The organism is Streptomyces sp. NPDC001002 (assembly GCF_053599215.1).
In genome coordinates this window covers 1-45,532 of the sequence record NZ_JBSFLV010000078.1, presented here as the reverse complement: position 1 = coordinate 45,532, position 45,532 = coordinate 1, and the positions used below count along the sequence as shown (strand labels likewise).

43 protein-coding genes and 1 rRNA gene are annotated in these 45,532 nt (G+C 71.4%); 12 read left to right on the top strand and 32 right to left on the bottom strand.

Going from position 1 to position 45,532, the window contains the following annotated elements:
* Window positions 1-111 precede the first annotated feature (111 nt).
* Window positions 112-789, bottom strand: a complete 678-nt coding sequence (locus tag ACWDR3_RS30230; RefSeq protein WP_450355741.1) for a LysM peptidoglycan-binding domain-containing protein — start codon at window positions 787-789, stop codon at window positions 112-114.
* Between the two features lie 509 nt (window positions 790-1,298).
* On the opposite strand from ACWDR3_RS30230, the gene ACWDR3_RS30225 reads away from it, so the two are divergent.
* On the top strand, window positions 1,299-2,081 hold the full coding sequence (locus ACWDR3_RS30225; protein ID WP_450355740.1) for a hypothetical protein: 783 nt from the start codon (window positions 1,299-1,301) through the stop codon (window positions 2,079-2,081).
* A 66-nt stretch (window positions 2,082-2,147) separates the two neighbouring features.
* Window positions 2,148-2,534 carry a hypothetical protein gene (locus ACWDR3_RS30220; protein WP_450355739.1) on the top strand — a complete coding sequence of 129 codons (387 nt, stop codon included), beginning with the start codon at window positions 2,148-2,150 and terminating at the stop codon, window positions 2,532-2,534.
* 75 nt (window positions 2,535-2,609) lie between these two features.
* Here ACWDR3_RS30220 and der read toward each other — a convergent pair whose 3' ends face one another.
* From der to ACWDR3_RS30190, 6 genes are all read right to left on the bottom strand, one after another.
* Window positions 2,610-4,085, bottom strand: a complete 1,476-nt coding sequence (gene der / locus ACWDR3_RS30215; protein ID WP_450355738.1) for a ribosome biogenesis GTPase Der — start codon at window positions 4,083-4,085, stop codon at window positions 2,610-2,612.
* Between the two features lie 76 nt (window positions 4,086-4,161).
* Window positions 4,162-4,749, bottom strand: coding sequence for a lysophospholipid acyltransferase family protein (locus ACWDR3_RS30210; RefSeq protein WP_450355746.1), 588 nt, complete (start codon window positions 4,747-4,749; stop codon window positions 4,162-4,164).
* A 62-nt stretch (window positions 4,750-4,811) separates the two neighbouring features.
* Window positions 4,812-5,507 (bottom strand): (d)CMP kinase, encoded by a 696-nt coding sequence (gene cmk, locus ACWDR3_RS30205; protein ID WP_450355737.1) that lies wholly within the window; start codon window positions 5,505-5,507, stop codon window positions 4,812-4,814.
* Between the two features lie 203 nt (window positions 5,508-5,710).
* Window positions 5,711-6,796, bottom strand: coding sequence for a prephenate dehydrogenase (locus ACWDR3_RS30200; protein WP_450355736.1), 1,086 nt, complete (start codon window positions 6,794-6,796; stop codon window positions 5,711-5,713).
* A complete protein-coding gene (gene aroH / locus ACWDR3_RS30195) occupies window positions 6,793-7,155 on the bottom strand; it encodes a chorismate mutase (RefSeq protein ID WP_124002491.1) in 363 nt (120 codons plus the stop codon). Before aroH ends, ACWDR3_RS30200 begins: the two co-directional genes overlap by 4 nt.
* A gap of 144 nt (window positions 7,156-7,299) precedes the next feature.
* Window positions 7,300-7,803, bottom strand: a complete 504-nt coding sequence (locus ACWDR3_RS30190; protein WP_450355735.1) for a YidB family protein — start codon at window positions 7,801-7,803, stop codon at window positions 7,300-7,302.
* 97 nt (window positions 7,804-7,900) lie between these two features.
* On the opposite strand from ACWDR3_RS30190, the gene ACWDR3_RS30185 reads away from it, so the two are divergent.
* Genes ACWDR3_RS30185 through ACWDR3_RS30170 form a run of 4 tightly spaced genes read left to right on the top strand, consistent with a single transcriptional unit; the run spans window position 7,901 to window position 10,419 of the window.
* A complete protein-coding gene (locus ACWDR3_RS30185; RefSeq protein WP_450355734.1) occupies window positions 7,901-8,572 on the top strand; it encodes a hypothetical protein in 672 nt (223 codons plus the stop codon).
* A gap of 41 nt (window positions 8,573-8,613) precedes the next feature.
* Entirely contained in the window at window positions 8,614-9,195 is a 582-nt protein-coding gene (locus ACWDR3_RS30180; protein WP_450355733.1) for a DUF6529 family protein, read from the top strand.
* Window positions 9,192-9,602: a Rieske (2Fe-2S) protein gene (locus ACWDR3_RS30175; RefSeq protein ID WP_450355732.1), complete on the top strand. Its 411-nt coding sequence runs from the start codon at window positions 9,192-9,194 to the stop codon at window positions 9,600-9,602. Before ACWDR3_RS30180 ends, ACWDR3_RS30175 begins: the two co-directional genes overlap by 4 nt.
* 22 nt (window positions 9,603-9,624) lie before the next feature.
* Complete coding sequence (locus ACWDR3_RS30170; RefSeq protein WP_450355731.1) at window positions 9,625-10,419, top strand: nucleotidyltransferase domain-containing protein; 795 nt, start codon at window positions 9,625-9,627, stop codon at window positions 10,417-10,419.
* Here the strand turns inward: ACWDR3_RS30170 and ACWDR3_RS30165 are convergent.
* The 13 genes from ACWDR3_RS30165 to ACWDR3_RS30105 all read right to left on the bottom strand — a co-directional run bounded on the left by ACWDR3_RS30165 (window position 10,351) and on the right by ACWDR3_RS30105 (window position 24,827).
* A complete protein-coding gene (locus tag ACWDR3_RS30165; protein ID WP_450355730.1) occupies window positions 10,351-11,100 on the bottom strand; it encodes a nucleotidyltransferase domain-containing protein in 750 nt (249 codons plus the stop codon). The two genes, ACWDR3_RS30170 and ACWDR3_RS30165, sit on opposite strands and share 69 nt — an antisense overlap.
* Window positions 11,101-11,124: 24 nt before the next feature.
* A complete protein-coding gene (locus tag ACWDR3_RS30160; RefSeq protein ID WP_450355729.1) occupies window positions 11,125-12,147 on the bottom strand; it encodes an ADP-ribosylglycohydrolase family protein in 1,023 nt (340 codons plus the stop codon).
* Entirely contained in the window at window positions 12,144-12,878 is a 735-nt protein-coding gene (locus tag ACWDR3_RS30155; RefSeq protein ID WP_450355728.1) for an NUDIX domain-containing protein, read from the bottom strand. Before ACWDR3_RS30155 ends, ACWDR3_RS30160 begins: the two co-directional genes overlap by 4 nt.
* 173 nt (window positions 12,879-13,051) lie before the next feature.
* The gene (locus ACWDR3_RS30150; RefSeq protein ID WP_450355727.1) at window positions 13,052-13,609 is read right to left on the bottom strand and encodes a TIGR03086 family metal-binding protein; all 558 of its coding nucleotides are present in this window, start codon (window positions 13,607-13,609) and stop codon (window positions 13,052-13,054) included.
* Window positions 13,610-13,859: 250 nt separating this feature from the next.
* A complete protein-coding gene (locus ACWDR3_RS30145; protein ID WP_450355726.1) occupies window positions 13,860-15,020 on the bottom strand; it encodes a pseudouridine synthase in 1,161 nt (386 codons plus the stop codon).
* On the bottom strand, window positions 15,020-15,676 hold the full coding sequence (scpB, locus tag ACWDR3_RS30140) for an SMC-Scp complex subunit ScpB (protein WP_402361443.1): 657 nt from the start codon (window positions 15,674-15,676) through the stop codon (window positions 15,020-15,022). Before scpB ends, ACWDR3_RS30145 begins: the two co-directional genes overlap by 1 nt.
* Window positions 15,673-16,725, bottom strand: a complete 1,053-nt coding sequence (locus ACWDR3_RS30135) for a segregation and condensation protein A (RefSeq protein ID WP_450355725.1) — start codon at window positions 16,723-16,725, stop codon at window positions 15,673-15,675. Before ACWDR3_RS30135 ends, scpB begins: the two co-directional genes overlap by 4 nt.
* An 18-nt stretch (window positions 16,726-16,743) precedes the next feature.
* Window positions 16,744-17,304, bottom strand: coding sequence for a hypothetical protein (locus tag ACWDR3_RS30130; protein ID WP_450355724.1), 561 nt, complete (start codon window positions 17,302-17,304; stop codon window positions 16,744-16,746).
* Window positions 17,289-18,434 carry a ParA family protein gene (locus ACWDR3_RS30125; RefSeq protein ID WP_124002477.1) on the bottom strand — a complete coding sequence of 382 codons (1,146 nt, stop codon included), beginning with the start codon at window positions 18,432-18,434 and terminating at the stop codon, window positions 17,289-17,291. The genes ACWDR3_RS30130 and ACWDR3_RS30125 overlap by 16 nt, the downstream gene beginning before the upstream one ends.
* Before the next feature lie 445 nt (window positions 18,435-18,879).
* Window positions 18,880-19,995, bottom strand: a complete 1,116-nt coding sequence (ald, locus tag ACWDR3_RS30120) for an alanine dehydrogenase (protein ID WP_450355745.1) — start codon at window positions 19,993-19,995, stop codon at window positions 18,880-18,882.
* Between the two features lie 145 nt (window positions 19,996-20,140).
* Window positions 20,141-22,261, bottom strand: a complete 2,121-nt coding sequence (locus ACWDR3_RS30115) for a tetratricopeptide repeat protein (RefSeq protein WP_450355723.1) — start codon at window positions 22,259-22,261, stop codon at window positions 20,141-20,143.
* 170 nt (window positions 22,262-22,431) lie between these two features.
* On the bottom strand, window positions 22,432-23,058 hold the full coding sequence (locus tag ACWDR3_RS30110; RefSeq protein WP_450355722.1) for an NUDIX domain-containing protein: 627 nt from the start codon (window positions 23,056-23,058) through the stop codon (window positions 22,432-22,434).
* 119 nt (window positions 23,059-23,177) lie between these two features.
* A complete protein-coding gene (locus ACWDR3_RS30105; RefSeq protein WP_450355721.1) occupies window positions 23,178-24,827 on the bottom strand; it encodes a CTP synthase in 1,650 nt (549 codons plus the stop codon).
* Window positions 24,828-25,332: 505 nt separating this feature from the next.
* On the opposite strand from ACWDR3_RS30105, the gene ACWDR3_RS30100 reads away from it, so the two are divergent.
* Together ACWDR3_RS30100 and ACWDR3_RS30095 are read left to right on the top strand one after the other, a co-directional pair.
* Window positions 25,333-27,135, top strand: a complete 1,803-nt coding sequence (locus tag ACWDR3_RS30100; protein ID WP_450355744.1) for a glycoside hydrolase family 15 protein — start codon at window positions 25,333-25,335, stop codon at window positions 27,133-27,135.
* Between the two features lie 98 nt (window positions 27,136-27,233).
* Complete coding sequence (locus tag ACWDR3_RS30095; protein WP_450355720.1) at window positions 27,234-28,616, top strand: FAD-binding oxidoreductase; 1,383 nt, start codon at window positions 27,234-27,236, stop codon at window positions 28,614-28,616.
* A 19-nt stretch (window positions 28,617-28,635) separates the two neighbouring features.
* On the opposite strand, the gene ACWDR3_RS30090 is transcribed toward ACWDR3_RS30095, so the two are convergent.
* On the bottom strand, window positions 28,636-29,592 hold the full coding sequence (locus ACWDR3_RS30090) for an LLM class F420-dependent oxidoreductase (RefSeq protein ID WP_450355719.1): 957 nt from the start codon (window positions 29,590-29,592) through the stop codon (window positions 28,636-28,638).
* A 91-nt stretch (window positions 29,593-29,683) separates the two neighbouring features.
* Here ACWDR3_RS30090 and ACWDR3_RS30085 point away from each other — a divergent pair, with 91 nt between their 5' ends.
* On the top strand, window positions 29,684-31,345 hold the full coding sequence (locus ACWDR3_RS30085; RefSeq protein ID WP_450355718.1) for a PucR family transcriptional regulator: 1,662 nt from the start codon (window positions 29,684-29,686) through the stop codon (window positions 31,343-31,345).
* Between the two features lie 21 nt (window positions 31,346-31,366).
* Here ACWDR3_RS30085 and ACWDR3_RS30080 read toward each other — a convergent pair whose 3' ends face one another.
* The 5 genes from ACWDR3_RS30080 to ACWDR3_RS30060 all read right to left on the bottom strand — a co-directional run bounded on the left by ACWDR3_RS30080 (window position 31,367) and on the right by ACWDR3_RS30060 (window position 37,105).
* On the bottom strand, window positions 31,367-32,503 hold the full coding sequence (locus tag ACWDR3_RS30080; RefSeq protein WP_450355717.1) for a glycosyltransferase family 4 protein: 1,137 nt from the start codon (window positions 32,501-32,503) through the stop codon (window positions 31,367-31,369).
* A gap of 660 nt (window positions 32,504-33,163) precedes the next feature.
* Window positions 33,164-34,882: a DNA repair protein RecN gene (gene recN, locus ACWDR3_RS30075; RefSeq protein WP_450355743.1), complete on the bottom strand. Its 1,719-nt coding sequence runs from the start codon at window positions 34,880-34,882 to the stop codon at window positions 33,164-33,166.
* A 159-nt stretch (window positions 34,883-35,041) separates the two neighbouring features.
* Complete coding sequence (locus ACWDR3_RS30070) at window positions 35,042-35,950, bottom strand: NAD kinase (protein ID WP_450355716.1); 909 nt, start codon at window positions 35,948-35,950, stop codon at window positions 35,042-35,044.
* The gene (locus ACWDR3_RS30065) at window positions 35,947-36,762 is read right to left on the bottom strand and encodes a TlyA family RNA methyltransferase (RefSeq protein ID WP_450355715.1); all 816 of its coding nucleotides are present in this window, start codon (window positions 36,760-36,762) and stop codon (window positions 35,947-35,949) included. Before ACWDR3_RS30065 ends, ACWDR3_RS30070 begins: the two co-directional genes overlap by 4 nt.
* A 7-nt stretch (window positions 36,763-36,769) precedes the next feature.
* A complete protein-coding gene (locus ACWDR3_RS30060; RefSeq protein ID WP_450355714.1) occupies window positions 36,770-37,105 on the bottom strand; it encodes a hypothetical protein in 336 nt (111 codons plus the stop codon).
* A 42-nt stretch (window positions 37,106-37,147) separates the two neighbouring features.
* Here ACWDR3_RS30060 and ACWDR3_RS30055 point away from each other — a divergent pair, with 42 nt between their 5' ends.
* On the top strand, window positions 37,148-37,495 hold the full coding sequence (locus tag ACWDR3_RS30055; protein ID WP_450355713.1) for an SCP2 sterol-binding domain-containing protein: 348 nt from the start codon (window positions 37,148-37,150) through the stop codon (window positions 37,493-37,495).
* Here ACWDR3_RS30055 and ACWDR3_RS30050 read toward each other — a convergent pair.
* The 4 genes from ACWDR3_RS30050 to ACWDR3_RS30035 form a co-directional block, all read right to left on the bottom strand.
* The gene (locus tag ACWDR3_RS30050) at window positions 37,479-38,390 is read right to left on the bottom strand and encodes an ABC transporter ATP-binding protein (protein WP_450355712.1); all 912 of its coding nucleotides are present in this window, start codon (window positions 38,388-38,390) and stop codon (window positions 37,479-37,481) included. The two genes, ACWDR3_RS30055 and ACWDR3_RS30050, sit on opposite strands and share 17 nt — an antisense overlap.
* On the bottom strand, window positions 38,387-39,424 hold the full coding sequence (locus ACWDR3_RS30045) for a FecCD family ABC transporter permease (protein WP_450355711.1): 1,038 nt from the start codon (window positions 39,422-39,424) through the stop codon (window positions 38,387-38,389). The genes ACWDR3_RS30050 and ACWDR3_RS30045 overlap by 4 nt, the downstream gene beginning before the upstream one ends.
* Window positions 39,421-40,464: a FecCD family ABC transporter permease gene (locus tag ACWDR3_RS30040; protein ID WP_450355710.1), complete on the bottom strand. Its 1,044-nt coding sequence runs from the start codon at window positions 40,462-40,464 to the stop codon at window positions 39,421-39,423. Before ACWDR3_RS30040 ends, ACWDR3_RS30045 begins: the two co-directional genes overlap by 4 nt.
* Before the next feature lie 89 nt (window positions 40,465-40,553).
* Window positions 40,554-41,582 (bottom strand): HAD hydrolase-like protein, encoded by a 1,029-nt coding sequence (locus tag ACWDR3_RS30035; protein WP_450355709.1) that lies wholly within the window; start codon window positions 41,580-41,582, stop codon window positions 40,554-40,556.
* A gap of 71 nt (window positions 41,583-41,653) precedes the next feature.
* Here ACWDR3_RS30035 and ACWDR3_RS30030 point away from each other — a divergent pair, with 71 nt between their 5' ends.
* The gene (locus ACWDR3_RS30030) at window positions 41,654-42,943 is read left to right on the top strand and encodes a DUF1015 domain-containing protein (RefSeq protein WP_450355708.1); all 1,290 of its coding nucleotides are present in this window, start codon (window positions 41,654-41,656) and stop codon (window positions 42,941-42,943) included.
* Window positions 42,944-43,018: 75 nt separating this feature from the next.
* On the opposite strand, the gene ACWDR3_RS30025 is transcribed toward ACWDR3_RS30030, so the two are convergent.
* Window positions 43,019-43,909 (bottom strand): hypothetical protein, encoded by an 891-nt coding sequence (locus ACWDR3_RS30025; protein ID WP_450355742.1) that lies wholly within the window; start codon window positions 43,907-43,909, stop codon window positions 43,019-43,021.
* 129 nt (window positions 43,910-44,038) lie between these two features.
* On the opposite strand from ACWDR3_RS30025, the gene ACWDR3_RS30020 reads away from it, so the two are divergent.
* Window positions 44,039-45,295: a hypothetical protein gene (locus ACWDR3_RS30020; RefSeq protein WP_450355747.1), complete on the top strand. Its 1,257-nt coding sequence runs from the start codon at window positions 44,039-44,041 to the stop codon at window positions 45,293-45,295.
* A gap of 132 nt (window positions 45,296-45,427) precedes the next feature.
* Here ACWDR3_RS30020 and rrf read toward each other — a convergent pair.
* A 5S ribosomal RNA gene (gene rrf / locus ACWDR3_RS30015) occupies window positions 45,428-45,532 on the bottom strand; the annotation flags it as partial.

Genomic DNA, 45,532 nt, shown 5'->3' with positions numbered 1-45,532 from the left:
ACGGTCGCCGTGCAGGTGTCGGGGACCTTCGGGTCGCCCCGCCCGGTCGGCAGACCGGACGGGACCCCTGATGCCTGATGCTTGATGCCTGACGCGTGATCCGTGATCGGATCAGAACGTGAGTCGCTGGCCGGGCACGATCAGATCTGGATCGGCCCCGATGACGGCCTTGTTGGCCGCGTACAGCCGCTGCCAGGTGGTCCCGTGCCGAGCGGCGATCTTGCTGAGCGTGTCGCCCTGGCGGACGGTGTAGTCACCGCGCGAGGCGCCGCGGGCCGGGTGGCTCGACGGACGCGCCGGCTTCTTCGCCGGCTTCGCCGCGGTGGACTCGGTGCTGGAGCCGGAGTTCGACCCGCCGGCCGACTCGGACGTCGACTTCGGCGTCGACTTGGTGGCCGGTGAACCCGCGGCGGGTGCGCCGCCGTACGCTCCGGCCCGGGTCGAGCAGGTCGGCCAGGCGCCCCAGCCCTGGGCCTTCTGGACCTTGGTGGCGACAGCGATCTGCTGTTCCCTGGAGGCCTTGTCGGCGGTCGGCGCGTAGGCCGTGCCGCCGTACGCGCGCCAGGTACTGGCGGAGAACTGGAGCCCGCCGTAGTAGCTGTTGCCGGTGTTGATGTGCCAGTTGCCGCCGCTCTCGCACTGGGCGATGCGGTCCCACACTCCCCCGTCCGCCGCCGCGGCGTTGCCGGTCGCGGCGAGCAGTCCGAGCGGGGCGAGCAGAGCCGCTCCGGCGAGGACCGCCGTCGTGCGCTTGCGGGTCGGACGGTTGGTATCAACACATTCGGACATGTGAATCCCTCTCCACAAACCCGGGGTCCCCCAAGGCGGTACGCGTTCCGTGCACTGGGGCGCGGTTGGCGCGTTCCACCCCGTCCGCCTCGGGGATGGTGCTGGATTCTGCTGGCTTGGTGCGGTCGGCGGACGTACCCGAGCGGTGCTCTGTGCACACGGCCGAGGAATCTAAGGAGCCGGGCCGGTTGGTATCAACCAACTCCTTGTCATTCCAGGCCAGTTCGCCGTTACCGCGGGTATCGGCTATTTTCGGACACCCACTTCATTCGCCGATTTCATGATTTGTCGACCAGTACCCCGGACGCCCTGTGACTCAGTTCACCCAACCAACTTCCTTTGATTTCCAAGGAATTGACGGTGAGTGCCCGATTCCGCACGAGCGGTGACCCTCCGCGCTGGATGGGTCGATTCCGTTCGCCCTGGGGCGTGACTCCCGCCACAGATCCTCCGTTGTCTTCTTCATGAGCCCGGGACCCACCGGGCACCACATCCTGAGGGAGCCACCCGTGCCGCGCATGCTCGACGTCAGCGACGAGGTACGCGCCGAGATCGGCGACGAAGAAGCCGACCGGCTGCTCGCCGGAGAGAACGCCCCCGGCAGCTACGACTGCACGTCCTGCCGCACCCCGGGCGACTCCGAACAGGAGCGCACCAGCACCGTCCTGTTCATCGGCGACGAGACCGCCGTCCTCGCCTTCGCCCACTCCACCTGTCTGCCCTCGCAGGTCGTCCAGGTCACCGAGGAGCAGCTCCGCGGCGCCGTGAAGTCCATCTCCGGGGACACGGTGGACCTGGAGCCGGAGAAGATCGTGCCCGAGCAGGCCGTGCTCGGCATCACCAGCGGACTCGTCCTGATCGCCGGGGAGTTGCACCCGGCCCTGGTCGTCGAGCCGACCGCGCCCATCGCGCGCCCCGGCACGACCGGTTCCGGCGACGACTTCCTGCCGCTCCTCATCGAGCAGGGCTTCATGCCGCTCACGGAGCTGACCGAGGTGCCGCCGGTGCTGCACGGCTGGTCGGTGCTGCTCGCGGTGGGCCAGCTGCACGCGGTGCTGCAGCCCAGCACCAACGGCGGGCAGCCGGTGGCCTGGTGGCAGGCGCACCAGCCGCTGCAGGTGACGGAGAGCTGGCGGGCCGCCGCGAACAAGCACCAGCAGGTGCTGATGTTCGCCGCACCGGTGGGCTCGATCGGCCGCCAGCCCCGGGAGGACCTGCTCCGGGACGCGATCGACAAGGCGGCGGCGAACGGCAAGCTGGTCGCGGTGGCCATGCCGCTCGCGGGCACGTGAGGTCCCGCCCCTAAAAGGCCGACCGCACAACCGCATCCCTGACCAGTCGGTGTCGTTTGGACATACGTGTACGCATACGACGTTCCACGCCGCCAGTCCTATCAGCCGATCCCGTCCGCGCGGTCGGCCCAGGACTACCTGAGCGGCCCATCGGCCACGCCGATCTACGACGCGCTCTATGCCGAGTACGTCAAGTCCTTCCGCACACTGCCGGGCGACCGCAGCGGCGAGGAGGAACTGGGCTTCACCGCCTTCGGCAACATCCCGCACAGTACGGGTGCGTACGGCGGACACCGGCCGGGGTCGTTCAGCAGCTCGTACAGCGCCTACAGCGCGGGGGCCTACAGCGCCCGGCAGCAGTCGCAGTGGCAGCGCGTGGGGCAGATCGGTCAGGTCGGCCAGCAGGGCACGCGGATGCACCACGTGCCGGCGGCACTGCCACCGGGTCACTGAGTTCGGCGGCAAGGGAAAGGGCGACCCCGATCGGGGTCGCCCTTTCCCTTGCCGTACGCCTGTCCGGCCGTGGAGCTACTTCTTCTTGCCGCGCTTCTCGCGCACCCGCACCGAGATGTGGATCGGCGTGCCGTCGAAGCCGAACTCCTCGCGCAGGCGGCGTTCGATGAAGCGCCGGTAGCCCGCCTCGATGAAGCCGGAGGCGAAGAACACGAACCGCGGGGGCTTGGTGCCGGCCTGGGTGCCGAAGAGGATGCGGGGCTGCTTGCCGCCGCGGATCGGGTGCGGGTGGGCGGCGACCAGCTCACCGAGGAAGGCGTTCAGCCGGCCCGTCGGGACGCGGGTCTCCCAGCCGGCCAGGGCGGTCTCGATGCCCGGGACCAGCTTCTCCATGTGCCGCCCTGTGCGCGCCGAGACGTTCACCCGGGGCGCCCACGCGACCTGGCCGAGCTCGGTCTCGATCTCGCGCTCCAGGTAGTAGCGCCGCTCCTCGTCGAGGGTGTCCCACTTGTTGAAGGCGAGCACGATCGCGCGCCCCGCCTCCACGGCCATGGTGACGATGCGCTGGTCCTGGATCGAGATGGACTCGGAGGCGTCGATCAGGATGACCGCGACCTCGGCCTTCTCGACGGCGGCCGCGGTGCGCAGCGAGGCGTAGTAGTCGGCGCCCTGCTGGAGGTGGACGCGCTTGCGGATGCCCGCGGTGTCGACGAACTTCCAGGTGATACCGCCGAGTTCGATCAGCTCGTCGACCGGGTCACGGGTGGTGCCCGCGATCTCGTTGACGACGACGCGCTCCTCGCCCGCGACCTTGTTCAGCAGCGAGGACTTGCCGACGTTCGGGCGGCCGATCAGCGCGATCCGGCGGGGACCGCCGACCGCGGTGCCGAAGGTCTGCTCGGGCGCCTCCGGCAGGGCCTCCAGGACGGCGTCCAGCATGTCGCCGGTGCCGCGGCCGTGCAGCGCGGAGACGGGGTGCGGCTCGCCGAGGCCCAGGGACCACAGGTAGGCCGCGTCGGACTCGCCGCTGAGGCCGTCGACCTTGTTGGCGGCCAGCACGACGGGCTTGCCGGCCTTGCGCAGCAGTCGTACGACCGCTTCGTCGGTGTCGGTCGCGCCGACCTTGGCGTCGACGACGAACACGACGGCGTCGGCGGCCTCGATCGCGTACTCGGCCTGCGCGGCCACGGACGCGTCGATGCCGAGGACGTCCTGCTCCCAGCCGCCGGTGTCGACGACCTTGAAGCGGCGCCCGGCCCACTCGGCCTCGTACGTGACACGGTCGCGGGTGACACCGGGCTTGTCCTCTACGACGGCTTCCCGTCGCCCGATGATGCGGTTGACGAGCGTCGACTTGCCGACGTTCGGGCGGCCGACGACGGCGAGGACCGGCAGCGGGCCGTGTCCGGCCGCCTCGATCGCGCCCTCGACGTCCTCCGGGTCGAAGCCCTCGACCGCGGCGAGCTCCATGAACTCCGCGTACTCGGCGTCGCCGAGGGCTCCGTGCTCGTGCTCCTCGCCCGGGCCGTCGGAGGGGATGTGGTCGTTCATGAAGTCCGTACCTCGTTCATCGTGGTGATCGGTGGACCGACCGGTTTCGCCGGTTTGATCCACTACTCAGTGTCGCCTAGCGGCCGGTCAGCCGCCTGGCGTTTTCCAGGTGCGCGGTGAGCTGCTTCTGGATGCGCTCGGTCGCCTCGTCCAGCGCCCGGCGTGTACGTCGTCCGCTGCCGTCGCCCGCCTCGAAGGGGTCGCCGAAGACGACGTCGATACGGCTGCGCAGCGGAGGCAGCCCCTTTATCAACCGTCCGCGCCGCTCCGAACTTCCCAGCACCGCGATGGGCACGATCGGGGCGTCGCCGCGCACCGCGAAGTAGGCGAGCCCGGCGCGCAGGGAGGCGAAGTCGCCCTCGCCCCGGCTGCCCTCGGGGAAGATGCCGAGCACTCCGCCGGCCGCCAGGACGTCCAGCGCCCGGGTGATCGCGGTGCGGTCGGCGGTGGAGCGGTCCACCTTGAGCTGCCCGATGCCCGTCAGGAACGGGTCGAGCGGGCCGATGAACGCCTCCTGCTTGATCAGGAAGTGCGTCGGCCGGGGTGCCACGCCCATGACCATCGGGCCGTCGATGTTGTGCGAGTGGTTGACGGCGAAGATCACCGGGCCGGTCGCGGGCACCTTCCAGGCGCCGAGCACACGCGGCTTCCACAGCCCGTGCATCAGGCCGACGCCGATGCGCCGGCCGACCTCGGCTCCCCGCTCGGAGGCGGCTTTGGGCCTGGTCACTTCCCGGCCCGCTTCTCCTCGACGAGGGTGACGACACACTCGATGACCTGCGCCAGGGTGAGCTCGGTGGTGTCCACCTCGACCGCGTCGTCCGCCTTGGCGAGCGGCGAGGTCTTCCGGGTGGAGTCGGCCGCGTCCCGCTTGATCAGGGCCTCACGGGTGGCGTTGACGTCGGCGCCCTTGAGCTCGCCGCTGCGCCGGGCGGCGCGGGCCTCCGGGGAGGCGGTGAGGAAGACCTTCAGATCGGCGTCGGGCAGTACGGTCGTACCGATGTCCCGGCCCTCGACGACGATGCCCCGCTCCGCGCTCGCCGCCACGGCCCGCTGCAGCTCGGTGATCCTGGCCCGCACCTCGGGCACCGCGCTGACCGCGCTGACCTTGGAGGAGACCTCCTGGGTGCGGATCGGGCCGGCCACGTCGACGCCGTCGACCGTGATCGTCGGCTCCGCCGGGTCGGTGCCGGAGACGATCTCGGGCTTGCCGGTCACCGCGGCGATCGCCGTCGGGTCGTCGATGTCGATCCCGTTGGTCACCATCCACCAGGTGATCGCCCGGTACTGGGCGCCCGTGTCCAGGTAGCTCAGGCCGAGCTGTGCGGCGACGGCCTTCGACGTGCTCGACTTGCCCGTGCCGGCGGGGCCGTCGATGGCGACAATCACGGCCTGGGCGGTCGGGGCGGCGCCGTTTTCCACAGGGGGACACCTTCCTGGTGCGGTGCGGTGAGTGGTGTGCGGGGCACGAAAGTGCCCCGCACAAGGTTACTGGCTTCCCGGGTCCCCTCTTACAGGCGGCCGATCGACCCCTCAGGAGCGAACGATCGGCGCGATCACCGCCGGATCCCGGGGAGGGGATCACTGCCGGATCCCGGGGGGCTTGCTACCGGATCCCGGGGGGCTTACTGCCGGATCGCCCAGCCCCGCTCCCGCAGCGACGCCGTGAGGACCGGCGCCGCCTGCGGCTCCACCATCAGCTGCACCAGACCCGCCTGCTGTCCGGTGGCGTGCTCGATGCGTACGTCCTCGATGTTGACCCCGGCCCGGCCGGCGTCCGCGAAGATGCGGGCCAGCTGGCCCGGCTGGTCGTCGATGAGGACGGCCACGACCTCGTAGGACCGCGGCGCCGTCCCGTGCTTGCCGGGGACCCGGACCTGACCGGCGTTGCCCCGCCGCAGGACGTCCTGGATGCCGGAGGTGCCCTCGACGCGCTTGGCCTCGTCGGCGGACTGCAGGGCGCGCAGGGCCTGCACCGTCTCCTCCAGGTCGCCGGCCACGTCGGTGAGCAGGTCGGCGACGGGTCCCGGGTTCGCGGAGAGGATGTCGATCCACATCGCGGGGTCGGAGGCGGCGATCCGGGTCACGTCCCGGATGCCCTGCCCACACAGCCGTACGGCCGCCTCCTCGGCGTTCTCCAGCCGCGCGGCGACCATGCTGGACACCAGGTGGGGCATGTGGGAGACGAGTGCGACGGCGCGGTCGTGGGCGTCGGCGTCCATGACGACCGGCACGGCACGGCAGTGCGAGACCAGCTCCAGCGCGAGGTTCAGCACCTCGGTGTCGGTGTCCCGGGTCGGGGTCAGCACCCAGGGGCGGCCCTCGAAGAGATCGCCGGTCGCGGCCAGCGGGCCGGACTTCTCGCGGCCGGACATGGGGTGCGTGCCGATGTACGCCGAGAGGTCCAGGCCCAGCGCCTCCAGCTCGCGGCGCGGGCCGCCCTTGACGCTGGCGACGTCGATGTAGCCGCGGGCCACGCCCCGGCGCATGGCGTCGGCCAGCACGGTGGCGACATGGGCCGGCGGCGCGGCGACGATCGCGAGGTCGACCGGGCCCTCGGGCGCCTGGTCGGTGCCGGCGCCCAGGGCGGCGGCCGTGCGGGCCTGCTCGGGGTCGTGGTCGGCGAGGTGGACGACGACGCCCCGCTGGGACAGGGCGAGCGCGGCGGAGGTACCGATGAGGCCGGTGCCGATGACGAGTGCGGTTCTCACTGGGCGATGTCCTTGCGCAGGGCGGCCGCGGCGCCGAGGTACACGTGCGCGATGTCGGCACGGGCCCGGTCGGACTCGATGTGCGCCAGGATGCGGACCACGCGGGGCATGGCGCCCTGGATGTCGAGTTCCTGGGCGCAGATCAGCGGTACGTCGGTGATGCCGAGCTTGCGGGCGGCGGCCGCCGGGAAGTCGCTGTGCAGGTCGGGCGTGGCCGTGAACCAGATGCTTATCAGGTCCTCGGCGCTCAGGCCGTTGCGCTCCAGGACGGCGGTGAGCAGGGCGCCGACCTGCTCGTCCATGTGCCCGGCCTCGTCCCGTTCCAGTTGGACGGCTCCCCGGACCGCTCGTACCGCCACGGCTCAGCTCCTTGCTAACGGCTCGACTCTTCCCTCGTCCAGCGTAGTCAGCCCCACCGACACCGGGGCGCGGCGCCCGCCCGCTGAGACGGGCCCGGAGCCCTGCGGACGTCTTCCGAGGCACCGCGCCCCGCATTCACCGCCTCACAGCCGCTGCTGCTTCACCAGGTCCTCCAGCGAGGCCGGCACCTGCCCGTTCGGGGTCAGTTTGTCGACGGCCGTCGGCAGCACCTGGGCAAGCTGGTCGGCGGCCTCGTCCGGGGTGACGCCGTTCTGCCGGGCGACCTGGTCGAGGGTCTCGTCGGGCAGCGCCTGCTGGATCTGGGCGCCGGTCACGGACTCGTTGCTGCCGGTGCCGACCCAGGAGTCCTTCTGCTGGGCGAGGCCGGACTTCGTCAGCATGTCCAGCAGCCCGCCCAGCGGATTGGAGCCGCTGCCGCCGCCCTGGGCGCCGCCGAGGGCCGAGAGCAGGGCGCCGAGGATGCCCGCGCCGGAGCCGGCGGAGCCGCCGCTGCCCTGGCCGCCGCCGAGGAGCCCGCCCAACAGACCGCCCAGATCGTTACCCGCCATGATCACGCCTTTCGCGAAGGGCCGGGCACTGTTCGGGCCCGGCCTCGAACTCTGCTCAATGTCACCGAATTGACCCAATTTCGCTACTTGGCGAGAGACGCCCCTGTGCGCCTCTTTACGCCGGGGGCGCCGGTCCGCTCTGATGGCAGGAAACTCGCCTCGGGGGAGGGCTTCGATGAAACGTCCAGGACCGCTGCTGACCATGCTCGCGGGACTCCTGCTCGCTGTGTTCATGCTGTCGCTCAACGCGACGACGGGGACGAAGAACGTCTCGTCCACGAAGAAGGAGCAGCCGCCCGCCGCTTCGGTGTCGCCGTCGCCCTCGCCCAGCAAGCCCGCGCAGTCGCCGAGCCCCTCGCCGACCCGGACCCGGGTGCCCGTCCCGAACGCCGACTACGCCGGCCGGACCGACGACGACTCGTCCGCGGTCGCCGTCGCCGTGAACGACGGCAAGGCGGTCGCGTACTTCTGCGACGGCCGCAGCAAGGAGTCGTGGCTGAAGGGCGACGTCAAGGACGACGGGAGCATGCGGCTGACCGGGAAGAACGGCGACTCCCTGACCGGCACGCTCAAGGAGGGCAAGCGGATCCGCGGCACGGTCGACGTCGGCGGCGGGCACTACGCCTTCACCGCGGACAAGGCCAAGAAGCCGGGCGGCCTGTACCGGGCGACCGCCACGGTGCGCGGCGCCAAGGTCGACGGCGGCTGGATCGTCCTGCCGGGCGGCCGGCAGGTCGGCATCGTCACCCGCGACGAGGACCCCTCGGCCGCACCTCCCATCGACCCGGAGACCGGTGCGGTGACGGTCGACGGACAGCAGCTCACGGCACGCCCCGTCATCCCCTGACACCCCGTCCGCGACACCATCGTCCGCCCAGGGAGCCGACCATGACCGTCGACCCGAACGCCGCCACGCAGTTTTTCCAGCCGGAGCCGCCCCGCCGTGCCTCCGGCGCCGCCCGCTATCTGATCCCCGCCCTGGTCGCCGCTGCCGTGGCCATCGGCCTCGGGGCGTACGGCAAGGTCCACGATCCGGCCGGGACCGCCTTCAACCTCGCCGGGTTCAGCAGCACGTCCGCGGTGAAGTCGTGGCTCGCGACGACCGCGTTCTTCTTCGCACTCGTCCAGCTGGTCTCCGCGTTCATGGTGTACGGCAAGCTGCCGGGCCCGAGCTGGTCGGCGACCCTGCACCGCTGGTCGGGCCGGATCGCGTTCCTCGTGGCGGTCCCGGTCGCCGTGCACTGTCTGTACGCGCTGGGCTATCAGACGTACGAACCGCGCGTTTTGTGGCACTCCATCCTGGGTTGCTTCTTCTTCGGTGCGTTCAGTGCCAAGATGCTGCTGCTTCGCTCGGAGCGGCTGCCCGGCTGGCTGCTGCCGCTCGTCGGCGGGCTGGTGTTCACCGCGCTGACCGTCATCTGGCTGACGTCCGCCCTCTGGTTCTTCCGCACTTTCGGAGTGACGACATGACCCATCGCTCGACGCGCCGCACGGTCCTCCTCGCGACGGGCGCCTCGGCGCTCGCCGTGGGGTGCAGCAAGTACGGCGACGAAGGTGACTCCGGATCCTCGGACGTGAAGGCCTCCAGCGGACAGGAGTTGGCGAAGACGACCGACATCCCGGTCGGCGGCGGCAAGATCTTCAAGGACGAGAAGGTCGTGGTCACCCAGCCCGCGAAGGGCGACTTCAAGGCCTTCTCGGCGATCTGCACCCACCAGGGCTGCACGGTGACCAAGGTCGCCGACGGCACCATCGACTGCCCGTGCCACGGCAGCAAGTTCAAGATCGCGGACGGTTCGGTGGCAGGGGGCCCGGCGCCGTCGCCGCTGCCCGCGGAGCAGATCAAGGTGGAGGGAAATTCGATCACCCTGGCGTGACGGTCCCCGTACTGTCCCGTCCATGACCAGCCAGTCACCCGGCCTGCCAACCGGCCTGTCACCTGCCCTGTCACCGACCCCGTCCCCCGAGGCCCTGGTCCGCGACCACACCGTCTACGCGTGCGTGATGGGGTCGCGGGCCTTCGGTCTGGCTACGGAGGGCAGCGACACCGACCGCCGGGGCATCTTCCTCGCCCCCACTCCCCTGTTCTGGCGCTTCGAGAAGCCGCCGACCCATGTCGAGGGCCCGGCGCCCGAACAGTTCAGCTGGGAGCTGGAGCGCTTCTGCGAGCTGGCACTGCGCGCGAACCCGAACATCCTGGAGTGCCTGCACTCCCCGCTCGTCGAGTACGTCGACGCCACGGGCCGTGAACTCCTCGCCCTGCGCGGGGCGTTCCTCTCCCGCCAGGTCCATGAGACGTTCACGCGCTACGCGCTCGGTCAGCGCAAGAAGCTGGAGGGCGACATCCGTACGCACGGCGCCCCGCGCTGGAAGCACGCGATGCACCTCCTGCGCCTGCTGGCGAGCGCCCGCGACCTGCTGCGCACGGGCGCCCTCACGCTCGACGTGGGCGACGGACGCGAACCGTTGCTCGCGGTCAAGCGCGGCGAGGTCTCCTGGTCCGAAGTCGAGGCGCGGATGAACCACCTGGCGGCCGAGGCCGACGAGGCCCTGCACCGCAGCCCGCTCCCCGAGGAGCCGGACCGGGCCCGCGTCGAGGCCTTCCTGGTCCGCGTCCGGCGCGCCTCAGCCCGCCAGCCGGACCCGTACGACGAAGTCGTGCAGGACGTCGTGGGCGACGGGCGCGTCGGGTAGCGCCGAGGCCTCCTGCGCCGCGTCGAGCACGCCGTGCAGCCGCTCCACGTCGGCCCGCACGCGTGCGTGGTCGACGTCGGCGTCCCCGTGCTCCCGTTCCGCCTTCGCGGCGATCAGCTCCGGCAGGTAGGCGGGCGCGTCCACCTCGCCGAGCAGCGTGGGCAGATGGGCCTGCACCTCGCCGCTGCGCATGAGGTGCACGCCGGTCAGCAGGGCGCGGAAGGTGTAGAGCAGCGGTTTGAGTTCGCCGGTCTTCTCGAACAGCCGCCACTGCGTCACCGCGAACCCCCGGTAGTGGTGGGCGTGATGACCGGTGAGGACGTCGGGGGCGAGCGCGACCAGTTCGCGGTGCGCGTCGGTGGTGTGCACGACGAGGGGCGAGAGCAGCTGCTCCAGCACATAGCCGTTGCGCCGCAGCATCAGCCGTACGAACTTGCGCAGGTCGTGGGTGACGAGGTCCATCTCGACGCCGTCCCGGTCCCACATCCGGGAGCGGGTCTCATCGGGCTCGCGCAGGCCCACCAGCGCGGCCGTGGGCAGCAGGTGGACGCCTCGCAGGTCCACGTCGGAGTCGCGGGACGGGAAGCCGTAGAGGTGGGCGCCGGAGACGGTCGCGAACAGCACCGGGTCGGGCTGTTCCGCGACCACCGGTCTGAGGTCGATGTCCAGGGTGTCGATCATGGCTCAAGAATCCCAGAGGGCAGGTCAGGAGTCCCAGAGGGCCCCGAGGGTCATCAGGTCGCTCTGGTACTCGATGCGGTCGGCCCACTCGTTCGGCCAGGCGTCGCTGCCGCGGTGGGCGCCCGCGAAGGCTCCGGCCAGGCAGGCGATCGAGTCCGAGTCGCCGGAGCTGTAGGCGGCCCGCCGGATCGCCGTGACCGGCTCGTCGGGGAAGCCGAGAAAGCACAACAAGCCGGTCGCCAGGGCCTCTTCGGCGATCCAGCCCGCCCCGGTGGCCAGACACGGGTCGGCCTCCGGATCGAAGGTGCGCACGGCGTCTTCGAGCCGGTCGAGGATCGCCAGGCACTCGCGCCAGCCGCGGGCGATGTACTCCTCGGGCCCGGCGTCCTGGCTGCGGGTCCACAGGTCGCCGAGCCAGGAGTGGTGGTAGTGGCCGCGGTTGTCCTCGGCGTACGCGCGCAGGTGCTCGACGAGTCCGGCCGGCTCGGTGCCCTGCGCGAGCAGGTGGACGGCACGGCCGGTGAGGTCGGAGGCGGCGAGCGCCGTGGGGTGGCCGTGGGTGAGGGCGGCCTGCAACTGGGCGGCGCCCGCGCGCTGTTCGTCGCTCAGCCCGGGGGCGAGTCCGACGGGCGCCACGCGCATGTTGGCGCCGCAGCCCTTGGAGCCCATCTGACTGGCGTCCTGCCAGGGCAGGTCGGGATTCTCCAGCAACTCGCAGGCGCGCAGGCAGGTGTTGCCCGGTGCGCGGTTGTTGTCTGGGGACCGGTTCCAGGCGATGAACTCCTGCCGCACGGTCACGGCCATGTCCTCGGGCCCGAGCGCCCCGCGGTCCATGGCGGTACGCATTCCCCGGGCCACCGCCAGGGTCATCTGCGTGTCGTCGGAGACGATCGCCGGCTTGATCAGCGGCAGCTGCCGCCAGGGCCCGAACTTCGCGAGGATCGAGGGGATGTCGTTGAACTCGGTCGGGAATCCGAGGGCGTCCCCGAGGGCGAGGCCGATCAGGGCCCCTGTGGCTGCGCGTTTGTCGACGATCGTGCTGGTCATGCGGAACGTCCTTCCGGGTTCGGCCGGAGCAGAGGCGGCTGGAGAGTGGTCGCGGTGCCGGCGCGGTACAGCGCGGCCGGCTTGCCACGTCCGCCGGTCAGGCGCGCGGCGCCCGGCACCGGTTCGACGAAGCCGGGCGTGGCGAGCACCTTGCGGCGGAAGTTGGGCCGGTCCAGGGCGGTGCCCCACACCGTCTCGTAGACGTGCTGGAGCTCGCCGAGCGTGAACTCGGCCGGACAGAAGGCGGTGGCCAGACAGGTCAACTCCAGCTGCGTACCGACGTGTTCATGGGCGTCGGCCAGAATCCGGTCGTGATCGAAGGCGAGCGGCCAGGGCTTGTCGTACGCCAGCCAGTCGGCCCGCGTCGCGTCGCTGCCCGCCTTGGGCTCGGGCGCGTCGGGCAGCAGCGCGGTGAAGGCGACGGACACGACCCGCATACGGGGATCGCGGTCGGGCTCGCTGTAGGTCCGCAGCTGCTCCAGGTGCAGCCCGGTGACGTCGGACAGCCCGGTCTCCTCGGCGAGTTCGCGCCGCGCGGCCGTCTCGGCCGACTCGCTCGGCTCCACGAAGCCGCCGGGCAGCGCCCAGTGACCGGCATAGGGCTCCTGACCGCGCTCGACGAGCAGGACATGCAGGGCGCCCGAGCGGATGGTGAGGACGGCGAGGTCGACGGTGACGGCGAAGGGCTCGTACGCGTACTTGTCGTAGCCGTGCGGCTGCTTGTGGCCCATCCACCCCGCCCCTTAATGGTCAGTACGACTATAAAGAGCGCGGGCGTCCTTCCACAAGCCCTCGGTCACCGCCCCTGTGTCACAACTCCCGGGCGCCGAAGGCCTCCTGGGCCACGACTACGCGAACGCCGTCACCGCCCGTCTACCCCTGCGCCCCCGGCCGACACCCGCCCTCACCCCGCAAGGACCTCGCGCCGCCCGAGGAACGCCAGCAGCCGGACGTCGAGCCCCGCCCGGGCCGGCACGGCGACCTGCGCGCCGAACCGCTCTCCCCGGTCCTCCCGCGCGACCACGGACCGCGCCACGGGCAGCAGTTCGGCCGCCAGCGAGACCGGAATGGGCCGGGGCCGCCCGCAGGCCTGTGCCACGTCCCAGCCGTGCACGGCGATCTCCACGGCGCCCACGGCCCCCATCACCCGTACGTCCAGCGGCCGTTCGCCCACCAGAACCGACTCCTGCGGCGGACCCGCCGCCCACGCGCCCAGCACCGCGCACGCACGCGTGCGGAACGCGCACGCCGGGTCCGCTCCCGGCGCTCCGGGAAACAGCCCGATCCGCCCACCGGTGAGTCCCTCGTGCAGCGCCTCCAGCGCGTCGTCGAGATGCCCGAGCAGCGCGCCGAGGTCCCACTCCCCGCACGGCGTGCCCCGCCCCAGGCTCCCGGGTCCGACCCCGGCCACGCTCCCCAGCGCGTAGGCGAGCGAACGCTCCAGCAGCTCCCCGGAGTTCACGACAGCCCCTCGGGGCACCCGGGGCGCCCGAACGGCCCCGCATCGGCCACAGCGGCCCCTGGAAGCCCGTCAGGCCCCGTCTTCGTGTCCATACCCGCTCCTCACCCGCTCCTCGTCTCGGCCGTCAGCCATACAGACCGCCGACAGGGCGAAAACGCATCGGCCGGCCCCGGAGAAAATCCGGGACCGGCCGAAGGGAGCCTCCGTGAGGGGGCTCCGCAAGCGAATGCGCTTCTTGAACTGGGGCGTTCTAGAGATCGACTTCCTGCATCAGCATCCCGACCTCCGTGTTGGACAGCCGCCGCAGCCAGCCCGACTTCTGGTCGCCCAGGGTGATCGGCCCGAAGGACGTGCGCACCAGCCGCTCGACCGGGAAACCGGCCTCCGCGAGCATGCGGCGCACGATGTGCTTGCGGCCCTCGTGCAGGGTGACCTCGACCAGGTAGTTCTTACCGGTCTGCTCGACCACCCGGAAGTGGTCCGCACGCGCGTACCCGTCCTCCAGCTGGATGCCGTCCTTGAGCTGCTTGCCCAGGTCGCGCGGGATCGGGCCCACGATGGCGGCGAGGTAGGTCTTCTTCACGCCGTACTTGGGGTGGGTCAGGCGGTGCGCCAGCTCGCCGTGGTTGGTGAGCAGGATCACGCCCTCGGTCTCGGTGTCGAGCCGCCCCACGTGGAAGAGCCGGGTCTCGCGGTTGGTGACGTAGTCGCCGAGGTTCTGCCGCCCCTCGGGGTCCTCCATGGTGGAGACGACACCGGCCGGCTTGTTCAGCGAGAAGAACTGGTACGACTGCGTGGCGACGGTCAGCCCGTCGACCTTGACCTCGTCGTGCTCCGGGTCGACCCGCTTGCCCTGCTCAACGACGATCTCGCCGTTGACCTCGACCCGGGACTGCTCGATCAGCTCCTCGCAGGCGCGTCGGGAACCGTAGCCCGCGCGGGCGAGGACCTTCTGCAGCCGCTCGCCCTCCTGCTCGGCGCCCGGGAAGGTCTTGGGCAGCTTGACGTCCTTCTTGCCCGCGTACCGCTCCCGGTTGCGCTCCTCGGCCCGCGCGTCGTACTCCCGCGAGGTCGCCGGCACCGAGCGCCCGCGTCCGGTGCCCTGGCCCTGCTTGGGGCCGCCCTTGGCACCACCGCGCGCGGAGGCACCGCGCCCGGACTTCGGCCCCTCGTGGGAAGCCCCGGGGCCTACGTCGTAGCGGCGCTCCTCGGGACGCGGCTTGCCGGGACGCTTCGGCTTGTCGTCGCGCCCTCCCGCGCCCCTGGGCTGGGAGCCGCCCCCACCGGAACCCCGGGAGCCGCCACCGCCGCCGGAACCGCGGGGATTGCCGCCCCCACCGGTCCCGCGGGGGTTGCCGCGCCCGCCGCTCCTGCCACTACCGCCGCCACTGCCACTGCCACTGCTTCGCATCAAAGTTCCGTCGTCGTCGTGTCGTCTGCATCTGCATCCGGTGCATCCGGATCGAACGACGGGACCCCTTCCAGCGTCTCCGCCTCGATCGCCTCGGCCTCAGGGAGGAAGGGCGCGAGCTCCGGGAGCTCGTCCAGGCCGCGCAGGCCCATCCGCTCCAGAAAGTAGTTCGTCGTCGTGTACAGGATCGCACCTGTTTCGGGTTCCGTGCCCGCCTCCTCGACCAGACCCCGCTGCAGAAGGGTGCGCATCACACCGTCGCAGTTGACTCCGCGGACCGCCGAGACCCTGCTGCGGCTGACCGGCTGGCGGTACGCGACGACCGCGAGGGTCTCCAGGGCCGCCTGGGTGAGCCGGGCCTGCTGCCCGTCCAGGACGAAGCCCTCGACGGCCTGAGCGAACTCGGGCCGGGAGTAGAACCGCCACCCGCCGGCGATCAGCCGCAGCTCGAATCCGCGCCCCTGCACGGTGTACTCGTCGGCCAGTTCCCGCAGGGCATCACGGATCCGCCGCTTGGGCCGCTGCAGTATCTTCGCGAGGTGCTCCTCGGTCGCGGGTTCGTCCACGACCATGAGGACGGCCTCCAGGGCGGGCTTGAGATCGAGGTCGGCGACAGTGCGCGGGCCCGCCGCCGGATCGATGGTCTCCTCACTCACGCCTTCTCCTCCTTGGCGGGCTCGTCCTTGGGCACCTCGGGCGGCCGGTCGAACTCATCGGTGACCACGGGCTCGCTCTCGCCCTCCCCACCGGTCCACCGCACGATCAGGTCCCCGAGCGCGATCTCCTGATCGAGCGCGACGGCCTTCTCCCGGTACAGCTCAAGCAGGGCCAGGAACCTCGCTACGACGGTCAGGGTGTCGTCGGTGTCCTCGACGAGCGTGCGGAAGCTGGCCTCGCCGAGTTCCCGCAACCGCGCGACCACGATCCCGGCCTGCTCCTGCACGCTCACCAACGGCGCGTGGATGTGATCGACGTACACCTGCGGCTTGGGCCTGGGCTGCATCGCCTTCACGGCGAGCTTCGCGAACCCCTCGGGCCCGATGCTGATGACCACCTCGGGCAACAGCTCGGCGTGATGCGGCTCAAGCCCGACGGTACGGGGATACCGGCGCGCTTCCTCTTCGAGCCGCCGGTTGAAGATGTCGGCGATCTGCTTGTACGCCCGGTACTGCAGCAGCCGTGCGAAGAGCAGGTCCCGAGCCTCCAACAGCGCCAGATCGGCCTCGTCCTCGACCTCGGCGGAGGGCAACAACCGGGCGGCCTTGAGGTCCAGCAACGTGGCGGCGACGACGAGAAACTCGGTCGTCTGATCCAGATCCCAGTCCGGCCCCATGGCTCGGATATGCGCCATGAACTCGTCGGTGACCTTGGACAGCGCCACTTCGGTGACGTCCATCTTGTGCTTCGAGATCAGCTGGAGCAGCAGGTCGAACGGCCCCTCGAAGTTGGCCAGCCGAACCTTGAAGACACCGTCATCGGCTTCGGCGACTTCCTCGGAGGGCTCGGGGACAGCTGGTTCGTCCGCCGACGGCTCGTCCTCAACCCCGCTGCCGTTGTGCCCACCGGGCTCAGCGGGCAAGTCGACCTCTGCCACCGACTCGACCGGCGCCTCAGTCACCGGAGCCCCGGGCCCCCGCCCCAGCACACGCCGACGACCACCAGCGGCGGCGGCCGGAGGCGTCGAGGGAACGTCGTTCGAGGTCATCGCCCCGCAGGCTACCGCCTACCGCCCACGCAGTCGCCGTACCAGAATGCTCGCGTCCCCCCGGGACTCCAGATCCGCCAGCACCACGGCGACAGCCTCCCGGACGATCCGCCCGCGGTCGACCGCGAGCCCGTGCTCACCCCGCAGCACCAGACGCGCGTGCTCCAGATCCATGAGCTCCTCGGCGGACACGTACACCGTGATCTTCTCGTCGTGCCGTTCCCGCCCACTGGGCCGGCGCGAGGGACTCCGCCCCCGCTTCCGCGGAGACGCCTCGGCGGCAGAACCTTCCTGCGCCCCCTGACGTCGCCCGGAGCCGCCCGCGCCGCGACTGCGGGACTCGCCGTCGTCGGCGTCCGACTCGGCGGCCACATGCTCGGCGCCCTCGCCGTCGCCGCCCTGTACGGGCACCGACTGCGGCGCGTCCTCACCGGCCGCGACCCCGTCGCTCTCCCCCGCGGGAGCGGGCACACGGGCTTCGCCGTTGACCCCCCGCCGCGGAGTGGACGGCTGGAGCGCCATTCCCCCTGTCGTACGGAAGAGTTCGTCGGCCCCCGGCAGACTCACTCGGCGTGACACCGGGCGAGCACCTCCCTGGCGAGCTGGCGATAGGCGGCGGCACCGACGGAGTTGGAGGCGTACGTGGTGATCGGCTCACCGGCGACCGTGGTCTCCGGGAAGCGGACCGTGCGCCCGATGACCGTGTGGTAGACGTGGTCGTCGAACGCCTCGACGACACGCGCGAGCACCTCACGGCTGTGCACCGTGCGCGAGTCGTACATGGTGGCGAGGATCCCGTCGAGCTCCAGCTCCGGGTTGAGTCGCTCCTGGACCTTCTCGATCGTCTCCGTCAGCAGTGCGACACCGCGAAGGGCGAAGAACTCGCACTCCAGAGGCACTATCACCTTGTGCGCGGCCGTCAGAGCGTTGACCGTGAGCAGACCGAGCGAGGGCTGACAGTCGATCACGATGTAGTCGTAGTCGGCCATCAGGGGCTTGAGGGCCCGTTGCAGAGTCGACTCGCGCGCGACCTCGGAGACCAGTTGGACCTCCGCCGCCGACAAGTCGATATTGCTCGGCAGCAGGTCCATGTTCGGGACCGCGGTCTTCAGGAGCACCTCGTCGGCCGCCATGCCCCGCTCCATGAGCAGGTTGTAGACGGTGAGGTCGAGCTCCATCGGGTTGACCCCGAGACCCACCGACAGCGCGCCCTGCGGGTCGAAGTCCACGAGCAGCACGCGCCGTCCGTACTCCGCGAGCGCGGCACCCAGGTTGATGGTCGACGTGGTCTTGCCGACGCCGCCCTTCTGGTTGCACATCGCGATGATCTTCGCGGGGCCGTGATCGGTCAGCGGGCCCGGGATCGGGAAGTACGGCAGCGGGCGTCCGGTCGGGCCCACGCGCTCGCGGCGCTGGCGGGCGGCGTCGGGCGCGAGCGTGGCCGCGTACTCGGGGTCGGGCTCGTACTCCGCGTCGGGGTCGTAGAAGTGCCCCTCGGGCAGTTCGTCGTAGTCGGCGAAGTGGTTGTGGGGCGCGCCACTTCCGTCGCCGGCCATGGCGTTCACGTGATGGCCATCCATGCTCTGGTGTGCTGGCTGAGTCATCCCGGACATCTGAGACACCTGATGACTCCTCTGGGCTGCGAAGGTGCGCACAGCAACGGAGCCGACAGCCTCGAACCCCGCGGGACCCTGGCCCCGTACAGGCATTCCTGGTTGACCACCCCCGGGAGAAAATGTCGACTCATTCACAAGTCGTCTTACCTCCTTGGTGACCAGGAAACTTCTAGACAGGTCAGCGTGGCACCATGCCGACGGTTGGCGACTCTATGGCGTGTCGGGCGTTCGCAGCAACACAATCCGCCGGACCCGGCAGGATGTGTCGGCAATGAAACATCCCTCTGTCAAGGGCGTACGGGCGTCGCACGGCAGGTTTCACCGGTGCACGAATCGGTTCAAGGGTTACGTTCGACGCGAGTTGACCGAGAGTCGCAAAGTGACCATACACACATCCGGCCGGACCTTGTGGTGCAAGGTCCGGCCGTGTGTACGTCGTTGACGCGCCTTGTTGACGTATCGCCTTTACGAAAAGGTGACTTAGCCTCTGAGCTGGTCGGAAGCCGCCATCAGGTCGCCGTTCATGTCGACTTGGGGCTCAGCCGAGCAGCGAGTCGAGCTCCACGTGCTCCAGGCCGTGCGCCTCGGCGACCTCCTTGTAAACGACCTTGCCGTCATGGGTGTTGAGGCCCTTGGCCAGCGCGGGATCGCGGCGCAGCGCCTCCACCCAACCGTGGTTGGCGAGTTCGACGATGTAGGGCAGCGTCGCGTTGGTCAGCGCGTAGGTCGAGGTGTTGGGCACCGCGCCCGGCATGTTGGCGACGCAGTAGAAGACCGAGTCGTGAACCATGAAGGTCGGCTCGGCGTGCGTGGTCGGACGGGAGTCCTCGAAGCAGCCGCCCTGGTCGATCGCGATGTCGACAAGGACACTTCCGGGCTTCATGCGCGACACGAGTTCGTTGGTGACCAGCTTCGGCGCCTTGGCGCCCGGGATGAGAACCGCGCCGATCACGAGATCGGCGTCCAGGACGGCCTTCTCCAGCTCGAAGGAGTTGGACATGATCGCCCGGACCTTGGTGCCGAAGACCTTGTCCGCCTCGCGGAGCTTGTTGATGTCGCGGTCGAGCAGCGTGACGTGGAAGCCCATGCCGACGGCGATCTGCGTCGCGTTCCAGCCGGACACCCCGCCGCCGATGACGACGGCCCGCGCGGGCTGCGTGCCGGGGACACCGCCGGGGAGCACACCGCGGCCGCCGACCGAGCGCATCAGGTGGTAGGCGCCGACCTGCGGGGCGAGGCGGCCCGCGACCTCGGACATGGGGGCGAGCAGCGGGAGCGCGCGGCTGGGCAGCTCGACGGTCTCGTAGGCGATCGCGGTGGTGCCGGACTCGACGAGCGCGTCGGTGCACTCCTTGGAGGCCGCCAGGTGCAGGTAGGTGAAGAGCGTCTGGTCCTTGCGGAGGCGGTGGTACTCCTCGGCGATGGGCTCCTTGACCTTGAGCAGCAGGTCGGCGGAGGCCCAGACCTCGTCGGCGGTCTCCAGGATGCCGGCGCCGGCGGAGACGTACTCGCTGTCCGTGATCGAGGAGCCGAGACCGGCGCCGCGCTCGATGACGACCTGGTGGCCGGCGCGCACCAGCTCGTGCACACCGGCGGGGGTGATGGCCACCCGGAACTCGTTGTTCTTGACCTCGCGGGGGATGCCGACCTTCACGTGGATCACGGTCCTTGGCTCAGGGGAATGAAGTGCATTACATGACATACCCAGGCACGAAGGCGCACACCGGGGTACACCGCAGGAGAAGGTGCGGCAGACCCAGTTTAATGAAGGCGTTCCCGCTGTCTAGCCTTTCATTGCATCAATCTTCTGCGGATGTACTACGGATTTCGCAGGCGTCAGCGTCTTGTTTCGGGAGATCGCCCTGCTCCGACGCCTCTTCGGCCCGCTCCGAGCGGTCGTCAGCCGGCTCGGATTCCTCCTCCGCCCGCTCCGCCCCCTCCTCGCCCAGCAGCCGCTCGGCGGTCCCCCGGTGCAGCTGTGCGGCGGCGGGATCGCCCAGGCGCTCCAGCGTGTCGGCGAGCCGCAGTTGAAGCGCCGCCTGGAGCCGTACGTCGTCGGCGCGGCGCGCCCACTCCACCGCCTCGTGGCAGGTCGCCAGCGACTCCTCGGGGCGTCCCGCGTACTCCTGGACCCGCGCGAGTTCGCTCAACGCCCGGGCGTGCGCGCCCACATCGCCGTTCCTGCGGTGCCCGGCGATCGCGGCCCGCCAGGACCGCTGCGCCTCGCCGTAACGGCCCGCGTAGGTCTGCGCGGCGCCGATGCGGCCGTACAGCCGGGCGGCCTCCGCGCGGTCGTCCCGGGCCAGCCGCTGGGCCAGCGCACGGCCGAACCAGTCGGCGGCCCGGTCGAAGTCCCCGAGCTCCAGATGCGCCCCGCCTACGGATTCCGTCGCGCGGCCGGTCGCGTACGGGTCGTTCGCCTCGCGTCCGGCGTCCAGCGCGGCCCGGTAGCGCGCCAGCGCGTCCTCGGTCCGCCCCGTCTGGGCGTCCAGGTCGCCGAGGTTCAGCAGCGCCGCGGCCCGTTCGCGGGGCAGCCCGCGCCGCTCGGCCACGTCGAGAACCAGCCGGTGGATGCCGTACAGGTCGGCCGCGGCCGCCTGCGTGCCGAAGTGCGCGACCATCGCCCTGACCAGCTGGGACATCAACCGGCGGGCCAGCGTGTCGAGTTCCCCGTCGGCGACGGCGAGCCGGGCCGCGGCCAGCAGGGCGGGCCTGCGGATGCGCAGCCAGTCCTCGGCGGCCCGGGGGCTGGGGAAGCGCAGGGAGCGCGGCATGCCCTGGAGCTTCTCGCGCGCCTCGGGGTTGTCCGTCTCGGTGATGGCCCGGCAGGACTGCAGCAGCCGTACCGTCCGCTCCAGCATCCGGGCCCGGGCCAGCTGGAGCTCTCCCGGGCGGTCCTGGGTCTCCGTGAGGGCCTTCAGGAGGGGGTGCAGGCTGCCGGGGACCTCGTACTGCGGCAACGGCGACTCCACGGCCCGCAGCAGGCCGAGGGCGACGAAGTCGTCCAGGGTGGTGCGGGCGCCGTTCACCGAGCAGCCGGCCAGCGCGGAGGCGGTGTGCGGGTCGACCAGACCGGCCGGGGCGAGGGCGAGCAGGCGCAGTATCCGGGCGGCCGGCGTGGGCAGCGAGGTGTACACGAGCCGGAAGACCCGGCTCAGCGGCGTGCCCTCGTCGTTCTCGGCGCGCAGGTGCTTGGCGAAGTCGGCGACGGCCGCCTTGGGGCGGGCGGCGAGCCAGCCGCCGGCCAGGGTGAGCGCCTCCGGGTGCGCCTGGCACTCCTCGGCGAGGTCCTCGGCGGCACGCGGGTCGACGGTGATGCGGACCGAGCCGGTGTAGCGGGTGAGCAGCTCCAGGGCGGACTTGGTGTCGAGGCCGCCGAGGGTGCAGGGGCGGACGTCGGAGATGCCGGTGAGCGGGCCGCCCGAGACGGCGACGACGAGGCAGTCCGGGGTGTCCGGGAGCAGCGCGTCGACCTGTTCGGCGTCGGCTGCGTCGTCCAGCAGGATCAGCGCCCGGCGGTCGGCGAGGGCGGTGCGCAGCGCCTCGGTGAGGTCGTCCTCGGCGGCTCCGGCGGGCGCGGGCCGCTCCAGGGCCGCGAGCAGCACGCGGGCGACGCGCTCGACCGGCACGGGGGTGCCGTCGGGTTCGCTCAGCCGGGCTCGGAGCACCCCGTCGTCGTAACGTTCCGCGACCTGGCGTACGAGTTCCTCGGCGAGTGCCGTGCGGCCCGAACCGGGTCGTCCCGCGATGAGCAGCACGCGCGCGCGGGGCGCCTTCTTGCCGGTCAGGGTGTCCAGGCCGGTGCGCTCGATGTCGGCGCGGAGTTCCTTCAACTCCCGTGTACGGCCCAGGAACTGACTCTCCGCCGGTTCGCGCCCGGACAGCCGGACGCCGCCTGTGTCCACCGCCTGATCCGTCACGGGCCACGCTCCCGTCCCACCGCACGCGCAAGCCCGCCGGGACTCCGGTATCGGGCGTTAACAGAGCCTAGTTCACGCTCTGCTACGTTCCGGGCGGAGCGCGGCGGGCACGTCCCCCGATCGGATCAGCCGATCGTCACACCGGGCCGCGGAGAGGGGTGCCCGCGGGTTCAGGACTCGAACGGGCGGGCCGGCCAGGGCGCTTCCGCCGGACGCAGCGCGTCGAGGCCGTCGCCCGTACGCGCGGCGACCAGTGAAAGGACGCCCACGACGAGGCAGTTGTTGTGGATATCGCCGGCGAGCACGCTCCGTACGAGTTCGTCGAGGGGCACGCGTGCGTGCTCCAGGTCGATCTCCTCGTCCTCGGCCTCGAAGCGCTGGCCCTCGGCCTCGGACAGGTCGCGGGCGAGGAAGATCCGTACGGCCTCGTCGCAGCCGCCGGGGGTGGTGTAGACGTCGGCCAGCACCCGCCAGTCCTCGGCCTTGACGTGCGCCTCCTCGTACAGCTCCCGCTGGGCGGCGTGCAGCGGGTTCTCACCGGGCACGTCGAGCAGGCCTGCCGGGATCTCCCACAGCCGCTGGCGCACCGGGTGGCGGTACTGGCGGATCACCAGGACGCGGTCCTGGTCGTCGAGGGCGAGGATGCCGACCGAGCCGGGGTGGACCTGGTAGTCGCGGCGGACCACCGAGCCGTCGGGCATGACCACCTCGTCCGTGCGGACCGAGGTCTTGTTGCCCACGAACGGGGTCTCCGTGGCCCGGATCTCCCACTCCTCGGGGGTGTCCTTCAGCGTCATGCCCTGTCCTTCCACGAACCCGAACCTCACCACGACCGGCCGCAAGACGACCGGCCACAAGAAAACCGGGGTGCTCACCTTTTGAAGGTATGCACCCCGGCCACCGTACAACTGGTGTGTTACTTGGAATTCTTGCGCTCGACCGAGGCCTTCACGAGCCCGGCGAACAGCGGGTGCGGCCGGGTCGGCCGCGAGCGCAGCTCGGGGTGCGCCTGCGTGGCGACCAGGTAGGGGTGCGCCTCGCGCGCGTACTCGACGTACTCGACGAGCTTGCCGTCCGGCGAGGTGCCCGAGAACACGATGCCGGCCTTCTTCTCCAGCTCCGCGCGGTAGGCGTTGTTCACCTCGTAGCGGTGCCGGTGCCGCTCCTCGACGTACTCCTTGCCGTCGTACACCTCGCGCACGATGGAACCCTCGGCCAGCTTGGCCGGGTACATGCCCAGGCGCATCGTGCCGCCCATGTCGCCGTCGCCGGCGACGATGTCCAGCTGCTCGGCCATCGTGGAGATGACCGGGTGGGCGGTGCCCGAGTCGAACTCGGTGGAGTTGGCGTCGGCGATGTCGGCCAGGTTGCGGGCGGCCTCGATCACGATGCACTGCAGGCCCAGGCAGAGGCCGAGCAGCGGGATCTTGTTCTCGCGGGCGTACCGGATGGCGCCGACCTTGCCGAGCACACCGCGGTCGCCGAAGCCGCCCGGGATGCAGACGCCGTCGACGTCGGCGAGCTGGGCCGCGGCGCCGGCCGGGGTCTTGCAGTCGTCCGAGGTGACCCACTTGATCTTCACGCGGGCCTTGTTGGCGAAACCGCCCGCGCGCAGCGCCTCGGTGACCGAGAGGTAGGCGTCGGGCAGGTCGATGTACTTGCCGACCAGCGCGAGGGTGACCTCGTGGTCCGGCTTGTGGACGCGGTCGAGCAGGTCGTCCCAGGTCGTCCAGTCCACGTCACGGAACGGCAGGTCCAGCTTGCGGACGACGTAGGCGTCCAGGCCCTCGCTGTGCACGGTCTTGGGGATGTCGTAGATCGAGCGGGCGTCGGGACAGGCCACCACCGCGGCCTCGTCGACGTCGCACATCAGCGAGATCTTGCGCTTGATCGCGGTCGGCACCTCACGGTCGGACCGCAGCACGATCGCGTCCGGCTGAATACCGATGTTCCGCAGAGCCGCAACCGAGTGCTGGGTCGGCTTCGTCTTCAGCTCTCCCGACGGGCCGATGTACGGCAGGAGGGAAATGTGGACGACGAAGACGTTGTCACGGCCGACCTCGTGCCGGACCTGGCGGACCGTCTCCAGGAACGGCAGGGACTCGATGTCGCCGACCGTGCCGCCGACCTCGGTGATCACGACGTCGACCTCGTCCGTCGCCATGCGGCGGATGCGGTGCTTGATCTCGTTGGTGATGTGCGGGATGACCTGCACGGTGTCGCCGAGGTACTCGCCGCGCCGCTCCTTGGCGATCACCGTCGAGTAGACCTGGCCCGTGGTGACATTGGCGGTGCCGTCCAGGTCGCGGTCCAGGAACCGCTCGTAGTGGCCGATGTCCAGGTCGGTCTCGGCGCCGTCGTTGGTGACGAACACCTCACCGTGCTGGAAGGGGTTCATGGTACCGGGGTCGACGTTCAGATACGGGTCGAGCTTCTGCATGACGACGCGCAGGCCCCGGGCCTTGAGCAACATCCCCAGGCTGGAGGCCGTGAGGCCCTTGCCGAGCGAGGAGGCGACACCCCCGGTGACGAAGATGTGCTTGGTCGTCGTGGATTTCCGAGGCATGGCCAAGAGGGGGCTCCCGTGGTCGCGGTCTGGGGTGCGGTACGGCTGCCGTCCGGGATTCTCCGGGGGCACCGTCGCTGCGGTTCGGGGGTTTTTCTCCCACCGGTCCACGGGCTACCAGGGTATCAGCGCCTCGGCGCGATGGCTTCCGGCCACGCTCCGCGCGCAGGTGGACACGTGTCCGCGGGCTGTCACGTGTTTCTCACCCGTTGCTCACCCGATCGGCCGATCCGGGTTGCCCGGAGCGGCACGCAGATCATCTACGTGCGTCGTATCCTGCTCGGACACTCGCTGCCGAGCCCGGCCGGAAACACGGCACCACCCCCGCCCGTCCCTCCCGGAACAACGAGAGCTCGTCAGTTCGTTGAGCTGAGATCGTCGTTTTGCCACATGGCCGGAACGACTGCTTTGCTTCACCGCTCAACGACGCATTACAACGACCCCTTGACCGCACCAGCGACAACCCCCTGTCGGGGGTGACGTGGCCGTTCGACTGGAGTTGCACGTGGCCGGGCGCATCGAAGACTACGCACTCATCGGAGACATGCAGACCGCCGCATTGGTCTGCCGGGACGGCACAGTGGACTGGCTGTGCCTGCCCCGCTTCGACTCCCATGCCGTCTTCGCCGGCTTGCTGGGCACAGAGGAACACGGCTTCTGGCGACTGGGCCCCGCCCACGCCTCCGATGCGCCGCCGCCCACGGCCGCCCGGCGCACCTACCGCGGCGACTCGCTCATCCTGGAGTCCGAGTGGGACACCCCGCGCGGCACGGTCCGGGTGACGGATTTCATGCCCCCGCGTGACGGCGCGCCCCAGCTGATCCGCATCGTGGAAGGCGTCTCGGGCCGCGTCCCGATGCGCTCGGCCCTGCGCATGCGTTTCTCCTACGGCCGTGTCGTGCCGTGGGTGCACAAGCACGAGGGCCGCACGGTCGCCGTCGCCGGACCGGACTCGGTGTGGTTCGACACGGAGGCCGAGACCTACGGCAAGTCGCTGACCACGTATGCCGACTTCACGGTCGCCCCGGGTGACCGGATCGCGTTCACGATCTCGTGGGAGCCCTCGCACAAGAAGCCGCCGGCGCTGCCGGAGCCGGAGGCCTCGCTGCAGGCGACGGAGGACTTCTGGCGCGAGTGGGTGGAGCACTGCACGTACCACGGCCCCTACCGCGAGGCCGTCGTCCGCTCGCTGATCACTCTCAAGGCGCTGACGTACGGGCCGACCGGCGGCATCGTCGCCGCGCCGACCACCTCGCTGCCCGAGGACATCGGCGGGGTCCGCAACTGGGACTACCGCTACACCTGGCTGCGCGACGCCGCCATCACCCTCTCCTCGCTGCTGCGCACCGGCTACCGCGAGGAGGCGAGCGCCTGGCGCGAGTGGCTGCTGCGGGCGGTCGCGGGCGACCCGGAGAACCTGCAGATCATGTACGGCATCGCCGGCGAGCGCGAGTTGGGCGAGGCGGAGCTGGACTGGCTGCCGGGCTACGAGAACTCGGCGCCGGTGCGGGTCGGCAACGGCGCCGCGCACCAGCTCCAGTTGGACGTGTACGGCGAGGTCACCGAGGCCCTGCACCTGGGCCACATGACAGGGCTGGCGCGCAGCGACTACGCCTCCCTGCTCCAGCTCAAGCTGATCCGCTACCTGGAGCAGCACTGGGACGAGCCGGACGAGGGCATCTGGGAAGTCCGCGGCCCGCGCCGCCACTTCGTGCACTCCAAGGTCATGGCCTGGGTCGCCGTGGACCGCACGATCAAGCTGATCGAGTCCGGTGACGCGGACGGCCCGCTGGAGCGCTGGCGCGAACTGCGCGACGACATCCACCGGGACGTGTGCGAGAAGGGCTACGACAAGGAACGCAACACGTTCACGCAGTCCTACGGTTCGAAGGAACTGGACGCCTCGCTGCTGCTGATCCCGCAGATGGGCTTCCTGCCGCCGGACGACAAGCGCGTGATCGGCACCATCGAGGCGATCCAGCGCGAGCTGTCCACGCCGGACGGCTTCATCCTGCGCTACCCGACCGAGGGCGACAGCGAGGGCGTCGACGGCCTGCCCGGTGACGAAGGGGCCTTCCTGGCCTGCTCGTTCTGGATGGCGGACGACCTCGCGATGATCGGCCGCGTGGACGAGGCCCGCAAGCTCTTCGAGAAGCTGCTCTCCCTGCGCAACGACCTCGGCCTCCTCGCCGAGGAATGGGACCCCCACCTGCAACGCCAGGTCGGCAACTTCCCGCAGGCCTTCAGCCATGTCCCCCTCATCGACACCGCGCTGCGCCTGACGGCGTCGGGGGCGTACGGCGGCTGATGGCCGCTGAGTGATCACGGCGGGCGGTTGAACAGGACCGCCCGCCGAAGCACGCCTAGGCTGGGACCCATCAGCCCCTTCAGGAAGGGGGCGCCCCCATGGCCTCCCCATCTACGGCGGGCGCGGCTCTCACCGCGCTGCGCGAGGATCTGGTCGGCGACGTGTTCGCCCCGGGTGATCCGGGCTACGACGAGGCCCGGACCGTCTTCAACGCGATGATCGACCGGCGTCCCGCGGTGATCGCGCAGTGTGTCTCCGAGGACGACGTCGTCCGGGCCGTGCGCTTCGGCAGGGAACTGGACCTGCCGATCGCGGTGCGCGGCGGCGGACACAGCGTGGCCGGCATGGCACTCAACGACGGCGGACTGGTCGTCGACCTGCGTCATCTGCGCGCGGTCTCCGTCAATCCCGTGGGCGAGGCGGTACAGATCGCCGGCGGCGCCACGATGAGCGACCTGGACCGTGCCTGTCAGCCGCACGGCCTGGCCACCACGGGCGGCCGGGTGTCGACGACCGGGGTCGGCGGTTTCGTCCTGGGCGGCGGCTCCGGCTGGCTGGACCGCTGGTGCGGACTCGCCGTCGACAACCTGCTCGGCGCCGACCTCGTCACCGCGGACGGCGAACGGGTGCACGCGAGCGCCGAGGACAACCCGGAGCTGTTCTGGGGCCTGCACGGCGGCGGGGGCAACTTCGGCATCGCCACCTCGCTCACCCTCAAGCTGCACGCACTGCCCGAGTTCTCCATCGCCTTGGTGCTGTACCTCCCGGAGTTCGGCCCCGAGGTCGTCCGCACCTACCGCGACCTGATCGCCACGGGCCCGGACGAGGCGAGCGGCGGCGCGCTGTACATCACCGGCCCGCCCGCGGACTTCGTACCGCCGCACCTGGTCGGCACGCTCCTGTGCGCCGCACTGCTGACGTACGCGGGGCCCGAGGAGGACATGCTCAAGCTGGCCGAACCGCTGCTGGCGCTGCCGCACGAGTCGCAGGTCGTCGGGGCGATGCCGTACGCCGATGTCCAGTGCATGCTCGACGATCCGCCGGGGATGCGGAACTACTGGTCGGCCGAGTACCTCAAGGGCGCGCCCGACGACTATCTGGAGGTCTTCTGCGCCGGGGCGCAGTCGATGCCCGTGCCGACCGGGACCATGCACGTGCTGTTCCCGCTGGGCGGGGCGATCGCCGCCGGGCCGCACGAGTACCCGGTGCCCTACCGGGACGCGCCCTGGGCCACCCACCCCTTCGCGATGTGGGAGGACCCGGCGGACGACGAACGGTGTGCCCAGTGGGTCCGCGACATGCGCGCCGAAGCGCGGCCGTGGAGCACGGGTGACGTCTACCTCAACTTCATCGGCGACGAGGGTGCCGAGCGGGTCGTCGCCGGGGTGGGCGCGGAGAACGCGGGGCGGCTGGCCGCGCTGAAGCAGCAGTACGACCCGGACAACGTCTTCCGCTTCAACCACAACATCAGGCCGGCGTGAGAGCTGATGCCGGTGCCGGTCAGACGGGCCGGAGAGCCGTCAGCGTCCGCTCCCCTGCCGGGTCTCCCGCCGTCGCCGGGACGAGGGCGATCTCGTCCAGACCGGCCTCGGCGTAGGCCTCGATCCGGGCGCGTACGGCGTCCAGGTCGCCGATCAGACCGAGGGTGGCGGCGGCCCTCGGCGGGAGGGCCCGCAGCAGGGTCTCCCGGTCGGCGCCGGTCGCGGCGAGCATCACCGCCTCGCCGAAGCCGGCTTCCACGAAGACCTCGCTGTAGCCCGGCACGGTGAGGTAGCCCGCGATGCCGCCGAGCACCTGGGCGAGGGACGCGGGCTCGGGATCGACGGCGGCGGGCAGCCAGGCGGCGAGCGTGGGCCGCGTACGCCCTGCCTTCTCCGCCGCCGCGTCCAGCTTGGCCCGCAGCACGCGGACCTGTGCCGGGGAGACGACGTCGAGGAGCATCCGGTCGGCGTGCGCGGCGGCGGTGGTGATCGCGCGGTCGCCGAACGCGGCCACGGTGAGCAGGCCGCCGGGCGGCGGAAGACGTCGCGAAAAGGTGCTGCCGGGCACGACCGGCTCGCCCGGAGTGCCGTGCAGAAGACCGCGTACGGCGACCGCGCTCTCCTCCAGTACGGCCGCCGGCCGCTCGCGTACCCGGCCGTGCACGCCCTCGACGACCCGCTTGCTGGAGGTGCCGAGCGCCACACCGACCGTGCGGCCCGTCACGGCCGCGACCGAGGCGGCGCCCCGGGCGATCGTGTACGGGTCACGCACGTTCACGGGCACCGGCCCGGCCGTCACCGCCACCCGCTCGGTGGCCGCCCCGACGGCCGCCGCGAGCACGAAGGCGTCCCACGTCGGCCCCTCCCCGGCCCACACCTCCCCGTATCCGAGCCGGTCGGCGAGGGACGCGACCCGCACCGGCTCGTCCACCGCGCTGTCGTCCTCCCGGGCCACGGCCACCACGCTGAAGTCCATGCCCCGCCGATACCCACTCGCGCCCGCTTGATCCCAAAAGGCCCGCCATACCGGGCTGACCTGGAGGCATCCCGCAGGTAGCGTCCGCTTCATGAACAGCGGCACGGACAACAGCGCGGGCGCGGACAGCGGCGCATACGACTCCCACGGCGCCGGGATCACCGTCCAGCGGGCGCTGGAGCTGCCCGGCCTGCGCAGCGGGCTGCCCGAGGTGCTCGCGGGCGCCGACCGGCTGCAGCGGACCGTGCGCTGGGTGCACGCCGGTGAGGTCCCCAACATCGCCTCTCTCCTCAAGGGCGGCGAACTGCTGCTGACCACGGGCTACGGCCTCGGCACCCGTCCGGCCGATCAGCGGGCGTTCGTCCGCACCCTGGCCGAGCGCGGAATCGCGGCCCTCGTCATGGAACTGGGCCCCCGCTTCACACGCCTGCCAGCCGCCCTCGTCGACACCGCCCGGGCGGCAGGGCTGCCGCTGGTCCAGTTGCACCGCGAGGTGCCGTTCGTGGCGGTCACCGAGGAGATCCACACCGAGATCGTCAACGGCCACTACGCGCTGCTCCAACAGGCCGAGGAGGTGCACCGCCGCTGCACCGAGGCCCTGCTGGGCGGCGGCGGGATCCCCCAAGTGCTGGGCATCCTGGCCGACTTCAGCGGCAACCCGGTCTTCCTGGAGACCCCGGACGGGCAGCTGCTGTATGCCGCGGGGGCCGGTCCCGAGGGCGCGGAGCCGCTCCAGGTCTGGGAGGGGCTGCGCGGCCAGCACAAGGACACCCCGCCGGCCGGTTCGGCCCTGGTGGATGTGCCCGGGGGCGGTCCCGGTACGGGTTCGGTGCGGGCGCGGCTGGTCCTGCTCCCCGTCCGCGCTCCCCTGACCCCGGTGCACCGGATGGCGGCCGAGCGGGCCGCGGGCATCCTCGCCGTCGTCCTGATGCAGGCGCGCCAGGAGGAGGAACTGGCGGCACGCGGGCGCGGGGACTTCCTGACCGACCTCGCCGAGGGCCGTATCGCCGCCGACGACGCGCCCGCCCAGGCGCGCGTGCTGGGCTTCAAGCCGGGCAGCAGCCCGCTCCTTCCGGTCGTCATGCGGATCGGCGACACGCTCGCCCCGGGCGGCGGCTGGGCGGTGCTCGCGCGCGCGGTCGCGGAGGAGCTGGCCTCGGTGGGAGTGCCGGTCCTGTTGGGCGTACGACCTGTGGAGGGCCGCGTTCCGCTGTTGCTGGGGCTGCGGTCGGAGTCGGAGCGGTCGGCGGTCGCGGACCGGGTCGCGGCGGCGCTGCGGGCCGGGGTGGAGCGCGCCGGGATGCAGCGGCCCGGGGCGCAGCCGCCCGTCGTGGTGGTCGGCGTGGCCGGCGGCTGGGCGGCGGCCTCGGCGGGGCTGCGGCACGCGGCGGAGACGGCCACCGCGGCGCAGGGCCTGACGGACCGGCCGTGGTACGACGCCCGCCGCCTCGACATCGACCTGCTGCTGTGGCGGCTGCGCGAGCACCCGGACCTGGCGGCCTTCGTGGACCGCGCGATCGGCCCCCTGCGCAACCACGACAACCGCTCCCGCCCGCCGCTCCTGCCCACCCTGGAGACGTACTTGGCGCACGCGGGCCGCAAGGCGGAGACGGCTCGCGAACTCCATCTCAACCGGCAGACGCTCTACAACCGGCTGGCCCGGATCGGCGAGTTGCTCGGCACGGACCTCGACGACCCGCAGACGGTACTGGCGTTGAGCCTGGCCCTGCGCGCCCGCAGGCTCGTGTCGTGAGCCGACGCTTGAGATGAGCGGCTAGATGAGCGGCCGAGGCTGCGTCAACTCGTCGTAGACGCTCAGCACTTGCGCGACCGTCTCGTCCTCGGTCGGCCAGGTGGCCGCCTGGAGGGCGCCCTTCTCCTTGAGGAGTTCGCAGCGCTCGGGGTCGGCGAGCAGGCGCACGACGGCGGCGGCGAGTGCCTCCGGGTCCGCGGCGGGGACGAGTTCGGCGGCGTCTCCGACGAGTTCGGGGATGCCTCCCCCGCGGGTCGCGACCAGCGGTACGCGTGCGTGCAGGGCCTCCTGGGCGAGCACGGAGCGTGCTTCCCGGCCGCTCGTCAGGAGTGCGAGGTCGGCGGCGGCGAGGAGTTCGGGGATGTCGTCGCGCCGTCCGACGAGCCGGACCGGCAGTCCCTCGGTCTCGATCCGGCGCTGCAACTCGCCCCGCAGCGGGCCCTCCCCCGCGATCGCGACGAGCGGCACAGGGTCGAGGCCGCGCCACGCGCGCGTGGCGTCCAGGAGGGTGTCGTAACCCCGGTGCCGTTCGAGAGAACCGACGGCCATCAGCAACGGGCGGCCGATGGCGCCGAGTTCGGCCCGCACCTTGGAGCGCAGCCGGTCGGGGTCGTCCTGCTCTGCGGAGTGCCGCGGTCCGGGCAGGGAGACGGCGGCGAGCCGGGCGTCCCGGGCTCCGGTGCGGCGCGCCCGGTCCACGAGGTCCGAGGTGGTGCCGAGCACCACCGTGGCGGCCTTGACGACCCGCCGCTCCAGCAGGCGCAGCAGATGGGCGCGGGCGCCCTCCGCGTACGCGCGGTCGTGCCAGGTGACGACCAGCGGGGTACGCCGGCCGCTGAGCGCCAGTACGGCACGGAACGAGGCGTGCAGGCCGTGCGCGTGCACCAGGTCGGCGTCCCGGCACGCCTCCCGGAGGGCGGCCACGGAGGCCGGGTCGCTGCTGCGGGGCACGTGCACGTGTTCGGCACCCGCGCCTGTGAAGTCGTAGGTGTGATCGGCCTCGGCGGGGGCGCACACCGTGACGCGTACGCCCCGCGCGGCGAGTCCCGAGGCCAGCGAACGCACGTGTGCGCTACTGCCGGCGTTGCCTCCGCCGAGCACCTGGACGGTGCGCAGCGGCGACTGGCCGGTCGCTGAGTGGCTGCTCACGTGGGTCACGTGGCCGGGGCTCCTGGTTCGGCGTCGGGCGGTCACGAAGAAAGTACAGAAGGAATGAGCGGAGGGGGTGTACCGCGCGGCTTCCTCCACGTACAAGCCCAAGGATGCCAGCACGCACGGGTGTTCCGGGAACGCCGAGGGCGCGGGGCGTGGGCGGGCGTGGATGCCGGGTCACCCACACGGGTGAGGGAAGCGGTGGTTCCGGGGGCGGCCGGTGAAGGAACGGTGAGCGAGCGGGCGGGCCGACGGACCTGGGTTCCGCGTGTCCTGTCCCACGCGGGAAGGACCTGGTTCCCGTGCCCTGTCCCACGCGGGAAGGACCTGGTTGCCGTGCCCAGTCCCACGCAGGTCGGCCCTGGTTCCCGTGCCCTGCCCCACGCAGGACGGCCCTGGTTCCCGTGCCCTGCCCCACACGGCACGGCCCTGGTTCCCCGTGCCCCGGCCCACGCGCGGGCACCCTCGCTAGGGGACATCCGCCCGCCGCGGCCCTCATGACCCCGCTCTCCACGTGCCGTTGCGCTCGCACGCGGGCGCGCCCGCCCCACACGCCGTCACGCGCCCTTCCGACACGCGAAACCGCCCCCAAGGCGGCAACGCACCGACGAGCAACGTCCGTCCACCCGGAGCCGAGCTGAACTCAGCCGGGCCGGCCGCGCGCCGCTATCCGTCGGCCCGCGCCGTCGCCAGCAACTCCTCCGCGTGCGCCCGAGCCGTCTGCGAGTCTTCCTGGCCGGCCAGCATCCGGGACAACTCCCGGATCCGCTCCTCGCCTTCGAGGACCTTCACGCCGGACCGGGTCACCGACCCGTCGTTCGTCTTCTCGACCAGCAGCTGCCGGTCGGCGAACGCGGCGACCTGGGGAAGGTGGGTGACGACGACGACCTGCGCGGACTTGGCGAGCTTGGCGAGCCGGCGCCCGATCTCGACCGCCGCCTTGCCGCCGACGCCGGCGTCGACCTCGTCGAAGAGGTACGTCGGCACAGGGTCCGTGCCCGCGAACACGACCTCGACGGCGAGCATCACGCGCGAGAGCTCACCGCCGGACGCGCCCTTGGCGATGGGCCGCGGGGGCGCTCCGGGGTGCGGGGCGAGGAGCAGTTCGACCTCGTCGACGCCGGAGGGACCGTACGCGACCGCGCGTCCGCCGACCTCCACGCCCTCCGGGTCCTCGGTCTGCCGGATCTCGAACGAGATGCGCGCGTGCGGCATGGCGAGCGAGGCCAGTTCGGCGGTCACGGCCGCCGCGAACCGCTCGGCCGCCTCGGCGCGCGCGTCGCTCAACGCCTGCGCGAGTCCGCCCAGTTCGGCCCGCAGCGCGTCCCGCTCTACGGTGAGTTCGCCGATGCGCTCGTCGTCGCCGTCCAGTTCGGTCAACCGCGCGGCGCTCGATTCGGCCCAGGCGAGCACGGAGTTGACGTCCTCGCCGTACTTCCGGGTCAGCGCGGTGAGCGCGGCCCGCCGCTCCTCGACGGCCGACAGCCGCAGCGGATCGGCGTCGAGGTCGTCGGCGTACCCCGCCAACTCCCCTGCCACATCGCCGAGAAGGATCCCGATCTCGCCGATCCGGTCGGCGAGCGCGGACAGCGCGGGGTCGTGCGACCGTACGGCGTCCAGGGCCCGGTGCGCGCCCGCGACCAGCGTGGCCGCGTCGATGCCCTCAGGGTCCTCGGGGTTGCCGGCGAGGGCCGCGTGGGCGGCCGTGGCGGCGGACGACAGGGCCTCGGCGTGTCCGAGCCGGTTCGCCTCCTCCGCCAGCTCCACGTCCTCGCCGGTGCGCGGTTCGACGCCCGCGATCTCGTCGAGGCCGTAGCGCAGCCGGTCGGCTTCCTGGGCGCGTTCACGCGCGCGGGTGACGATCTCGTCCAGCTCGACCGAGACGGCCCGCAGCCGCCGGTAGGCCTCGCCGTACTTGGCGAGCGGTCCGGCGACGGCGTCACCGGCGTACCGGTCGAGCGCCGCTCGCTGCCGGGACAGTTTCAGCAGCCCCTGCTGGTCGGTCTGGCCGTGCACGGCCACGAGGTCGTCGGCGAGCTCCGCGAGCAGCCCCACGGGCACGCTGCGTCCGCCCACGTGCGCCCGCGACCGCCCTTCGGCGGAAACGGTACGGCTGATGAGCAGCGCCCCGTCGTCGAGTTCGGCCCCGGCCTCCTCGGCGCGCACGATCGCCGAGGCGCCCGGGGGAACGGAGATCCGCCCCTCCACGACCGCCTTCTCGGCGCCGATCCGCACCAGCGCGGGATCCGCCCGTCCGCCCAGCAGCAGCCCCAGGCTGGTGACCACCATGGTCTTGCCCGCACCCGTCTCACCGGTGACGGCGGTGAACCCGGGCGACAGCTCGACGACCGCGTCGTCGATGACTCCGAGCGACCGTATCCGCATTTCTTCCAGCACGATGAAGACCTTACGAGGTCCGACCGGGCGAGTGCGAGGTGCCCTTGTCACCCGGGGGAGTGTCACGCCCCGCGCGGGCCGGGGAACTGCGCGAGCGACCACAAACCGTCCACAGTCGCCCGCGCATCCGCACACTTCCTCGAACGGTCAGTGGTGCGGCGCCCCGCGCCACCCGGACACCGGCAGGGCGAACTTCGCGACCAACCGGTCCGTGAAGGAGGCGTGATGCAGCCGGGCCAGCCGTACCGGCACAGCCCCTCGCCGTACCTCCACCCGGGCGCCCGGCGGCAGTTCGAAGGTCCGCCGCCCGTCGCACCACAGCACGCCCGGCGGAATGTGCGGCAGCAGTTCCACGGCGAGCACCGAGTTCGGCGAGGTCACCAGCGGCTTCGCGAACAGGGCGTGCGCGCTGATCGGCACCATCAGCAGCGCCTCGACCTCGGGCCACACCACCGGTCCCCCGGCGGAGAAGGCGTACGCGGTGGACCCGGTGGGCGTCGACAGCACGATCCCGTCGCACCCGAACCCGGTGACCGGCCGCCCGTCGATCTCCAGCACCACTTCGAGCAGCTTCTCGGCGCCGGCCTTCTGCACCGCCGCCTCGTTCAGCGCCCAGTCCGTGTGCACGATGTCGCCGTTGCGGTGCACGACGACGTCGACCGTCATCCGCTCCTCGACCTCGTAGGACTTGGAGACCACCCGGTCGACGACCTTGTCGAGGTCGTCGCGCTCGGCCTCGGCGAGGAAGCCGACGCTGCCGAGGTTGACGCCGAGCATGGGCACTCCGGACGCGCGGGCGAACTCGGCGCCGCGCAGCAGCGTCCCGTCACCGCCCAGCACGATGAGCAGCTCGCACCCTTCGAGGCACTGCGCGGTGGCCTCCTTGACCAGCTCCACCTCTTCGGGGAGCGGCAGGTTCTCGGCCTCGTACTCCAGGACGCGTACGCCGATGCCCTCGCGCAGCAGGCCCTTCACGACCAGTTCGGCGCTGCGGATGGCCGCGGGCCGCCCGGTGTGGGCGAGCAGGAAAACAGTACGAGCTCGGTTCGGTGTCAACGGGGCCCCTCCGCCACTGCACGGTCGACATCGGCCGGGTCCAATCGGGGTGCCCCGGCCCGCAGCCACAGAAAATACTCGACATTCCCGGAGGGTCCGGGCAGCGGGCTGGCGGTGACGCCCTTGACCCCGAGCCCGAGTTCCCACGCTTTCCCGGCCACGCCCCGCACGGCCTCCGCCCGCAGCTGCGGACTGCGGACGACACCGCCGCTGCCCAGTCGTTCCTTCCCCACCTCGAACTGCGGCTTGACCATCATCACCAGGTCGGCATCCGCCTTCACACACCGCGCGAGGGCCGGCAGCACCAGCCCGAGCGGGATGAAGGACAGATCACCCACGACAAGATCCACAGGTTCCCCATCGATCGCTTCAAGCGTCAACTCGCGTACGTTCGTACGGTCCTTGACGGTGACGCGTTCATCGCTCTGCAGAGACCAAGCGAGTTGTCCGTATCCGACATCCACCGCCACGACATGTGCGGCACCCGCCCGCAACAGGACATCGGTGAAACCGCCGGTGGACGCGCCGGCGTCCAGCGCCCGCCGCCCCTCGACCACGAGCCCCTGCGGTCCGAAGACCGCCAGCGCGCCCGCGAGTTTGTGCCCGCCCCGGGAGACGTAGTCGGGATCGCTGTCGTCGGTCTGGACGACGATCGCCGCCGCGGTCTCCACCTGTGTGGCGGACTTGGTCGCGACGGTCTTGCCGACGGTGACCCGGCCGGCCGCGATCAGCTGCCCGGCGTGCTCGCGCGAGCGCGCCAGCTTCCGGCGCACCAGCTCCGCGTCCAGCCGACGGCGTGCGACTCCTGCCACGTTCGGTTCAGCTCCTGCTTTCGTACGGCGATTGATAGGTGTGACCCGAAGGGTCTCGTTGAGGGGTGGTGGTCGGGTGGCGGGTGGGAGCCGGAGGTCCCGGGCGGGCGTCGAGCGCGGTGAGCGCGTCGCGCAGCCCCCGGTGCACATCCTCGTACACCTCGATGTGTCCGTCCGTGGCGAGGTGGTCGGCGTCGGCCAGCCGCTCCAGCTGCCCGTCGACCTCGGCGTTGCCGGTCGGCGTGCGGTCCACGGCCAGCGGGGCCGGAGCGGCGGGGTCGTACTCGGTCTCGACCTCGGCCGGCTCCTCCTGCGCTGTGGCCTCGGGCACTGTGTCGCTCATGCCCAGACGCTACCCCGAAGAGCTGGGGTACCGTCGATCACGATGGCCACGATCGAGGAGTGCCGCGCCGCACTCGAAAAGCTCTCGGACAACATGCAGCGCGCCGAGGGGGACACCGCCGCGGCGGCGGCCCTGGACCGCTCGGTGAGCTGCCGCATCACGGACCTGGACGTCACGTTCGTCGGCCGCATGACGGGCGGCCGGATCGTGGTGCAGGACACCCTGCAGGGCCCTCCCAAGGAGAAGGCCCAGATCAGGCTGGCCATGTCCGGCGACGACCTGGTCGCGCTGGTGAACGGCGAGCTGAACTTCGCGAAGGCCTGGGGTTCGGGCCGGGTGCGCCTGGAGGCGGGCCTGCGCGATCTGTTCCAGCTCAGGAAGCTTCTGTAGCGGCGACCTTCTCCTCCACCACGCCGGTCTCCTTCCTGAGGTCGGCGCGCGCCTTCGTACGCGCCTTCCGCGCGGCCGGCACCACCAGCGGGGTCCCCGTCTCCGGGTCGTCGATGACCTGGCAGCGCAGCCCGAACACGTCCTCGACCAACTCGGCCGTGACGATGTCCTTGGGCGCCCCTTCGGCGATGATCCGCCCCTCCTTCAGCGCGATGAGGTGCGTGGCGTAACGCGCCGCGTGGTTGAGGTCGTGCAGCACGGCGACCAGCGTCCGCCCCTGCTCCTCGTGCAGCTCGGCACAGAGGTCCAGGACGTCGATCTGGTGCTGGATGTCGAGATACGTCGTCGGCTCGTCGAGCAGCAGCAGCGGGGTCTGCTGGGCGAGCGCCATGGCGATCCACACGCGCTGCCGCTGACCGCCGGACAATTCGTCGACATAGCGATCGGCGAGCTCGGCGACCCCGGTCTGCGCCATGGACTCCTGTACGACCTTCTCGTCCTCGGTCGACCACTGGCGCAGGATGCCCTGGTGCGGGTAGCGGCCGCGGCCGACGAGGTCCGCGACGGTGATCCCGTCGGGCGCGATGGAGGTCTGCGGGAGCAGGCCCAGGGTGCGCGCGACCTTCTTGGCCGGCATCGACTGGATGACCTGGCCGTCAAGGAGCACCCGGCCGACGTTCGGCTTGAGCATCCGGGACAGGGCCCGCAGCAATGTCGACTTGCCGCACGCGTTCGGCCCGACGATCACGGTGAAGGAGTTGTCGGGGATCTCCACCGAGAGCTGCTCGGCGATGACCCGCTGGTCGTAGGCGAGGGTGACGTTCTCGGCGGACAGGCGGTTCACGGTGCTCCTTCGGTTGTCCAGCCCGCGGCTGGGGATGCTCTGGTCGCTCATATCCGGCCCGCCCTGCGCTCGCTGACGAGCAGCCACAACAGATAGACACCGCCGAGGACGCCGGTGACCACACCGACGGGGATCTGGTCGGCACCGAAGATCTTCTGCGAGAGCCAGTCGGCGGTGACCAGCAGGGCGGCGCCCATGCACAGGGACGGCAGCAGGTTGGGGCCGGGCGAGCGGGTCAGCCTGCGTGCGAGCTGGGGCGCGGTGAGGGCCACGAAGCCGACGGGCCCCGCGGCGGCGGTCGCGGTCGCGGTGAGCAGGACGGCGGCCACCAGCAGCAGCGCCCGCACCCGCTCGACACGCACCCCGAGGGCGTTCGAGACGTCGTCGCCCATCTCCATCATCCGCAGCCCGCGCCCGTTGACGAGGACCAGCGGCACGAGCACCGTGCACAGCGCGAGCAGCGGCCAGACCTGGTCCCAGTCCCGGCCGCTGAGGGACCCGGTCATCCAGACGACCGCCCGGGTCGCGTCGACGATGTCGGAGAGGGTGAGGAGATAGCCGTTGACGGCGGTGACGATCGCGGAGACGCCGATGCCGACCAGGACGAGCCGGTAGCCGTGCACGCCCCGCTTCCAGGCGAGCAGATAGATGGCGAGCCCGGTCGCCAGCCCGCCCACGAGCGCGCCCATGGTGACCTGGCCGGCGCTGCCGGAGAACAGCACGATCATCACCAGCGCCCCGGCCGTCGCCCCCTGGCTGAGGCCGAGCACGTCCGGGCTGCCCAGCGGATTGCGGGTGACTGCCTGGAAGAGGGCACCGCCGAGCCCGAGCGAGGCGCCGACCAGCAGACCCACCAGGACCCGGGGCAGCCGCAGTTCGTTGACGATGAACTCCTGCCCGGCGTCCCCGTTCCCGGCCAGCGTCTTCAGCACGTCCCCCGCAGATATGGGGAAGTCACCGGTGCCGATCAGCACGACGCTCGCGGCGAGCGCGGTGAGCAGCAGCAGCGATACGACGGTGACGGCACGGACGTCCAGACGCAGGGAGAGTCCACCCGGCGTCCTCATGACACGGTTGGTCCTCACAGCTGGGTCGTCCTCCGGCGTCGTACGAGATAGATGAAGACCGGGCCGCCGATGATCGCGGTGACGATGCCGACCTGCACCTCCGAGGGGCGCGCCACGACCCGGCCGACGACATCGGAGCCGAGCAGCATCACGGGCGACAGGATCGTGGCGTACGGCAGGATCCAGCGCAGGTCGGGGCCGGTGAAGGAGCGCACGACGTGCGGGACCATCAGGCCGACGAACACGATCGGGCCGCAGGCCGCGGTCGCCGCCCCGCACAGCACGGTGGCGGCGAGCATCGCCAGCGCCCGGGTGCGGTTGAGATTGGCGCCCAGCGCCTTGGCGGTGTCGTCGCCCATGGCCAGGGCGTTCAGCGGCCGGGCGAGACCGAGGGCGAGGACCGTGCCGACCGCGATGAACGGCAGCACTTGCAGAACCGTCTCGTCGGTCGCCGTCGTGAGTGAACCGACCGTCCAGAAGCGCATCTTGCCGAGCGCCGCCTGGTCGCTGATCATCACGGCCTGGAGATAGCCGTAGAGCGCGGCGCTGATCGCGGTCCCGGCGAGCGCGAGCCGCACGGGCGTCGCGCCCCGGCTGCCGCCCAGGAACCAGACCAGCGCGCCGACCGCCGCCGCCCCGAGGAAGGCGAACCACACGTACCCGGTCAGCGAGGTGACACCGAAGTACGTCATCGCGGTGACGACCGCGGCGGACGCGCCCGCGTTGATGCCGAGCAGTCCGGGGTCGGCCAGCGGATTGCGGGTGAGCGCCTGGAGCACGGCTCCGGAGAGCCCGAGCGCGGCGCCGGCGAGCAGCCCGAGCAGCGTGCGCGAGACGCGCTCCGCGACGACGACGTCCCCGTAGGTCCCCGAGTCCTGGAACAGGCCGTGCCAGACCTGCGCCAAGGACAGCTCTTTCGCGCCGATCGCGATGCTCGCCACCGCGACGAGCGCCAGGATCAGGACGGAGACGAGGAGCCCAAACGCCCGTATCGCCCGGCGGTTTGGGGGCGCGGGGGCGGTTTCCGCGCGCTGTTCGGGAGGACTGTCGACCAACACGCAGTTAGGTTAGCCTACCCTCGCATTCGCCTTCGATCCTTGGTCGTGACCGCCCTCCGATTCACAGCTTCGACGCCATGTGGCCCCGCTCACAACGCCAGTCGCGCCAGGGCCTTCTCCGCGTCCAGTTCGCACTTGCCGTCGCCGGCCGCCGTCCAGGCCGCCGCGCACAGCGCCCGCAGCCCGTCCAAGTCCTCGCCGTCACCGTCGAGTTCCAGCCGCTCCGCACCGGCCCTTGCGGTCCAGCCACCGCACCGGAACCCGTCACCCGCCTCGACGACCTCTGGCTGCCCCGTCAGCATCCCGCGCAGATCGGCGTCGACGTAGGTCGGCCGGTGCTGCGGCGGCGCGGCGAGGAGCTGGGGTCCGTCGGTGACGCCGGTGAGGACGAGCAGGGAGTCCACCTCGCCGTTGAACGCGCCCTCGATGTCCGTGTCCAGCCGGTCCCCGACCACCAACGGCCGCTTCGCGCCGGTGCGCAGGATCGTCTCCCGGTGCATCGGAGGCAGCGGCTTGCCGGCGATCTGCGGCTCGGCACCGGTCGTGATCCGGACGACCTCGACCGCCGCGCCGTTGCCCGGCGCGATCCCGCGCGCGCTCGGGATCGTCAGGTCGGTGTTGGACGCGAACCAGGGCACCCCGCGCGCGATGGCGAACCCGGCCTCCGCGAACCGCGCCCAGGCCAGATCGGGTCCGCCGTACCCCTGCACCACGGCCGCCGGGTCGTCGTCCGCCGACTCCACCGGCTCCAGACCGCGCTCGCGCAGCGCGACCCGCAGCCCCTCCCCGCCGATCACCAGCACCCGCGACTTCGCCGGCACCTGCTCGCTGATCAGCCGCGCGACCGCCTGCGCGGAGGTGATGACGTCCTCGGCACCCGTCGGTATCCCCAGCGCGGTGAGATGCGCGGCCACGACATCGGGGGTGCGCAGCGCGTTGTTGGTGACGTAGGCGAGACGCATCCCGCCCTCACGCGCGGTGGCCAGCGAGTCGACCGCGTACGCGATCGCGTTCCCGCCCGCGTACACCACCCCGTCCAGGTCGAGGAGCGCCGTGTCGTACGCCTCGCTCAGGGCCTGGTCACTGCCCTCGGGCTGCCTCCTGGCGCTCTGGCTCATTCCACATCGCTCCTCGTTCGACGACTTTCCCCGATCAGCCCGCACGCCACTGACACACGTACGATGCCGGGATGAACACTGCAGGTCACTCGGAAGCAACGCTGCCCCGAGGCCTGGAACTCACCCCGTTCCGAGGCCTACGGTACGACCCCGACCGGGTCGGCAGCCTGGCCGCCGTGACATCTCCGCCGTACGACGTCGTCGTGCGCCCCGACGGCCTGCACCATCTCCAGGACTCCGACCCGCACAACATCGTCCGCCTGATCCTGCCGCAGGCCACCACCGCCGGCGCCCGCAACGAACAGGCCGCCGACACCCTGCGCCGCTGGGTCGACGAGGGCGTCCTGGCCACCGACCCCGAACCGGGCCTGTACGTCTACGAACAGCGCCACGACGACGGCATGCTCCAGCGCGGCATCATCGGCGCCCTGCGCGTCTCGGACCCCTCCGAGGGCGTGGTGCTGCCCCACGAGGACGTCATGCCGCACGTGGTCGCCGACCGCGCGGCCCTGATGCGCGCCACCTCCGCGAACCTGGAGCCCCTGCTCCTGACCTACCGCGGCAACGGCTCGGCCCCCACGTCGAAGGTGGTCGAACGCACCGCCCAGCGACCCCCGTTGCTCGCCACCACCACGGAGGACGGCTACAGCCACCGCCTGTGGGCGGTCACCGACCCGGCGGACCTGGCCGACGTCCGCTCCGACCTGTCCCACCACCAGGCCCTGATCGCCGACGGCCATCACCGCTGGGCGACTTATCGACTTCTACGCGCGGAGCATCCCTCCCCCAGCGACTGGGACCACGGCCTCGTCCTCCTTGTCGACACGGCCCGCTACCCCCTGCGGGTCCGCGCCATCCACCGCCTCCTGCACGGCCTCCCGGTCGCCGACGCCCTGGCCGCCCTCGACGGCCTCTTCCGCGTCCAGCGCCTGGACGTACCCCTGCCGGAAGCCCTCACGACCCTGGCGGACGCGGCCTGCGCGGGCAACGCCTTCCTGCTGGCCGGCGACGGAGCCTTCCACCTCGTGGACCACCCGGACCCGGCCCTCCTGGCCCGCACGATCCCCGCCGACCACCCACCGGCCTGGCGCACCCTGGACGCGACCGTCCTGCACGCCACGCTCCTCGACCACGTCTGGCACATCCCCGAGGACTCCCCCGCTCACATCGCCTACATCCACGACACGGCCGCGACGGTCGAGAAGGCCGAACGCGACGGCGGCACGGCGGTCCTGATGCACCCCGTCCGCGAGGAGGTCGTCCGCGACCTGGCCCGCCAGGGCGTGACGATGCCCCGCAAGTCGACGTCGTTCGGCCCGAAACCGGCGTCGGGCCTGGTGCTGCGCGCGCTGGAACTCTGACAGCGGACACGCGCATCTGACGCCGGACATGAAGAAGGGCGGGACCTCACGGCCCCGCCCTTCTTCATACGCGGATCAGTTCTTACGATCCTCGACGCCGTCCTCGACGTCTTCGTCGTCTACGTCCTCGTCCTCTACGTCGTCCTCGACCCGGACCTCGTCCTCGACCGGGATCTCGACGGGCGCCTCAACCTCGGTCTCAGCCTCGACCGCGACCTCGGTGTCGACCTCCGCCTCAGGCTCGACATCGGCGGCCTGCTCACCGTCGCTGTCGTCCTCGTCGTCCTCATCGAAGGCGTCGACGAACTCGACACCGTCCAACTCGGCGAGCCGGTCCGACGCGTCCGTGCTGCCGTCCCGGTCGGCCTCGATCGCCTTCCCGAACCACTCCCGCGCCTCGGCCTCACGACCGGCGGCGAGCAGCGCGTCCGCATAGGCGTACCGCAACCGCGCGGTCCACGGCTGCACGGCGTTGGACGCGAGCTCGGGGCTCTGCAGGGTCACGATGGCCGCGTCGAGCTGGTCCATGTCACGCCGAGCGCCGGCCACGACGAGCCGCATCTCGACCTGCCCGGCCTTGTCGAGCTTGTTCACCTCGGGCGCACCGGCCATGTCCAGCGCCTTCTCCGGCCGCCCGAGCCCACGCTCGCAGTCCGCCATCACAGGCCACAGGTCCACGGACCCGGTCATCCGACGCGCCGCCCGGAACTCCCCGAGCGCCTCGGAGTACTTCTGATTCGCGTACGCCGCGAACCCGGCCGCCTCCCGTACGGCAGCGACACGCGACGCCAGCCTCAACGCCACCTTGGAGTAGCCGTACGCGCCCTCGGGGTCCTCGTCGATGAGCCGGGCAACCATCACCAGGTTCTTCGCGACGTCCTCGGCCAGCGTCTTGGGCAGGCTCTGCAGCTCCTGCCGTACGTCCTTGTCGATCTCGTCGCCGGTGACGTCCTCGGGGATCGGCAGCCGCTTGATCGGCTCACGGTCCCTGTCCCGATCCCGGTCGTCACGGCCGCGGTAGCCGCCACCGCCCTGCCGATCGTCGCGACCCCGGTAACCACCGGGACGCCCACCGCGGTCGTCACGCCGGGGCCCATGCCCACCACGGTCGTCCCGACCCCGGAACCCACCGCTGCGCTCACCCCGGTTGTCGTCCCGCCGGAAACCACCGCGGTCGTCACGCTGGCCGGCCGGACGGGGACCACGGTCACCGCGGTCTCCGCGGTCGTCGCGGCGGAAGGGCGGACGATCCCCGCCACGGTCGTCCCGACGCGGCCCACGGTCACGATCGTCACGCTGGAAGGAGGGCCGAGAACCCCGGTCACCACGGTCATCGCGCTGGAACGACGGCCGCGAGCCACGGTCACGGTCGTCGCGCTGCCCAGCCGGACGGGAACCACGGTCACCGCGGTCGTCACGACGGAAGGGCGGACGATCGCCACCACGGTCATCCCGACGCGGCCCACGGTCACGGTCATCCCGCTGGAAGGAGGGACGAGAACCACGATCCCGGTCATCCCGCTGGAACGAGGGGCGGGAACCCCGGTCACCACGGTCATCGCGCTGGAACGACGGCCGCGAGCCACGGTCGCGGTCGTCCCTACGGTCGTCACGGCGGGGGGCGCTGCCTCGGTCGCCGTCGCGGCGGTCATCCCGACGGTCGCCCCGGTTGTCGTCCCGCCGGAAGCCACCGCGGTCTCCGTCCCGACGCTCTCCACCGCGGTCGTCACGACGGAACGCCGGCCGGTCACCACGGTCGCCCCGGTCATCGCGACGGAAGGGCGGCCGGTCGCCACCACGATCGTCCCGACGCGGCCCACGATCGCGATCGTCCCGCTGGAAGGAGGGACGCGAGCCACGATCCCGATCGTCCCGCTGGAACGAGTGACGGGAACCACCACGGTCACCGCGGTCATCGCGCTGGAAGGACGGACGAGAACCGCGGTCACGGTCGTCACGCTGCCCCGCCGGACGGGAACCACGGTCGCGGTCGTCACGCTGGAACGACGGGCGCGAGCCACGGTCACCATCGCGTCGGTCGTCGCGGCGACCCGCGTAGCCGCCACCTCGGTTGTCATCCCGACGGAAGCCGCCGCGGTCACCACGGTCATCGTTCCGGCGGTCGCCGGAGCCACCCCGATTGTCATCACGTCGGCCGGGCGCAGGCCGGTTGTCGTCGCGGCGCCCATAACCGCCGCCACGGTTGGCACCACCGGAACCACCAGTGGCTCCGGAGCCACCGCGGTCGCTGCGACCTCCGCGGTAACCACCACGGTCGCCGCGATCACCACTTTCCCGGCGCCGCTGGTCGCGCTCCGGTCGATCCTCGGGAGAGTTGGTGGACATCGGTGACTCCTGTCTTCGGTACCGCAAGTCATTCTCGCGCAGCCGGGTAGCCGGCGCGCTCCGGGTGGAGCTTGATTCAAAACACAAAAGGACCCCTGGTCCCAGCTTGACGCTGGGACCAGGGGTCCTCCAAAGATTGTTCGGCGGCGTCCTACTCTCCCACAGGGTCCCCCCTGCAGTACCATCGGCGCTGTAAGGCTTAGCTTCCGGGTTCGGAATGTAACCGGGCGTTTCCCTCACGCT

Excerpts from the sequence above, each read along its gene's own strand:
- ACWDR3_RS30180 (WP_450355733.1), top strand. The coding sequence starts at position 8,614 with ATGACCGTCGACCCGAACGCCGCCACGCAGTTTTTCCAGCCGGAGCCG.
- ACWDR3_RS30145 (WP_450355726.1), bottom strand. The coding sequence starts at position 15,020 with ATGCGAAGCAGTGGCAGTGGCAGTGGCGGCGGTAGTGGCAGGAGCGGC.
- der (WP_450355738.1), bottom strand. The coding sequence starts at position 4,085 with ATGAACGACCACATCCCCTCCGACGGCCCGGGCGAGGAGCACGAGCAC.
- recN (WP_450355743.1), bottom strand. The coding sequence starts at position 34,882 with ATGCGGATACGGTCGCTCGGAGTCATCGACGACGCGGTCGTCGAGCTG.
- ACWDR3_RS30060 (WP_450355714.1), bottom strand. The coding sequence starts at position 37,105 with ATGAGCGACACAGTGCCCGAGGCCACAGCGCAGGAGGAGCCGGCCGAG.
- ACWDR3_RS30105 (WP_450355721.1), bottom strand. The coding sequence starts at position 24,827 with ATGCCTCGGAAATCCACGACGACCAAGCACATCTTCGTCACCGGGGGT.
- ACWDR3_RS30095 (WP_450355720.1), top strand. The coding sequence starts at position 27,234 with ATGGCCTCCCCATCTACGGCGGGCGCGGCTCTCACCGCGCTGCGCGAG.
- ACWDR3_RS30055 (WP_450355713.1), top strand. The coding sequence starts at position 37,148 with ATGGCCACGATCGAGGAGTGCCGCGCCGCACTCGAAAAGCTCTCGGAC.
- ACWDR3_RS30165 (WP_450355730.1), bottom strand. The coding sequence starts at position 11,100 with ATGATCGACACCCTGGACATCGACCTCAGACCGGTGGTCGCGGAACAG.
- ACWDR3_RS30020 (WP_450355747.1), top strand. The coding sequence starts at position 44,039 with ATGCCCACCACGGTCGTCCCGACCCCGGAACCCACCGCTGCGCTCACC.
- ACWDR3_RS30135 (WP_450355725.1), bottom strand. The coding sequence starts at position 16,725 with ATGACCTCGAACGACGTTCCCTCGACGCCTCCGGCCGCCGCCGCTGGT.
- ACWDR3_RS30230 (WP_450355741.1), bottom strand. The coding sequence starts at position 789 with ATGTCCGAATGTGTTGATACCAACCGTCCGACCCGCAAGCGCACGACG.
- ACWDR3_RS30090 (WP_450355719.1), bottom strand. The coding sequence starts at position 29,592 with ATGGACTTCAGCGTGGTGGCCGTGGCCCGGGAGGACGACAGCGCGGTG.
- ACWDR3_RS30110 (WP_450355722.1), bottom strand. The coding sequence starts at position 23,058 with ATGACGCTGAAGGACACCCCCGAGGAGTGGGAGATCCGGGCCACGGAG.
- ACWDR3_RS30085 (WP_450355718.1), top strand. The coding sequence starts at position 29,684 with ATGAACAGCGGCACGGACAACAGCGCGGGCGCGGACAGCGGCGCATAC.
- ACWDR3_RS30155 (WP_450355728.1), bottom strand. The coding sequence starts at position 12,878 with ATGGGCCACAAGCAGCCGCACGGCTACGACAAGTACGCGTACGAGCCC.
- ACWDR3_RS30185 (WP_450355734.1), top strand. The coding sequence starts at position 7,901 with ATGAAACGTCCAGGACCGCTGCTGACCATGCTCGCGGGACTCCTGCTC.
- ACWDR3_RS30125 (WP_124002477.1), bottom strand. The coding sequence starts at position 18,434 with ATGCCTGTACGGGGCCAGGGTCCCGCGGGGTTCGAGGCTGTCGGCTCC.
- ACWDR3_RS30160 (WP_450355729.1), bottom strand. The coding sequence starts at position 12,147 with ATGACCAGCACGATCGTCGACAAACGCGCAGCCACAGGGGCCCTGATC.
- ACWDR3_RS30030 (WP_450355708.1), top strand. The coding sequence starts at position 41,654 with ATGAACACTGCAGGTCACTCGGAAGCAACGCTGCCCCGAGGCCTGGAA.
- ACWDR3_RS30210 (WP_450355746.1), bottom strand. The coding sequence starts at position 4,749 with ATGCACGGGCTGTGGAAGCCGCGTGTGCTCGGCGCCTGGAAGGTGCCC.
- ACWDR3_RS30035 (WP_450355709.1), bottom strand. The coding sequence starts at position 41,582 with ATGAGCCAGAGCGCCAGGAGGCAGCCCGAGGGCAGTGACCAGGCCCTG.
- ACWDR3_RS30175 (WP_450355732.1), top strand. The coding sequence starts at position 9,192 with ATGACCCATCGCTCGACGCGCCGCACGGTCCTCCTCGCGACGGGCGCC.
- ACWDR3_RS30170 (WP_450355731.1), top strand. The coding sequence starts at position 9,625 with ATGACCAGCCAGTCACCCGGCCTGCCAACCGGCCTGTCACCTGCCCTG.
- ACWDR3_RS30050 (WP_450355712.1), bottom strand. The coding sequence starts at position 38,390 with ATGAGCGACCAGAGCATCCCCAGCCGCGGGCTGGACAACCGAAGGAGC.